Source organism: Bacillus cereus group sp. BceL062, from assembly GCF_051780025.1.
GTDB classification, from domain to species: domain Bacteria; phylum Bacillota; class Bacilli; order Bacillales; family Bacillaceae_G; genus Bacillus_A; species Bacillus_A toyonensis.
In genome coordinates, this window is the sequence record NZ_JBPWGY010000003.1 from 461,374 (window position 1) to 519,044 (window position 57,671).

The window sequence follows — 57,671 nt, forward strand, 5'->3', positions numbered from 1 at the left end:
ATTATCAATAAAACAAATAAATCATTTTTTATATCTGTTAATAAAAAACAATAATATAATACGTTTATGGATTACTTCATAAACACCAAACAAGACGCCACCCAAATCGTGGGAGCGCCTAGAATAATGCTACAAACTTAATGAAATCTATTTATCCTCACGTCATTTATTTCTTTGCTTCCATACCCCATTCTCTTTACGATAAGTATTCTTTCCATTCATGAATCCAGCTGTATTACCAGGAATGCTATATTTCTTATTTTTAGCCTTCTTCTTCATCCTCTTCTCTTCTTGAATAGCTTGTAAATCCACCTTCCATTGATTCAACAAATCCTTTTTACGTCGCATCGAATTTGTACCCCTAAGATTTAAATATAAATCTATTAATCATATTATATGAATTTTATTATTCTCTCAATACAAAAGAGGGCACCCTCGCCCAAGTGCCAAGAGATACATATATATTGAGATAACTAACACGCTAGAAAAGACTTCAACCGAATCAAGGCAACCCCTATTGATAATTGCTATTAATTTAATCATTAACAAATATATCTGACCCCTTCTTCAACATGTACGAGAAGCCCGAAATAAATACAACACTAAATATAATAATAGAAGACCACATATTAAAATGATATTCTTTACCTGCAACCAAATTATATATGTTATGGACCAAGAAATTAGCACCTATAATAATTCCACCTAACATTGAACTAATTAAAATGCTCATTAAATAAAACTTAAGCTTTTGAAACATTTCCCCTCTACCTCTTTTCTAAAATAAACTTTATTTAGGTTATCCTAGAAAATTATACCATTTAATTTCCGAATGTTATTAAAGCTATATTTTAATTAAGGTTATTTTAAGGAAGGCATCATTTATTCCAATATCTAGTTTGTTCAAATTTTCGTTTAACATGTACCAAATTATGTTTTTCCTTCTAAATAGACCAACAATATATTAAAATACTTTATATATCAAGGAGGTTTATCATGATCAACTTTCATAAAACATTCCCCATCTTAGGATTCTTTTTATTTTTATACAGTTTTATCAGCATCATTTTTTTATTACTATTCCTTAGCGTATAGTAACAACACGTATAAATATATGTTTAATGTGTAGTTTCTATATTAAAAAAGAAAAAACAATAGTTTTGGATGCTTTTCTAGTTTTATTTTAAGATACCTCTTTGTAATCTGTAATAATTTGCTGACTCTCATCATCATTATCAATTTCTTTTCTTAAGTATTCAAAGGTAATTTCGATTTCTTCCTTACTCTCATAATAAACCCCTTTTGTACTTTTAATTCCTGGGTCTAGTTGTTTTCCTCTGTCTTGAAGCGGGTTTATTTCTGCTCTTACGAAAAGGCTTTTTAGAATTTCAAAAGCCAGAAAAAAAGTTTTGGATTACACTCGAATCTTTAATTCTAATCGGAACAGCCTGGATGTTAATAGGACTTTTTATGTAACCTACATAATCAGTAAATCCCCTGAATAAAACTCCATATTCCGTCAACACTGTAGATGACATTAGATTTTTCTCCTTGCTTCCCCTTGGAGATGAGCAGTTAGCTTTTGCTAACTGCTCCTTTATTTATAACAAAAAGTAAGGTGAAAGTTACTCTCATTTTAATTAAACAACTTACTATCAATCCCCCTTCCTTTAAACCCTTGTTGCTAATGTAGTCATTCTTTTCTTATAAATTAAGCTTGCCACTGTTAAGTAATATTTGGTCATTGAGAAAAAATAAAAAGATAATGAATCGCAATTTTTTTACAAATCATCATCTTTTATTTTCCGTATTTTAACATTCTGTAAATGCATTAGCCCCAAAATAACGTACTTTTATAATTTGCCGATGATGAAGCTCATGACCAGCAATAATGTTTGCTAATGCACGAACCGTGACTTCAGAATTGTTCGCAATTCCCCTTTGTAACCAGGCATCTTTATCTAAACTTTTAAGTAAATGCACAGTAGATTGGCGAACAACTGTTAAATTCGTAAGAAGATCTTGCATAGCTTGCTTATCAAAAGCTGCTCTAAGAACATACATATCGTCATTATATCCAGGAAGTTCTGCTGTCTCACCTCTTGCTATGGACAGCAAACGATATACCATAATACGTTCAGTATCTGCAATATGACCGATTACTTCTTTTATACTCCATTTATTAGGAGCATATCGAAAATGTCCCTCACTATCAGAAATATCCTTCAATAAAAGATTCGTTTCCTTCATTTGTTGCTCTAGAATATGTATGATATCTCCATCTGGTACTAATTTTATGTACGTTGAATAGTATGGGTTATATTCATTTGTTCCTGGTCTCTTTTGCATACTTATCCTCCTCAGTATTTCATTTACACCCTACCTCAAAATGTTATCACATTAATCTAATTATTTGAATTACAAAACAAACGGTCTCCACATATGTTCATCAACTTAAGGTAAGTGGTTTGATTCTATTACAAAGTTTTCTACATGAGGCTACAATCTAGAACATTTTTCAACAGATCCATATTGTTCTAGTAGTAATTAAAAATTTTAAAACTAAAAAAGGACTCTATTTATGTAGGTCTGTTTTTCAGTATTTATAATTGATTTGTATCTAAAAATAAACTTTCTATACGTATACATGCATAGTATGTTTTATCTAACTGCTATATGCTTTGTGCCAATTATAATATGAAGGACCTAAATACTCTTTTCGTTGACAAATAATGCTCGGTTCTCATAGTATCCATTCCTAATTGGATTTAGTTTATAAAACTCGTTTAGCACATTGTTTCAGTTTTTTTGCAAAAAATAGGTTCGTCCTCCACCTTCATTTAACGCTTGGAGGAAAGCAATTTCCCATTCGTATAATAAAAAGAGGGAGAATTGCCCCTCTTTCGTTTATATCGAACTATTTCACAAGACTAAATCATCCCTTTTAATATCAATCCTAAAACTGACATTACTATCGCACTAATAATAATTCGCAAAATCCAAGTTGTGTTTGTACTTATTTTCTCTAATTGCTTATTGATTGTTGCTATGTCTTTCTCATTAATAGTGGTACGCGTTTCTAAAGTACGTATGTCTCTCATAATTTCTTTTTGCTCTGCTTTTAGGCTGTCAATTTTCGCGTAAACATCTTCCATATATTCACACCCTCTGTTCATCTTAATAGAAAAATTTATATATATTATGAGACAACCCTCTTACCCGTGAATACATTCCGTATATTCGCGTACCAAATTATTTGTACAATCTAATTGAATTATTTACACATTTCCATGTTCTGTATAAATAAGTATTTAAATAACATGCGATATGAATAAGTATTGAATTATTCTACTTTCATAACGTATCCTGAACACTCTTTATATGCCGTTTCATAAAGACTTTCATCTTATTTAAAGGCTTTTTTATTTCTTTAATAACAAACAAGGTGCAATCCAACATACGGGAGCACCCACAATAATTACTATTATTTAAATCACCATTCTCATATTTACAACTCATTATAGTCAGTATAATTTTCTGAAGAAATTCTCTTTTTTAGCTGCTTAATGTAAACTAATATTAATTCGAAATAACTGTAATGATAAACTTTCTAGAACAATAAATATACTAGCTGAAACAGACCTATAGCCTATATTTTTTCCAGTAACATTAATGGTGATTTCAGCTAAATTCGTTTGAATATTATTTCCCTCAAAAATCTTATCTTCAACCTTTACAATATCTGCTTCACAATCCACTTCTTTGAAGGTTTTCAGTAATTTTCTTTCTAATAAACTAAAATCAAAATTTTCATCTTTTACTACATCAAATTTAATCTTCATATTGATTTCCTCATTTTTAATAAATTAAAATCATTAAATCAATATAAATATATATTATTCTATTAGTTAATTCAAAATATACGCTTCATATGTATCATTTCTAAATATCATTTCTAATGAATTAAGTGCAAAAGAAACGAAATAAACAAAGTCTCTCTTTCAACCACTTAACCAATTAATTTAGAATCCCCCTTGTGTCCAATGACTAAAATTTTTTCATTTTAAACCCGTAGATTCTGAGAATTTCTTGTTTTAACATTACTAAACCACTTCACGCATTCTGTAGCATTGGTAATAACAATATAATGAAGCAGATTAATATTAGGAGTACCACTTATGTTTAATATAATGCGGCTCTAGATTATTTTGCTCATTGCTGCTTTTTTATTTCTCACTTGAAGCTTATGTAATAATACATATTTCAAATAAATTATCATCTTCCCCGTATTTTTATGATTGATTTTTTGTTCATAAATTCGTAACACATATACATGAGTTATCATGCTAAAATTAGTTTATTCGAAAAAATTATTCTTAATGAATCAATAATTTTTAATACCCTGTTTAAAGCCTCGCCCCCCTGCGAGGCTTTTCCTATTTAACTAGAGTAGTAGTTGTGCTGTTACGCATTCCTATCTTTAGCTATATACTATAATTAACACTGCATGTTCATTTTAACTTTTCAGTATCAGCACACGTAAAATTCTCTCCTGCACCATTTGATTTACAAATTTTATTTATCGATTTTTCGGTTATTTTTTCATTTTCATTAGAAACTCGGTCTAAATCCATTCGAAATACTTGTTCCGGATTCTCCTTTGAATTTCCTTCAATATGAATTGTACGATCGAACATCTCAGCCGTGAAGCTGCTAGATGTATTTATCATTTCCACTCCATTATTTTCACCTACATAGCGTTCAACTACTTTTTCAGCTGCCTTTAATTGCTGAGATGTAGGATACGGTATAGATTCCGCTAAAATAACTACACCTACTAAATAAGTAATATACAAACCACCTGCAAACAAGATAACTTTTTTTACTGTTTTATTAATCATGCTCTAACTCCTTTTTCTTCTTTTGCTATTAAGATATATAACTTTCCTAATTTCTATCAATTTCTTTTTAGTACATAACATTCGTTTTACATTTTATAAAAAGCACCTCTCTTGCTAATTTTCAATTTGATATTAACACTGTATTTATCGTTTTTCAATAAATAATTATTATATAACATTTTATTTTTACTGTTTTTTAGTTTTAGTTAAATCTAAAAACAACCGATTTATTTAATTGCACTACATCATCAGCAAGTTTAAAAATTTGTTAATCACTAAAATAAAAAAGAGCAACTATATGTAAATACCCCTCGTTATATCTATGTAGGTTAGTCGTTTAGCTTCAGCACTCACTCTATCTGAGAATACTTTACCGAATATTCAATCTAATGTTAAAATTGACTCAATTAGTATTTTTGTCTATCACTGTATAAAAAAAGTACAATAAAGAAAAGTCAGTACTTTCACAGTTAAGTAAACGCAAACTTGTTCTTCTATCTACTTACTATTTAAGGTTAATAGTGACATAACCAGCTCAAAAAATTCGACTTAAATTCATTAATGAATGGAGAGGTTTATATGAAATTAAAAGACAAAGTAGCAATCATAACTGGTGGTGCAAGCGGGATTGGCGAATCCACCGTTCGTCTTTTTATTGAAGAAGGTGCAAAAGTAGTTATCGCTGACTTTTCTGAACGTGGAAAAGACCTATCAGATGAATTGAACGCAAATGGATATGATACGTTATTTATTAAAACTGATGTAACAGTAGAGGCAGATATTAAACAACTAATCCATGAGACAGTAAGTAAATACGGTAAATTAGATATTATGTATGCAAATGCCGGCGTTGCTGATGATGCACCGGCAAACGAACTGTCCTATGAAAAATGGAAGAAAACCATTGATATTAACTTGTCTGGGGTATTCCTTTCTGATAAATATTCGATTGAACAATTCCTTAAACAAGGTACAGGCGGTGTCATCGTTAACGCTGGTTCGATTCATAGTTTTGTTTCATTACCTACCCCAACAGCATACTCCTCTGCAAAAGGTGGCGTAAAACTATTAACTCAAAATTTATGTACTGCCTACGCTAAATATGGAATACGTATTAATGCGGTGTGCCCTGGCTATATTGATACCCCTTTGCTTGGTAGTGTTAATCCTCAACAGAAAGAATATTTAGCTTCCCTTCATCCACAAGGCAGACTTGGAACACCAGAAGAAGTGGCTAAAGCTGTCTTATTTTTAGCAAGTGATGATGCTAGTTTTGTTAATGGTACAACACTTCTTGTTGACGGAGGCTATACTGCACGTTAATGAAGAAATTTCAATGCACATCTCTAAGAAATATAGTCTTTAACAAGAAAAAGCGCCATCACAAGTGACGGCGCTTTTTCTATGTAAGAGCAACTAGAAGATATACTTCTAGCCTACTCCCATTTATAAGTCCAAAATTGTTCAAGTTGCAGCCATTTCAATGTTGCTGCATCTTTGTTTTTTATTTTTGCATGTGTTTCTTCAAGCATTGCTTCTGTTTGTGAACGATGCGCGCCTAGTGCAGCTAATTTATGTTCAAATACTTCACTAATATTATTTACAACATCCGGTTCACCGAGCACTGCTTCACGATTTCTCGTAATCGCAACCGCATGAATAACTGGACGTTCTTCTTTTGGCATACGTGATACAGCGCGAACGACAGCGCGGCCAAATGCATCATGATCTGGATGTACGCCGTGTTCTGGATAAAATGTAATAATTCGAGATGGATTTACTTCTTGAATTATCGCTTCGATTTTATCTGCAACGAAATCAACATCTTCAAATTCTAACGTTTTATCATGGAAACCGAGCATTCTTAAATCTTGAATCCCCATCGCTTCACATGCATCTTTTAATTCTTTTTCACGGATATTTGGAATCGTTTCACGGTTAGCGAATACATTCTTCCCCATGTTACGTCCCATTTGTCCAAGAGTACCACATGCATACGTTACAGGTACTCCTTGATCTGTTAATAAGCGAATTGTCCCTCCCGCAGCAAATGCTTCATCATCTGGATGCGGAAATACAACAAGTACATGTCTCTCCATAAGTTTCCCTCCTTCTTACTTAAATGGCGTTAAGCTTAACTCAAGTGCTACCGCTAAGCGACCTTGGTTATCATGCCCTGCTAGTAATAAACGCTCTTTATCGTCTACTTCCCAGTGCGTAATACCTTCTGCATATACCCAGCCATGATCCATTTTCAAACCAACTCGGTATGGGTTTGTTCCAGTTATTTTCCCGCGCTCAAAGCGAATAATTGCATTTCGAATGAATGCTCCAACTGTCATCATCTTTTCATTAAAGTGTGACGCATACGCTCCGTTCGTTGTTTCTAAATGAATATATACATCTTTATTTACAAAACGTTCAATTTCATTTTGAATAAGAGAACTATCTTTTACTATTTCCATCGGAATTCACCTCTTTAAACCATTTTACGCAAAAATAATGTAAATTGCTATCTCTATATTAGAGGACAACGCTCACTTTTCCTAATAATTTGCACTGTGTTTTGTTATTTTTTTTATCATATGTGGAATTCAGAACTTTTCCTTCACTTCGTTAAATAGTTTTCTTTCTTTTTTGAATTTGCTACAATATATTTTATCCCGTATGAATGCATCGGGATACGTTTTGACAATTGAATACATATTTTAAAGAAGGTGACTCGCTTGGAACAATCAGCACATGAAGTAGCAAATTGGCAATATTATTTTGCAATTGCCGTATTTTTAGTCACGTATGGTTTTATTATTTCTGAAAAATTGAATCGTGCTGTAATTGCACTATTCGGTGCTGCTATTATGATTATTTTTGGAATTGTAGATTTACACACTGCTTTCACATCACATATTCAATGGGAAACGATCACCCTTTTAATCGGGATGATGATTCTCGTACATATTACGAGTCAATCAGGCGTATTTGAATTTGTAGCTATTAAAGCAGCAAAAGCAGCTGACGGAAAACCGATTCGCATTTTATTATTACTATCCTTATTAACCGCCGTCGGTTCTGCATTTTTGGATAATGTAACGACTGTTTTATTAATCGTTCCTGTTACACTATCCATTACACGTATTTTAAAAGTTAACCCTGTTCCTTATTTGATTTCAGAAGTACTGTTTTCAAATATAGGTGGAACAGCAACTTTAATCGGTGATCCACCGAACATTATGATTGGATCAGCTAATAAGCATTTAGACTTTAATGCCTTTTTACTAAATTTAGCTCCAATCGTAATTATTATTTCTATCGTTACACTTGGCATTATTTACTTCATGTATCGTAACAAACTAAAAACAACGCCTGAACAAATCGAAAAACTAATGGCGTTAAACGAAAAAGATTATATTAAAGATCAAAGCCTCCTTTTAAAATCGATTACAATTTTAGGACTAACTATTTTAGGCTTTGTACTTCATTCTATTATTCATGTAGATGCTGCCGTTATCGCAATGACAGGCGCTACACTTCTTATGTTAATCGGCGTAAAAGAACATGAAATAGAAGATATATTTGCCCACGTTGAATGGGTAACCATTTTCTTCTTCGCCGGACTATTCGTTCTCGTTGGCGGATTAATTGATATCGGACTTATTTCTTCACTCGCAAAAGAAGTAATCGACGTAACAAATGGTGATATCGGTTTCGCTGCTATACTTATTTTATGGGTATCTGGCATCGCATCTGCGACAATTGACAATATTCCATTTGTCGCAACGATGATTCCTCTTATTCAAGATTTAGCTACTGGCCTCGGATTATCTGTTGATTCGCCGCAAATCGAAGTGCTATGGTGGGCGTTATCTCTTGGAGCTTGCTTAGGAGGAAACGGAACATTAATCGGAGCATCAGCAAACGTAGTTGTTGCTGGTATTGCAAAACGTGAAGGACATGGATTTTCTTATATGGACTTCTTAAAAATCGGTTTACCGTTAACAATCATTGCACTATTGTTATCACATGCTTACATTTATTTACGTTATTTAATGTAGAAGTTGTACTATATGAAATTCTATCGTCAAATACAAAAGGTTTGCAGCATAGTGCTGCAAACCTTTTTTCCATCACCAAAATATACCGATAATTGCTAATCCACCTAATATCATACCACCAATTTGCCCGACAATTGTCGGTGATAATTGAATACCTTTTCTCACTTCAACAACCTGTCTTTCGTGCCTTAGTTGCTGCACTTCGCTTTGAAGTTGATGTACACTTCCGTGTAACTCTTTAATAAGTTCTTTTAATTCGGCGACCTCTTCATTTACTGGTTTTGCCTTTTCCAAATTCATTTTGCATGACTCCTTATAAATTCAATCAGTATACTGTAAATTTTCGCCAATTACCATTATATCTCCTGCATACTACATATATAATTTCGAATGTACTTTCTAACCTTGCAGCTCTATCCATTCATCCCGCAATATCCCCATAATGATACGATCAAAACACTTTCCATCTCTTTGAACCGCTTCTCTCATACAGCCTTCCATTTGAAAACCTATCTTTTTATACAATGCAATGGCAGGTTTATTATACGAAATAACATCGAGACCGATGCGGTGTAAATTCAATTCATAGAAAGCATACTTTAGAATAAGATGGATTGCTTCTCTTCCATATCCCTTACCTCTATCATTTGCATCTCCTATACCGATGGCTAATAAACCCGTTCTGTTATTCCACTCCATGCCATGAATTGCAACAAAACCAATTAAGCGATCATCTTGAAGTGTTCTTAACATGAAAGAAACACTATTCGATCTCCGTCCCTTTAATAGGCCATCACTTGCTATTTCTTGTAACGATTGCGGAAATGCTACATCTGTATCTACATTTCTTAAATACTCACTATCTTCTTGCCACATAGCCATTACTTCAATATCTTTTTCTCTACTAGCTGATAATTTAATCGTTTTATTTTGAAAAAGATTCATTGTCATTTCAAACTCCCCCTTTTTAAGTAACGGGGATACTTATTTTAGCCTATTTATCCCCTTGTTCCATAAACTGCTTTATAAACGGGATACTTACAATAAGCGCTGACATTGGCACATCTCCTCTATACTAAATTAACTTCATTGTATAATTTTTTATTTATTCTAACAATAAGAATTACAAAAAGACCCTCCAAATTTAGAGGGTCTTTCCTAATAGCAAAACTGTATTATTTCGTAAACATTTTCTCCGCTTCATCCATCGCCATTTTGTTTCCTAAAGCAGAATAGTCAAGCCATGGTTGGTCATTAATAGTATATACGTGCTTACCTTTAACAGCTTTTAAGTCTTTCCAAATTGGTGTTTCTTGAAGTTGTTTAAATGCTTCTTTCGCTTTATCGTCTCTATTTACAACAACGAAAATCGCATCTGCATCAAAGTCAGGTAATACTTCTTGTGAAATGACTTCGAAGGGGCGGTTTCCATCAATTTTCTCTACACCATTTGCAGGCTGTAATCCTAAGTCATGGAATAAAATTGGTCCCATCGGTCTTTTCGTACTAAATACACGTAACTCTTTTGCAGTAACGCGAATTGCCATTACTTTTTCGTTATTACCCAGCTCTTTATCTATTAAATTTTTCACTCGTTTTGATTGTTCTTCATAGTCTTGAATATATTTATCTGCTTCTTTCTCACGGTTTACAAGTTTACCTACTTCTTTTAAATGATCTCTCCACGTACCTTCATCTAAATTAAAAGTATGTGTTTTTGCAATTTTTTCGTATTTCGCTAAATCTTTGCCAGCATATTTTTCATCCACATAAATTTCAGATGGCTTTAATTGTAGTAATGCTTCCATATTCGGATCTGTTACAACACCAAGTTTCTTCGTATCTTTCAACTGCTCTTTTGCGTGCGGTAAGAAATCTTTTAAATCTCCACCAATAACAGAACCTACTGGTGTAATTCCTAATGCAAGTAAATTGTTCGTTAAGTGAATAGACATGGAAGCAATTTTTGGATCATTACTTTTTTCCGTTTTTTGCGTTGCCTCTTCATTAGATTTCGTTTGACCACATGCTGCTAATACTAAAATACACATAATGCTAAATAAAATAGTAAGTTTCTTTTTCATATGTTCTCCTCTTTGAAGTAGTTATTTTGTTTTTGTAAGTAAATAAAGAAAATACGGTGCTCCTAAAGCCGCTACTACTACACCAGCCGGAATAGAATTCGGCTCAAATATAGAGCGTCCTATCGTATCTGCGAGCACTAAAATAATCATTCCGATTATGCCAGCTAACGGAAGAAAGTGTTGATAGGTAGTACCTACTAACTTTCTTGCGATATGCGGAGCAACTAAGCCGATAAAGCCAATCCCCCCTGCCATCGATACACTTGCGCAAGATAATCCAACCGCTATAGCTAAAAGTAATAACCGTTCTTTTTGCACAGAAACACCAAGTCCTGCTGCTACACTATCACCTAGTGACAATGCATTTAACGTTTTAGATTTTAGCCACGCATAAGGGGTTAGTATGAAAATCCAAGGTAATAATGCTAGCACATGAATCCAGTCTCTTCCCCACACGTTACCAACTAGCCATCTAGAAGCGAATGTATACGTCTCATCATTTAACTTGAGAGCGAAAAATAGCGAAATTGCACTAAAGCCAGCTGAAACTGCAATACCAACGAGAATAAGTCTAATGGGAAGTAAACCTTTTGACCGATCACTCGCAAGTAAAATAATAAGAAATGCAGCTAATACTCCTCCGCCAAATGTAAATAACGGTATTAAAATGGATGCACTCTCATTAATAGAATGAAAGAGAGTAACAAATACGATAAGACCGAAAGATGCACCTGAATGCAACCCTAAAATACCAGGATCTGCAAGTGCATTACGGGATAACCCTTGCAAAATCGCACCGGAAATACCAAGACCAATACCGGCTAACATCGTGATTATTATTCTTGGCATACGATAATCATATAGTACGGTTGCACTCTCAAAATCACCATAACCCAAAAGTGTTTCAATTACTCTAAGTGGCGCTATACTCAGTGTCCCTGTATTTAAACTAATTAAAATTACAGCGATACTTATACATCCGAAGATTGTAGTTACAGTAATAGCTCTCTTTTTATCCGTGTTAAAAAGATCCTTCACTTATAATTCCCTCCCAACTTTACGTGCTATATAGAGGAAGAACGGAACTCCAACAAGAGCTACCATAATCCCTATCGCAAGTTCCTTAGGAGGATTTACTGTTCTTGCCCCTAAATCAGCTACAACTAATAACATAGCTCCTAATAATGCTGACATAGGAATAATGAGTCTATAATTAACACCAACTAATTTTCTAGCAATGTGCGGGATAACTAGTCCTACAAATCCAATAGAACCAACAGCTGAAACAGAAACACCTGCCAGAATAACTACTATAATCATCCCTAGTATTCTCGTTCGGTTCGTTTTCACTCCTAAATTTGTAGCAACATCATCTCCCATTGATATGAGTGAAATCGATCGCCCTAACACTGTCGCAAAAACAATCGTTATAAAAATAATAGGAACTAAAAATTTCAAGTGTTCCCACTTAACGCCTGCAACACCACCAGCGTACCAAAACGCTAAATCTTGGCTTAAATCATAATAAATTGCAATACCTGAACTTAACGAATGTAAAAGTGCTGCCATAACCGCTCCAGCAATCGTTAACCTCATTGGTGTTAACCCGCCTGATGTTGCTGATCCAATAACAAAAATAAGTACTGTACTTAAGACAGCTCCAATAAAGGAAACAATCATTAAATAGGAATACGGCATATGTGGGAAAAAAGCAAAACTAAGCGCTACTACAAACATCGCACCTGCATTTATTCCGAGTACACCTGCATCAGCTAAAGGATTTCGTGTTACACCTTGCATAACAGCACCAGCAACCGCAAAAGCTGCCCCTACAACTGCTGCACCAATTACTCTCGGGAGCCTTAATTCATAAATAATTTGGTGCTGTGTTATTTTCGGATTGTAATCCAAAACCGCTGCCCACACCGTTTGTAAATGAATATCTTTTGCACCCAATGAAATGGCTAAAAATATAGACCCAATTAAAAATAAAATTGTTAAGCTCATGAAACATATGAACTTAATATGTATCCAGCGGTTATTACCAGCATGTACAGTAGACTTATGTAACATGTTTCATTTCATCCTTTATATTCAGTTGTTTTTTATAATTATTTTTTATTTGTAATTATTATTGATAATAATTATCATTTTCATTTAGATATTATATCGCCACTTTTTTTAAATAGCAAACTATTTTTTACTTTGTTAAAATATTAAAATACTTATTACAATTCCCTTCTAAAACTTACAAATACATGCAAAATAGACTACTAGCTTATTTTTAAAATCGTAGTATACTTAGTCATTATTTCGAGTTTTCTAACAAACTTATCAAAGGAGACCCAATGTTCTATATAAAACAACTACTACATTTCACTTACGAACAAGCATTATCTTGTTTATTCCCAGTCGCTATTTTTTTAACACTAGCCCTTTCAAAAATCATTTCTATCCCAGGGTTATATCGCTATGATTTCATACTCATCGTATGTCTTCTGATGCAGTGGATTATGTATAAAACTGGTCTTGAAACAAAGGACGAACTAAAAGTAATTACTGTCTTTCATTTAATTGGACTTTTACTAGAAATATATAAAGTACATTTCGGTTCATGGAGTTATCCTGAAGAGGCATATTCGAAAATTTTTGGAGTTCCACTTTACAGCGGTTTTATGTACGCAAGTGTCGCAAGTTACATATGCCAAGCATGGAGAAGATTGCATTTACAAATGCACCATTGGCCAAAAGCCATTTTTGCCATACCGTTAGGAGCTATAATTTACTTCAATTTTTTTACACATCATTTTCTACATGACTTTAGATGGGTATTAACTTTACTTTTATTCATCGTTTTCTTTCGGACATTTGTAGAATTTTCATTGCAAGGCGTTACATATAAAATGCCGCTCGTACTCTCATTTTTCCTTATCGGATTCTTTATTTGGATTGCAGAAAACATCGCTACTTTTTTCGGAGCATGGCAATATCCAAATCAACGAGAAGCATGGAACCTCGTTCACTTAAGCAAAATTAGCTCATGGTTTTTACTCGTTGTTATTAGCATTATGATTGTTACGCAACTCAAACATTTGAAGCAATCAAAAAGATAATGCTGATTATGTAAAAACAGTTAGCCCATCACTCATTAGAGAGTGATGGGCTTTTTTTAGTAATATTTTTTAAAGCGTCCTTATCAAAGGAGTTATAATTTACAAGAATATAAGCAGTTGCACATTATGAACTACTACTAGCAGAAGATGTTGCTGCAGATGAAGCCGCAATCGTTGCCATCATGGCTGCCTGTTGTGCTTGTATGAGGACTTCTATCATTGTTTGTAAACCTGTGTTGGTAGTTTTACTTTCCTCACCTTTCTGACTTACGAACAGTTGAATAGCAATAAGGATATTTGTATCTGTATGCCAACGGAACAATTTATCCCCCTGCAATTTTTCAATAAATGCTCTAATAGAATGAATCTCTTTTTCTCCGTCTTCGAGTAACGCTAGTAGCCCGATAGCTGGGTAATGCATCTGTTTTACTTTTACCTTTTCTTGCTTTAACAAATTCCATATATTTGTGCATTTTGCAACTAATAGTTCTTCCCTGACATCCTTCTTTAGTGAAAGAATATGACTCAAAAATTGAAGATCATTCCCTTTACGCAAACCAGCTGTCGCTAGTTTCTGATAAAGACGTTCCACTCGGTCCATAAGTGTTTCTACATGCTCTGATTGTCCTGCTAATAAAACTGCGAGCGGATAATCATTTGTACTTGTAAGAAAGAGGTGATCCTTTTTCATGCGTTTATATACTTGCATCGAACGCTGAATGTACGCGCCATGTTGTTCATCTTCTTCTGTTAAAAGTACAGCTGCTGCGAGATAAGTAAATATACTCCGGCTAAAGCCACCAGTGACCAATTGTTCATATAAATCTAAAAACGTCCGAAAAGCTTTCTTGTAATCTGTAAAGTGAATATCTAATGTTGCGGCCACTACAAAACGATGATAAGACTTTAAGTATGAAAACATCCCTACCTGATTTTTAATATAACTACTAATTTCTAAAAAACGTCCGAGATCAAACAATTTATCACTACCTGCATACATAGCAGCAATCATCATTCCTGTTCGAGAATCACTCGTTTTCCATTTTAGTTCTCCCTTTAACTGTACATATGTATGTTTATATTGCTCCAACTTTTGTTCTAATGTAATCATAGTATTCACCCCTATTTCTAGTTCTTCTCTATTATTATACGTATATTCCATATTTAGGAATACTATAATTAATAATCACACCATAAAAATCATGAAATCCATTCATCCTTATATATTGTTTTTTATCTTTCTTCATCAGCATCAAGATGATAATCCCTAATCCTTCAAAAAGTTATACAAAAAAGGGAGATAATAATTTATCTCCCTTTTTTGTATATATTATTTAACATTACACCTGTATTGCTTGTTATATGCAATTAAGACTAAAGAGCTTTAATAATTCGTTCCATCGCCTTCATTTGCCCAAGATGATCCGCTTCATGATAAAGCATCATACCGTAAAGCTCCCCTACTGTTTCTAATCCTAGGAATGGTTCTGGAAGTTTATTTTCAAATACTTCTGCTGGCATTTCGTTAATACGCTTCACTTGTTCTTTTAATTGAGCCGTTAACACTTCTAATGATGGCCCTTCTGTTTCCCATTTAGATGGTCGTGTACCATATCCAAACATACCTGGGTATTCAGTTGGTAATTGTTTAAATTCTCTTCCAAACATGAAAGTTTCTGCTGCCGTTAACACGTGACCAATATGCCAGCGAATTGTATTGTTAAAGCCATCCGGCTGCGTATCCGCAGTATTATCATCTAACGTTTCCATGAATTTCAGTAATGCTCCACGCGTTATTTCAAATTGTTTTAAACCAACTAGTCTATTCATTTTATCGCTCCCCTTTTTTATGTACAATTTATTATGAACTAAGAGTGTTCAACTTATTAAAGTTTCACCTTGTATAATCTATCAGAAACAATTAAGAAATACATCTAATATGCTTAGTAAAAATAATAACAAAGGTTCACTCCTCATAAATATAGAATTACTTACTGCACAAATATTTTAGTAAACAAAAGAGGAGTGTAATGGCATGTTACATATTTTAAAACAACAATATAGTCTTATTAGCTCTACAAGAGAAACTCTATTTTCGTTTTTTGAAGAAATCCCAGTAGAAAAATTACATAGCACAATTCCTAATTTCGGGAGCGGCAGTATTATAAAGACACATATTCATGTAGCCGATTGCTATCGATACTGGCTTGGATCATTCGCATTCAAACAAAAACGAGCAGACTTTTCCTTTGCCAGCGATTATGAAGTTGAGCATGCAGATGTCGAAAAAGTTCGTACTAGATTTAAGTTAGTAGATGAGGTTGTACTACGTTTTTTAGATGAATATAATGACCGATGGCTCGAAAATATAGCAAATGAAGTAAAATGGCAAAAAGAACCTTGGAGCACAACTCCGCTATGGCTTTTAACTCATACAGAGACACATGAATTTCATCATAAAGGACAAATTGTATCGATGGCTCTTCATCTTGGATATGCTCCTCCTAATACAGACCTTAGTTAATTCAATGGACCATGATTACTGAAAAAATTAGAATGAATACAAATCGAGCATGTTTTGAAATCCAATCAAAACATGCTCTTAAAATATGCTATCTTACAATCTCCATATCCTCATCAATACCAAATAGTCTCCGCATAATTATAAGCATCGCTATTCGGGATGGCATGTTTCCCCTGCGCTTGTGCCTTTCTTGGATCTAAGTCATATACCATTGGCGTATAGCATGATGTTTGCCCTTTATTTACAACACCATTTCCTCCAGCACTTCCGCAAGTGTATGCCTTTCCATCTGTTTTTCTAACAATCCTTGCATCAGCTTCGTTATTATAAACTGCTGGGCGGGTTACAGTAACTTTTGCCCATGCTGTCTTACAAGTCGTGCTAAATTTTAATTCTACATAAGAATTTGAATCAATCCACTTCTTTTCTTTCGTTACTGCAGATTGATCACAGCTGTTATAGTAAGGACTTTTCCCATCATATGAATGATCTTCTGCGTATGCTTTATCGCTATTAGTCGTGCTAAACATACTAGTTACAACGAGTAAAGATAGCAATAAACATGCACTCACCTTTTTTAATAGCTTCATATAATTTCACTCCTTTATTAATAACGTGCTGTTTTACCGTAACCGTTATTAAACGTAACCGCTTCAGCATCTGCTGTGTATCCGAAATCTGCAGTTAAATCAAATACCATTCCTGTATACGTGCTCGTTTGACCTGTTTTTATTGTGCCGTTCCCCTGATTAGAAGTAACTGATTTTTGGAATACACCATTTTTATATTTATTTACAACTGCGTACGCATACACTCCTCCCGAAACAGCTGGTGCTGGTTGATCTAAAACAAGCTTAGACCATGCTGCATGACATTTATTACTGTAACGTAAATACACTGTCCCTACTTTTTTACTACCTTCATAAACTGCTGTAGACTTTGCATTAAATCCATCTGCATCACACGTTGTACTTCCCCCGTATACTTTCGTTGTTGCTGGATTTTTTCCGTCATAATAACTACTTAAATCAGTAGCTGCCAATGTACTTCCTTGGAAACTAAATAATACACCTATACTTGCCGCACTTAACCCGCATACTTTCATTAACTTTTTAAACATATTAAATTCCCCCCTCACAATAAGTACGTATACTAAAGACAATCTATCCCCTATGTAAGCCCTCCTTTCACGCTTCCTAGAGGCATCTTACAGAAACGAATAAACGTTGTAAATTCCCTTATGATTATTGGAATATACGAAGAATTTTACTTATCCTTGTAAGAAAAAAAGTTGAGAAATACACATTTTATAGCATTCTTAATTTAAAACATAAAAGAACCGATACTTGTTATATTCAAGCATCGGTTCTTTATACAAAATTGCCATTTTTTCTTTTATATAAAATAAATATTTCTCCACTTAATCCGTTGTAAAAAACTCCCTCGTTACATCAATAAATTGCTGCAGTGGCACTGTCATCCATTTATCTTTATGCCAAGCAATTTGTGTATAAATCGGAGCTATTGTTTCTTTTAACACTAACTCCTTTAACGTCCCTTCCCGTATATCTTTTTCTACTACTATTGCTGGCAAAACTGCTATACCTAAATCCGCAATGACACATTGTTTAATTGCCTCGACACTAACAAACTCAATCTTATTTGCTGGATATACGTCTTCCCCGCGAAATAGCTCTTCAAATAAAGTCCTATATGAGCAGCCTAATTCTGTTAGTAACAGTGTTTCACTCTCTAAATCTTTTATAGAAACAGTAGTCTGTTCAAGTAAAAGATGCCCTGGAGCAGCTACCACTTTTAATTCTTCTTTTATAAGTGGATCCACATGCAAAGCATCTTCTGTTTTACATTCGTCCAAAATAAATGCAAGATCGACTTTCCCCTCCATCAATTGTTCCTTCGCATCTTTATTGGAATGCGCTGGTTTAAATATAAGCTTTATTTTGGGGAATTGTATTTTAAACCTCTTTAATATAGAAGGAAGCCTATATGTACATTGACTTTCTTGTGCACCAATTATTAACGTACCTGCTATTTCCTCATCATCTTTCACAGCCGTCTTCGCTTCGTTACTAAGTGCGATTATCTTGTCCGCATATAGTTGAAACTTTCTTCCTGCTTCAGTTAAGAAAAGACGTTTCCCTAACCTCTCAAATAGTGGTGTACCGAGCTCAGCCTCTAACGTTTTAATTTGTGCTGTAACACTCGATTGGGCAAAGTTTAATTTCTTCGCAGTTTGTGTAAAGTTCAAAGTTTCCGCGGCTATTTTAAATGTAATTAATTGTTTTATCTCCATTTATCATCCCTCTTTTCAATCGGTATTTTCGATTGATTCCATCGAAATAATCCTCTTTGTCTATCGATGTTTATATTGTATGATAAAGAGCATCGACAAACAATATAAATGGAGGTATTCCATATGAAAGCACTTTGTTTCGAACAGTTCGGAAATCCGGATGTACTACAATATAAAGAAATACATGATCCAATCATAAATTCAAATGAAATTCTTGTCCGCACGAAAGCAATCGGTTTAAACTTTGCTGATATTTATAGACGCCGCGGTGATTATCATCTCGCTGGTAACCCGCCATATATATTAGGTTATGAAGGGGCTGGTATTGTTGAACAAGTAGGAGCTGACGTTACTACTATCAATCCTGGAGACCGTATTGCATTTGCTGACGTCCCATTTGCAAATGCAGAATTAGTTGCCGTTCCATCAGAGAAAGCAATTCCACTTCCAGATTCTATCCCGTTTGAAACAGCCGCTTCTGTCTTATTGCAAGGCTTAACAGCACATTATTTAACGAAAGATAGCTATCAAATAAAACAAGGTGATGTTGCTTTAGTACATGCTTCGGCTGGTGGTGTTGGTCAACTTCTTATACAAATAATTAAACTACTGGGCGGAAAAGTAATCGGCCTCACATCATCAAAAGAAAAAGCAAAAGTAGCCACGTTAGCTGGTGCAGATCGCGTATTTTTATATACTGAAGAATGGCATACGAAAGTACTTGAATTGACTAATGATGCCGGAGTAAATGTTGTATATGAATCAGTAGGTTCTACATTAGAGGAAAGTTTTAAAGTTACTAAAGTTGGTGGTACCGTTGTATGCTACGGAATGGCTGGTGGTAATCCCGTGCCTGTTGATCCGCGTATGCTTATGGATACTTCAAAAACTTTAACTGGCGGAGACCTTTGGAACGTGCTTACTACTTTTGAAGAACGTAAGCAGCGCTCTACTCAATTATTTGATTGGATCACTACTGGAAAATTAAACATTGCGAGTCCTACTACATTCTCTTTACAAGACGGTGCCCGCGCCCATGAATTATTAGAGAGCCGTAAAAGCACAGGGAAGATTTTATTGATACCATAATCGTTCATATTTAAAAAGGAAGCTAGATTTTCTAGCCTCCTTTTCTTATCTCTATTTGAGATTTAATTATATTTCCACACTTTCTTTCCCTTTTGCAACATACCTCATATCTCCAACCGACTCGACGATGTATTCCCCATCTTTATATAAAATTTTCGTTACACTTGCATTCTCTACTCCAAGTTTTGTTTTACTACTATCTATCATTTCTATTAAGGCAGTAATCAAAAGCCCATGAACGACAACTAAAACGTTACCGCCTCCATTTGCAGCAGCTTCTTCACTAATTTTATCAATCTCTGTTTTTATACGGGCAGAAAATAATTCCCAATCTTCCGCTTGTTTCGTAGGATCTGCTGTTCTAATAAGATTAATTACTTCTTGAATAGAAAGCTTCATAAGTTCTTCTGGTGCTGCAACACCCGCAGCTTTTCCAACCGCATCCCACATATTTTCAAGTTTTTCACCTTCAAAAATACCAAAATTTAATTCTCGTAAATTTTTTCTTTTCTCAACTTTCAATTTTGATTGCTCACTATATTTTAATACTAAATTAGCAGTTTCAATCGCTCGGCCGCTATCGCTACTATACACATTCGTAAAATGAACATCTTTTAATCCTGTTCCTAAATTTGAGGCAACTTCCACACCTTTTTCTACTAACGGAGAGTCTGCCCAACCTTGCGCGCGATGGTTCGTATTTAATATTGTTTTACCATGTCTTGTAACATATAACGTAACTACATTCTCATTGCTATTTGTTTCTCGCTTATTCATTCTATTCTCTCCCTTTACGTTTCTATATCAATTTTACCACCTCAATTATTCATTGAGCAAAATATACGTCAGTAGATCTGCTGAATAAAAAAAGCTATCTTTCTGTATATCTCTACAAAAAGATAGCATCTTTTATGATTACATTTCTTAGCCAATACTTCTACTCAGCAAAAGCACTCGAATATTGTACAATTCCTTCTACACCTTGAAGAGTGTTCTCTCGTAGCTCCATCACCATAAACACTTCATCTGGCACTTCAAATGGCGCTTTTATATTCCACTGACTTGCGCGTTCAAAACCAAATTTCGGATAGTACTCTGGATGCCCTAATACTACAACTGACCCGTATCCTAATTCTTTCGCTTTTTCTAAAGCAGCCGTGATAAGTTTTCCACCAATTCCTTTCTTCTGATGGCTTGGTGCTATTGACACTGGTGCAAGTGCTAATGAATCTACAGTAGTCCCACCTTGTTCTATTGTAATTTTCGATAACATAATGTGACCGACTATTTCCTTATCTACTGCAACGATGGATAACTCCGGAATAAATGCGTCACATTCTCTAATACGTTTTACAAGTTCATGCTCTTTTTTATCACTAAATTCTTCATTTAAAAATGCCTCTTTTACAACTTCTTCTGTCTTTCTATAATCATTTTTTTGTTCTTGTCTAATCGTTACCATTCTATATTATCCTCTATTCTTTCTTATTTCTTTTTGGATTTTACGAAGTGCTTTTTTCGATCCGCGCTCTATATCATGTTGCATTTTTCTTTCTTTATAATCAACAAATAGTGTACTTAAATCGTACCCTTCTGGATATAATTCTTTCGCTGCTACCTCTAAAGTAATGCGTTTTACATTCACTTCAACGAATTCACCGTTATAATATACAACGACGTTATAGAAATTATCTTTTTCCTTATAAAGGATACCAAAATCATCATAATCCAATAAATTCACACGGTCGCCGACTTTGTACTCATAATGAGATTCTCTTTTCGCTTGCACAAATTTCGGTTTTCTAATTTTACTTTCATTCACTTTTTCTATAGCGTATTCTTTATTTCCCATATACTCTTTCGCTCTTTGCAGTACATGTTCTTTTACGTTCATTTTATTCGCAATCCAAAGCGCATTACTTTCACCTGATTTACCGATAACTAATTTATAAAGTGGCTCTAGTGTTTCACTATTAAATTGCATTGCTGCGTTCAAAAAATCACCATGCATTTCTGAAAAGCGTTTAATTTCACCGTAATGCGTACTCGCAATTGTAATACATCCCGCAAGGTAAAATTCTTCTAAAATAGATATCGCAAGCGCCGCACCTTCATTCGGTTCTGTACCGCTCCCTATTTCGTCAAATAGTAGTAACGTATTATTATTTGACATCCTCATAATTTCAGACAGATTTTTCATATGAGATGAAAATGTGCTTAGTGCATTTTCGATACTTTGATTATCACCAATGTCTACAAATACATTTTCGAAAATAGCAATTTCCGTTTCTTTATCTCCCGCAATATGAAAGCCTGACATTGTCGCTAATGTTAATAGTCCGATTGTTTTTAACACAATTGTTTTGCCGCCTGCATTTGGTCCTGTAATAATTAAACTACGGTACTCTTGACCAATTTCAAAGTTTAACGGTACAACTTGCCCCGTTAAAAGCGGATGCTTACAATTCATTAAATGAATGTTTCCGTGATCGTTTAGCTTCGGTTCTATTCCATCGATTGATTTACTAAACTTCGCTTTCGCAAATACCATGTCATATTGACTTATCAGTTCCATATTAATTTTTATACTATAAATATTTTCTACTACCATTCCTGATAGTGTCGCTAATATTTGATACTCTTCCATTGCTTCTTCTGCTTTCAAACTTGCTAGTTCCACATTTAGCTTTGTAACCGTATGTGGTTCTATAAATACAGTAGAACCTTTTGCAGAAGCTTCAACAATACTCCCAGTAACTTGATTTTTATAGGAAGATTTAATTGGAATCGTATAACGGTCATCCTTTTTACTAATAAAGAATTCCTGAATAAATTTCTTATTTGCACTACTATTTAAAAACTTCGTTAAACGCTCTTTTATTTTTCCATCTACAGAATCGATATTATTTCGAATTCGTTTTAACTCTTTACTTGCAGCTGCATCAATACTATTTCCTTTAATTGAAAAGTTAATTTCCTCTTCAATGCTTTTATATTCAGTCATTGAATTTGCATAAGAAGCTAATACTGGTGCAAAAAATTCTTTATCTAACATAAACTTTTTAATCTTTCTACATCCACGTAAAAAGTCTGAAACACTTACTAATTCCTCTGGATCTAAAATCATCCCTTTTTCTAATTTTTGAATTGTACTCGCGATATTTGAAATTCCGAAAAAAGGCACATGTCCTTCTGCATCTAATATAGTCCTTGCTTCTGTCGTTTCATTTAAACGATTTCTCACTACTTTTATACTTGTACTCGGCTCTAATTTATTTAATAATTCCTTACCTAATCCACTTACACAATAAGATTTCACTATTTCCTTTAATTCGTTATATTGTAACTTTTCAAAAGTCATCGTATTCATTTTGTTTCTCCTCACTATGATTGATGTTTATCATAAATGAAGATACCTACTCATTAGATCCCAATGAGTTTTACATTATTCAATTACCATTTTTATACATTTAAAACATATACAAAAAAGCTGCGGGGATACCGCAGCTTTTACATTTACAAGGCATGTGTAATAACATATGAGGAAATAAACCATAAAAAACGAATGGCAATCCTCTCATTACACGCTTTATAAAGTATTGTAGGTATCTTCATAGGTTTCGAAATAAACGCATGACAAAATTAGGGGTATGATATACATAAAAATCCCCTGGTCTTATCCGATTTATTTCATTAAATTTTTCCTATTTAATACCTACCGCACTCACAAAAAGCACCTCTCATTAATTTATATTTTATGGTCATTGAAATCTAATTTATTGAAATCATCATACTATATGTTTTGCAAGAAGTAAAGGTGTCATACTTTTATAACTATACAGAATGTAAAAAGAAGAGGAAACTTATATTTCAGTCTACCTCTTCTTTTTCATCACCAATTTACTGTTGAACATATATTGAAACAGAGCCTCCACTTACATGGAATTGCCCCCATCCATCTTTATTAATTGTTACAGTATTTGTTTGATTACCCGTAATATCGTACCATACTTCCCCAGCGTTATTCTTTCCAACATCCATCCACTTTGATCCTCCTGGTCCATCGGAGATTAATGTCGCTAAACCAGACTTAGCATGTACACTATCGCCTTCTCTTGTCCAGCCAATCACATCTGGATGGTCTAAATAATCACGCTGCGTACCATATGCAAAGTTTTTTCGTGCCGTCAAAATTGGATCAATTTTATCTTTTAACGCTGGAATTTCATAACTACTATTTCCGCTTGTCCCATAGTAATCACCATAGAAAACTGAAGGATAGCCCTCTGCACGAGTTAAAATAAATGCATATGCCAGCGGCTTAAACCACGGACTTACTACAGATTCCAATGACTGCCCAGGTTGAGAATCATGATTCTCAACGAGAGTAACTGCGAGTGCAGAGTGATTTTTCATTACTGTTCCATTTAAAATATTTCTCATATCATAATTCCCATTTCCTGTTGAAGCATAATGAAAATTATAATGAAGCGGTGCATCAAATACAGATTGATTATAATTGACTTTTGCCAAATAATTGTTTAAAGTCTGGATATCATTTTGCCAATATTCAGCCACCGTAAACATTTCTTTCCCCGTTTGCTGCCTGACATGATTTACCCAATCGCGTAAATATTCATGATCAATATGTTTAACAGCATCTAAACGAAATCCATCTAAATTTAATTCATTCGCATACCACTTCCCCCAATTTTTCATCTCATTCGCAACATCTGGATGATCAAAATCAAGATCTGCATACATCAAATAATCATAGTTTCCATTTTCGCTAGACACTTCCCAGTCCCATGCTTTACCTATGCCCCTAAATTTATAAATTCGATTTAATTTCCTTCCTTCATCCCAATCCGTTCCGTCAAAATGATACCATTTCCATTTAAAATTAGAATAAGCATCTCTGCGCCCCGGAAAGTTAAAACCCGTCCATGCACTAATTTCATAATCACCTGATACTTCAATATTTCGATTGTTACGGTCTACCTCAACAGCTGTTACGGTTTCAGTATAATCAGCCCCACCTTTATGATTCATAACTACATCACCATATACGTCGATGTTTTGTTTATGTAAAGCGTCAATTGCAGATTTCAACTGTGCCTTTGTCCCATATTTCGTCCGCACCGTTCCTTTTTGATTGAACTCCCCTAAATCATATAAATCATAGGCCCCATACCCTACATCATTTTGCGAAGTCCCTTTATATGCAGGTGGTATCCATACAGATGTGATTCCCTTATGAGCTAAACTTTCAGCATCAGAACGCAAACGATTCCAATGATTCCCATCATTCGGAACGTACCACTCAAAATACTGCATTAATGTTCCATTATTTATCGTTGCTGCTTCTGCCTTATTCCTCCCATATATATTAGGAAAAAGCAAAATAAATAATAAACAGACTACCGTAATCCTTTTCAACATATTTACACCATCCCCTTCAAGAAAACGTTTGCATAATTCATTAAAATTATTATAATATTCGTTCTACAGTTAGTAAAGTAACAATCTTTTAATCTCTCACATTATTTTTCAAAATATGAATTTAACTATTCCACAAGTACCCCCACATAGTTTAAAATTCACATCGTATTCAAAATTGTATACAATTTATCTATAAAAGTATGACGGAGGGATTTCTATGACAGACTTTCAAAAACAATTTTTCGCACGTTTACATATAGAAGAAAAAAAAACCATATCATTTGAAGATTTATCTCAACTTATGTATGGAATGGCGCAAACTGTTCCATTTGAAAATTTAAATGTTCTCGAAAATAACTTTAAAGAAATATCAAAAGAGAATTTAAAAGAAAAAATTTTAGTAAACAACCGTGGCGGTCTTTGTTATGAACTAAATCCTACTATGTATTACTTTCTTAAAGACTTTGGATTGGATGTTTATTTAGTTTCAGGAACAGTTTACAATGCTGCAAACTCTATATGGGCTGTCGATTCCGGACATATCGCAACTGTTTTAAAACATCATCATGAACTTTATTTAATTGAAGTGGGGTTCGGATCATACTTACCTCTTGCACCTGTTCCTTTCTCAGGTGAAGTCGTTCACTCAGTAACAGGAGATTATCGTATTCGCAAAGAAACAACTGAAAAAGGAAATTACATTTTAGAAATGCGTAAAAACAATGAGTTTCTGGATCAATCTTCTGCTGATGATTGGACATTAGGCTATGCATTTTATATAGAAGAAGTGCATGAAACGAAAGCGAATACAGCACAAAAAATCATCGTTGAACATGAGGGCTCACCATTTAACAAAGTACCTCTTATTGTAAAACTTACACATGACGGACACGTTTCTTTAACAAAAGATCGTCTTACAATAACAAAGGACGGTACAAAATCTAAAGAAGAAGTTACAGACGAGCAATATACAAACCTTTTACATTCGAAGTTCGGAATTACACTATAACTGTTTAAGCCTTGCTATTTACAGCAAGGCTTTTCAATTTTCAGCAGGGATTTTTTGCAATTTGTTGTATTTCATAGTTATATAGGAATATGACTACACGTTTAGAAAGGAAATGATTATGACAGAACTTAAAGATCGATTACAAGTACCCGATAATGAAAAATGGAAGTTAACAGATATTTACGATACGATTGATGATTGGGAAAATGATTATAAAAAAATAGAAATGTTAACAATTGAACTAAAAGAATTTAATGGAGATATTAACGATGGCAATCGTTTATTAGCTTATTTAACAAAGAGTGAAGAAATATCTAGCATATTATCTTTAATGTTCGCTTATGCGCGATTACAATCTGATCTTGATACACGCGATACTGACGCCCAATCCCTTGTCGATAAAGTATCACAATTACATGTAAAGGTAAGCGCAGCGAAATCATTCTTCTCCCCATTCTTACTTAGCGTAGAAGAAAACACTTTACACTCTTACATAGAAGAAACGGAAGGGTTACTATACTATAAAGAAGACTTATTTGAATTATACCGTTATAAAAAACACGTATTGAATAAGGATCAAGAAGAAATTTTATCCCAAATGGGTGAAGCACTTTCCTCTCCGCAACATACATTTGGTATGCTAAATAATGCAGATATATCATTTGGTGAAGTGACGAATGATGATGGAAAGAAAGTGAACTTAACACGTGGAATGTATTCGAAGTTAATAGAAGATGAGAATCGTGAGAAACGTAAAGAAGCTTATAAGGCATATTACAAACCGTATGTTCAGTTAAAAAACTCAATCGCTTCTACATTATCTTCTGCTATTAAAAATAATGTTACTGTTTCAAAGCTAAGAAAATATCCATCAGCTTTAGAGAAATCATTATTTGGCGATATGGTTCCGAAAGAGGTATATGAAAACCTAATTGATACAACGAAAAAAAACATTCAAACATTACATACATACAATGAAATTCGTAAAGAAAAATTAAATGTAGACGAACTAAGACAATACGACTTAAGCGTCGATTTAGTACAAGGTGTAAAACAAGACATTCCATATGACGAAGCGTTTGATACTATGATTGCATCACTTGCTCCTTTAGGAGAAGAGTATATTGAAACATTAAAAGGTTTTAAAGATAAACGATATATAGATGTGAGAGAAACGCCTGGAAAACGTTCTGGCGCTTATAACTTTGGTGTATACGGCGTTCACCCCTTCATTCTTTTAAATCATCACGATGATTTAAATAGCCTTTTCACACTTACTCATGAGTGTGGTCACGGTATGCATACGCATTATTCACACGGATACCAACCAAGAATTTCTGCACACTATTCCATTTTTGTTGCAGAAGTCGCCTCTACAGTAAATGAAGTGTTATTAATTCACTACTTATTAAAAGAAGCGAAAGAAACGAACGTACGTAATCATTTAATTAACTACTTTATCGATAGCTTTAAAGGTACTTTCTTTACACAAATCATGTTTGCAGAATTTGAAAAAATCACACATGAAATGGCCGAACAAGGTAAACCATTAAACGCCCAAGTCTTTAGCGAAATTTATAAAAAGCTATTTAGAGAATATAACGGTGATGCACTTGTATTTGATGAAGAAGTAAAATATGGATGGTCTAGAATCCCTCATTTCTATCGTCCATTTTACGTGTACAAATACGCAACTGGATTCGCCTCCGCCATTCAAATTGCGGATAAATTATTAAGCGGTGACCCAAATGCACAGAAAAACTATATCGAATTCCTTAAAGGCGGAAGTTCTGACTATCCATTAAACCTACTGAAAAAAGCTGGTGTTGATTTAACTACGCCAGAACCGATTGAAAGTGCATTAAATCGCTTCACTCAACTTGTTGAAGAATTTTCAGCATTATAAAAAAAGCATGCAGAGTATATACTCTGCATGCTTTTTTCATTCGAATCACTTTATTCTACATGTTGCTGCGTCACACAATGAATCATACCACCATACGCATACAGTGCATTTACATGAATACCAACGATTCTTCTTCCTGGAAACTGCCCTTCAATGATTTGCAGTCCTAACTTATCATGTTCATCACCGTATATAGGAACCAATACAACTTCATTTCCAATATAGAAATTCAAATACGAACCTTTACAGTCTGCCTCTTTTACCACTTTTCTTGTTACTGGTACTGGGATGAGTTGAAATGGACTTCCATCTATATTTCTCGCTTGTCGCAATTCTTGATAATGCTTTTCTTGCGCATCCAAAAGGTACGCCTCTCCTTCCCCGAAAGGATCATATTCATAAAGAATCGTATTTTCATTTACAAAACGTGCTGCCCCATCAATATGATAATCCGTATCTTCATCATAATTATCTTCACCACGAATACCAGTTATCCATATAAAATTCGTTACCCCTAAATACTTCGTTAACTCCATTTCAATCTCTTCCTGACTTAGTGTAGGATTTCGATTTTCATTTATAATAGAAGTTTTTGCCGCCATTAAGGTCCCGTTTCCGTTTATCTCTATTCCTCCACCTTCTAGACAAACACTTGCTGCAACTTTTGGGATGCTATACATTTCACTTATTTCGTCCGGAATAACAGCATCATTTTCATACGGATATTTATCCCCCCAACCATTAAAAATCCAGTGCGTTAAGCAGAGATTTTCTTCCTTATCTTTTACAAATATCGGTCCATTATCTCTTATCCATATATCATCAGTTTCTTGAACTAAAAAATCAATTTTATCCATATTTACGTTCTCTTCAATTAGCTTCGATTGGACATGTTTTTTTTCTTCTTCATCATATACAACAATATGCACATTCTCTCCGTAATGAAGCTCCTTCGCCATCGTTACCCAAATATCATCTAACTTAGCTCTGTAACCTTCACCTCTATGCGTTTTATCATGAGGCCATTGGAGCCATGTCCCCTCATGTTTCTCCCATTCTGCAGGCATATAAAACAAACTATTTTCTATATTTCTCATACATGTTCACCCCTTCTCTAAATGTAAGTCCAGTCTATACTTTGACATCGTGTTAAGGTCAACAACAATATATTCATTTGCTTGTAACTACTTCATAACGTTACTCTTTATTCTCCCTTGTGATACACTACTTCTCCTTGTAAAACTGTCATTAATACTTTCACACTCGGAATCTTATCGACACTCATTTTAGTAATATCCTCATTTAGTATTACGATATCAGCCGATTTTCCTACTTCAATTGAGCCAGTAATCTTATCAAGTCCTAGTGCCTTAGCTGGCTTAATTGTATAAGCATCAATAGCAGCCTGTACATTAGACAAGCCTTTCTCATCAATACTTAATGCGTTCGAAATCGTCACAAGTGGATTCAATTCATTTACATCCCAATCACTACTAAGTGATACATTTGCACCTGTTTTCCAAATTTGTCCTAACGGCATAATTCGTTTCATTTGCTGGGCTGTAAAATACGTACTTGCCCAGCTTTGTTTAGGATCTTCCGCAAAATCATGGCCGACTTGAAAATCAGCGCTAACTCCTAAATGAGCAAAACGCTTCATATCACTATCTTCTACCATTTCCACGTGCGTAAGCGTATACGGCTGTTTTGCCCCTTCTTTTTTCGCTGCTTCAACTGCATTTAAACTCTCTCTTACTCCACTATCTCCAATTGTGTGAATAAGTGCACCGTAACCAAGTTTATTAAGTTCAGTTAACCACCATTTCATTTTTTCTTCTGGAATATAGTTCAAACCATACGGGGTTCCTTTAAACCACTCAAATTTATATTTTTCAAGCGTTTTCGCTGTACTGTTAATACTAATTCCATCACTATACATCTTCACTTGATTAATAAGCATGCGTGACGACAAATCATCTCGCTTAATCTTTTGGAAATACTCGATTTGTTCTGCTTCATTTAAGTTCGGATACACCCACGGACGAAGTACTACCCGTGACGTTAACTTTTTCTCATCATTTACTTTATTCCAAACATCTAACCAGCCTCGTTTCCAATAGAGACGTCCATCCCCCACTGTAGTAATACCATTCTTCGCAACTTCATCTAAGCCGTCCAGCAAACCTTCATAATTTTTTTCGAACAAATTCGGTTGGGCATTCCATGCTTTTTCCATTACGATATCTCCAGCTGTATCATAAAGAATACCAAACGGTTCTCCTGTTTCTGGATCCCGAATAATTCTTCCACCTTGTGGATCTTTCGTATCTTTATTTATCCCCGCCAACTCCAATGCTTTCGAGTTAACCCATACAGAATGAGAGGTTCTTTCCATAATTAATACTGGGTTATTAGGAAATAGCTCATCAAGAACTTGTAATGGCGTTTGTTGTTCTGACTTTTCATCCATATTTTTTAACAGCTCTTCCAAACTAAATCCTGTTCCACTTATCCATTCCCCATCTTTCACATCTTTTTTACAAGCATTTAAATACGAGCGTTGTTCTTGCAACGCAGCATCTGGTGAGACACTACAATTCCCTGCTGCTGGTGATTTCGCTTCGAAAATATGATTATGATTATCCACAAAACCAGGAAGAAGTTGACGTCCTTGTAGATTTATCACTTTCGTATCTTTATTAATCAATTTTTCTACATCCTTATTTGAACCGACAAAAGTAATTTTCCCATCTTTAATCTCTATAGCTTCTGCCATTTCTTGCTTTTCATTAGAAGTGTAAATTGTACCATTTTTAAACACTACATTTTTGGGCAACTGACTAGGTAGAGCAGAGCTACCATTCTCACCTTCTCCTACTTCAGGCGTACACGCTGAAATCCATACCATACTTAGAATCAAACAAATAATCATGATTTTTCTTTTCATATTCTTTCTCCTTTTTATTATGATAAAATGAAACTTTAATCAGTGGTGGACTCCATCCCTCACTAATTATTTGCCCATATCCATCAGGCTTTTACGGACAGCCTGACTCCCAAAAAATAGCGGGATAAATTGCTTTCGTATATAGAATAAGGATTGACATAATGTTAATGTCAATCCTTATTCTCATTCTATTTTCGTAACTAAAAAGCAAATTTGTGTCACATACTCTTCTGTTAAACAATCACATTCTGGTCCCTTTATATAGACTTCATATGGATGACTCTCTAGTATATAGCCATTCCTTTCAACCCACTCTTCTAACGCCATATAAGCATAACCTATATAGTCATAGCTGCCATAATGCATAGTGGTAACAATTTGATGCTGCTTTAGCCTTTTTATGTCGCACTCTTGTAATACGCTTTTATTATCTTCATCCATAATCGGAATTCTTAATTCTATATGGCTGCGATTTGGAATATACTCTTCATCATAAAAAACTGTAGATGGAGAACCGACTATTTGAAAGCTATTTTTTTGTACTTGTTCATATAAGTCATAAAAATAATCATCCATGTCATCTATATCTATTTGTAACTTTTGAGCAATTACCGTTATTTCATTTCTCATTCCAATTAATATATCGTAACTTCTATGGCGAGCAATATTTAGACCTTTATTCATATTTACTATTTCATTCATTTCTGAAATAACCTGTAAATTTTGTTTCACTTCATGAGACAACTCCATAATTTGAGATTGCATATGTTCAACAAACGAATCTTGATCTGCTGACTGGAGAATGACTTTAATTTTTGGTAAAGGAAACTTGTACTCCCTCAGCTTTTTAATTTTTAACGCTACTTCCAGCTGCCCTTGTTCATAATATCTATATCCATTTACCGGATTCACATATGCTGGTTTTAATATCTCTTCTTTGTCATAATGCCTTAGCATCCGTGTACTCATTTTACAAATCCGTGAAAATTCAGTAATTGTATACATATAAATACCCCTTGAATACATTTTCTTATAAACTTATTTATCCCGATTGGTATGGGCTAATAATTAGAGAGGATGACCCCCTCTAATTAAAGTTTCACCTTATTAAAACCAATCAAAAATTTTTCTAATTGAAGAACTTTCATTCTGATTGCTCAATCTTTTCATTTTTAAAGGCAATAAATGGCTCGGACAATACCACGTTAAACAATTCATTGCACCTCCCATTGTCGATATTTCTCCTACATGAATTTGAATGACTTGTTTTTCCGTATGCTGTTGAATATATCGTAAAACTTCTCCGTCTTTTGCTAATCCAAACTTAGGAACATAAAGGGCGTCACATGTTTCTAACATATTTATATATAAACCTTTTGCCGATGCAATTTCTTGATCATATTGCCCTTTCTCTGTATATGACGAAGGAACAACGATAAATTCAGCTTCTGGCATTTGCTCTTGAATAATCTCTTGCACATGATATCTAAATTCATTATCACCTAGAAAATCACTAATAAACATTGTGTGTTCATCAATAAATTTAACCATTCCGTCCGCGTGCGCAAGTACATCTCCTTCTTCAGCAGGAATAATAATAACCCGGCTTACATCTAAATCCCACTCTAATTGCTCAATTATTTCCTCTTCCGTCCAATCATCGTTGTCATCAAATATGCGTTCTGTTAATATAACAGTATCTTTTTTATTCCAAATAAGATTGCCACCATCCAATATTAATGGTGATTTCACATACTCAAATTCATTTTTCTTCAACCATTTATTAAATTGTTGATCTAAATATCGCCCTTGATCCTCTGGTAAATAGTTTGGGTAATATTTAAATTTAACAAGATGATTCGTTATAACTGGCGCAACATCTCTTAGCCAAATATCATCATACTCAAAGAAGTTTGTATGAAAGTCTTGCTCTTCAACAGATAAAGATATAAGTTGATCGGTAAATGATTTTTTTTCATTTAAGTATTCATTAAAGTAAATAATGTCTTCATACAATGGTTGATAATATTCATTCGATTCATCTGGTATTGCAGTAAAAATAATGCCACTATGTTTTTGTTCCATTTTATTTACCTCGCTTTTTAATAAGGATTACATAACTGATTTCAATCAGCCAACTATTCCCCAATCCATTTCTCTTTCCATTACAATTTTTGAAACGTGCACATTTCATGAATGGATTATAGCACGGAGAAATATTATATATTTATATAAAAAATATATAGCTGTCGTTAAGCCGTAAAGTAACTCTTGACAAGATTTGAAAATAACGCTTTTCATACAACATTAAAAATATAATTATCATACCCAATGAATGATTAGCTGATTTTTCTATCAAGATTCATATCCATTACTTCGAGCAAACCGTTTTGATTACATAAATCTAATACATGTGTTTCTACTCCTATACAAATCCCTTCTAATGGAAGATCGTTTGGGTCCTGGCCAAATGGATCTTCAATTTCAACCCCTATTGCTTCAATCCCTATAAATGCAAAACTTATAAACGTAGTTGCAAGTACTGTAAACCATCCAAGACTATCAACAAGCCCGATCGGTAAAGTCCCGCAAAATATGAGCAGTAAAATTTTAATATGAGCAAAATATGCAAATGGGATAGGCGTTGTTTTAATACGATCACATCCACCCACAGCCGTAAGCAAATTATTCAAATCAGCTTCCATATTAATTATTACATTTGGATGAATTCGACCCGTTTTTAAACCTTTTGATAGTATAGTTTTTAACATAAAAACTATACTAATTGGTAAATGAATAGACTCCGCCAATATTTCCTTTTCCTTCTCGGAACAAATATTAAGCAATGCTTTTATTTCAGTTAGATCTTTATCGTCTCTCAAATGCCCTTTCGCTATCTTAGGAAAAGCAATTAATAAATGTAAAAATTTTAGCTTTTCCTGATCCGTCTTTTTCTCTTCAGACTCCCAATGACATAAAAAACTAACTGCTAAGTTTCTAGTAGAAGCACCAATCGTGCCAAATAACTTTCTACCTTCCCAGTACCGATCATAGGCAGTGTTCGTACGAAAAACTAACAGTAGACCTAAAGCTCCTCCAACAATTACCCAAGGAGTTTGATTAATTTTTATTGCTACATAATAGTAATTAATCACAGTGATTACTGTTGAAATGCACATATATAATAAAATTTGTGGGAAAATATCTCTTATAACTGTTCCCTTTAATGTAAATATTCGATGTAAACTATTTTGATTATTGTAATGTACCATATTTACAAAAGCCTCTTCCCTTTTTAACTTTTTATCCTTAAAAATTACGAAAGTATACAATTAAATAGTAGAATCATAAACCCTATCATTACGAAACTGGTGAAAATTATTTCTTTCAATACTCTTACTCCTTTTTGAGCCAAAAGATATACCACTTTTAAAATTTAAACAACAAATGTTCACTATTCTAAATCACGACGCATTATTTTAGAGTTCGCAATGAATAAAGCACTAATTAATACAAGAATCGCGCAGGCGTATAACAATATATCTATTGGACTATCATGATTTATAATAATGAGACGAACGATAGCTGTTATACCTATATATATAAAATATCGTAATGGAAAATGAAAATTCATTTGAAAATACTTTATAATCATTACGATGAATTCAAAATATAAAAAGAATACGACGATACTATCGATCAAATGATAACTAGATTCCTCACCATTTAATTTCAGTTCTTGTATAAATTGAATGACTTCTTTCACAAGAAACACACTTAGAACAACCCCTAAACAAATCAAAGCTACATTTAAAATGTACTGTAGAACGATAGGGAAAAACGAAAATACTATTTTTAAGTTCTTTAACACAAACATTTTCTCCTTTTCCATATAAAGTGAAACTTTAATCAGTAGGGGGGGGTTCACCCCCTACTGATTATTAGCCCACACTAATCGGGCGTTTATGGACAGCCCGACTCCCACCTAACTTCTTTTTTCGAGTCGAGTTTTAAGGTGAGAGTCTTACTACCCGCAAATAGCGGGATAAAACGAAAAGCGACAATACACTATACTCCGATTATCATTATATTAAAACGTTTTATTTTTACGAATAATAAAGCATGACAAAATAGGTAAAGATAGTATTTCATCTATTTTGTCTATACAGCAGTATAACGAAACTCCAAACGACTATTTCAATTGAATTGGTTGTTGTTGTGTCACACAATGAATCATACCGCCATTTTTATAAAGCTCTCTCACATCAATACCTACTACTTTACGATCCGGGTATAACTTCTGAATCGCGTCGTTTGCGATTTTATCATTTGGATCATTATAATTAGGCACCAATACCACTTTATTCCCAATATAATAATTGATATATGATCCCTTATAATCAAGAGTTTTCCCATTTTCTAAAGCAACCTTGTCTTTACTAAGTGGTAAGTATTCATACTTATACTTATTTCCTGAAGCATTTTTTGCATCTAACAATGTATCCATATCTTTGTTAGACAAACCCCATTCGGCTAGGTCGTCTTCTTTCATCGTTACAATTGTAGATTTATTATGGAATTTAGCAAATCCATCAATATGAAAGTCCGTAATATCTAAATTAGGTACTCCATCTAACCAAATAATGTTTGACACCCCAAGGTCACTTATATATTTTTCAATTTCCTTTTCCGATAAATCAGGATTTCTATTTTTATTCGTTACAGAACTTCGAGTTAATAAAGCAGTCCCATTGCTATCTAATTCAATTGCGCCACCTTCAAGGACAAATTTCCCCCAATCAATTCTTTCAATCCCTAATTGCTTACTAACGTTCTCACGAATACGAGCATCATTTTTGTAAGGTGTTTTATTCCCCCAACCATTAAATGCTGGATCTAATATTTTTAGATTTTTATCATTGTCATAAACAAAAATTGGTCCACTATCTCTTGCCCATACATCATCCGTAGGTGCTATAATGAAATCAACCTTCTCCATATTTAGCCCTTCATCTGTTAAAAGCTTATTGATTCTCTCTTTTTCTTCCTGGTCATATGCAACAATGTGGACTTTTTCACCCGTAGTTAAAGCACTTGCCATCTTAACCCAAATAGGTTCAACTTCTTTTTGATACTCTTGACCATATGTGTATTCATGTGGCCATTGTAGCCATGTACCTTCATGTTTATCTGTTTCATCCGGCATCGTGTATTTTCCAATCTTTTTCTGTACCTCTACCTTCTCATTCTCTTTCCCTTTTGCATTTTCATTTCCACCTTCATAAGAACATCCACTTATAATCGTTGTAGCTAATGTAGCTATCAAACAAAACTTCACTACTTTTTTCATTTTCTGCCCCTCCTGTTCTTGTCTTCAATAATGTAAAGCTTCACATAGTGTGAAGCTCAAGCTTTTTCATCGATGTAAAAATTACCAATTATTCTCCCACGTGATAATCGTAAAATTCCAATAAAAATAGAGGGCATTCACAAAGTAACCCCCTCTATTTAACATTACTATTTTTAACTTCCTTCATAAATTTATTCTAATCTTACTCCCTTCTCATACTTGCTTGTTCACTAAATAAAACATTATTAAATAAAAAAATCGGTATTGATCATTTCATATCAATACCGATTTTTAAACATTTATTTTTCTTCTATTAAATCATTCGCCATTTTTCTAAACTCTTGATTAAACGTATCATTCATACCATTCTGTACGTTAGAGAATAATATAACAAACGTTCGTTTATCCCAGTTAAAATTATTAAATGTGTTCCAACCAGCTAATACCCCATGATTATGATAATAGTCTGGGTAAATATAGAAACTAAATCCATATTTTCTTGCAGGTGATACAGTAAACATATCAGATAAGCCTTGCTTAGAAAGCAATTTCCCATCCATAATAGCCTCATCTAATTTTTTCATATCTTCAACAGTCGTATACATTTCACCACAACCATATAGCCAGTTCATTTTTAAGCGAGGCGCATCTATTAATTCATTATCTTTTTTCGTATAACCTTCTGCTAAGAAAATATCTTCCGGTAGAGTTGCCCCCATTCCAGATTCATGCATTCCAACAGGATTAAAAATATTTTCTTTCACATATTCAGCAAGCGGTTTATTCGTAGTCTTTTCGACAATATACGCTAACACCATATAATTATAATCTGTATATTTCCATCCTGTCCCTGCAGGAAATTGTAACGTTTGCGCACCAATCCACGTTACTAACTTTAAACGTGACGCTGCATCAACACTCCCTTGCCCCTGTTCTGGTAACCCGGACGTATGTGTTAACAAATTTCGTAACGTAATGTTTTTATCTGCCGGAAACGATGGAATATACTTATTGACATTGTCTTCAATATTTAATTTCCCTTTTTCTCTTAGTTGCATAATAGATATCGCAACGACTGTTTTCGTAATGGAACCGATACGATACTTCGTTCTTGGCGTTGTTAACATTTTATCTTTCACATTCGCATAGCCGTAACCTTTTCGTAAAATCACATGACCTTTGCTAGCTACTAGAACACTCCCATTAAACCCTTTATCTTTTAAATATTGATCTAGTTTTCCCGCTGCACTTTCATAGCGTTTTTTCTCGTTTATACTAACTTCTTGCTGCTCGTCCTTTTGCTTATCAATTATATTCGAAAATGCCTTTATATCATATTTTTTATCTTTCTTTGCATGTATTAGTGCAACGACACTCCCACAAAAAACAGCAAAAATAAAGAAAACGATTAACCATTTCTTTAACATAATAGGAACCCTCTTTTTCTAGTTTCACTTAACGTGCATCCATTCTATTCTATATCTTTTAATTTTCAGATATTTTATAATATTACTTGCTATTCTCTTTATTTAAATTAGATTCCTTTTTATCACATTCAACTTTCAACTACTCTCTATTGTATTTCTTTCTTAAAAAATATCCAGCATACAATCGGATGCACCTGACTATAATTTCAATTTCTTATGTAACATTTATTACACATCATACAGAATGGAGATGTAATATGAAAAATACCGATAGACGCAATCGTTTAGATGATAGAATGTTTCATTATCGGATAACAAAGAACAATATAGTTTTCATTGAATATTACGGAAAACAAATTATGCTTTTAAAAGGAAATGACGCTGAAAAATTTTTAAACAAAATAAATCATGCAAATAACGATAAAGAACAACAACTGATTATGGCTAAAATTACAGGTAATTTCAAAAGAGGAAATGAACGTAATTGAAAACGAATCTCATTTTCTTTTTTTGATTATACAGCATATTCAATAAGAAATGTCGCTCATATGGCATTTCTTTATATTTTCTTCACCAAAAATTCACATTGCTAACTTTCCTTTATTTTTTATTCTCCCTATATAAGCTGAGTACTGAAATACTTAGTAATACAACTATACACAACCACGCATACGTATACCCTTTCTGATCTACAATATACCCAAATAAGACAGGTGCAACAATAATAGCAATTTGATTTAATGTCAGAGCAAAACTCACTGTCATCCCTACAGATTCTTCACTTGCCGTTTCTGCAACTTCAATTATAAAAAGACTGAACCAGCCAATCGAAAAGAACCCTAACAATGCACTTACAACATACAAGAACTCACTCCTTATTGTATGTATATTCATTACTAACATAAGAATAAAACAGATAGAAGTACAGACCGATATAAATAAAGGGATGCGCCGGTTTCCCTTATAACACAAATCACTAACAGCTGCCAATGTAATACGACCAATCATTCCAGAAAAGAACATAACTGAAAATACTTTTCCGGCTAAAATAGGTGTAATTGATTGTTCCATTACTAAAAAATTTATAAAATGTCCAACTAACACCATTTGTAATGAAATCATGCAAATACCAGTTATATAAATTGGATACAACGCTTTTTTATGCATCACTGATTTTAACTGCACCCAAAAAGAGGTTTTTATACGTTCTTCTTTCCCTTCCTTCCGAACACATGAATCTCGATAAAATATAGAAAATAAAAGACCACCTATTATACAAATGCTTCCTATTACATGTATCGCATAAGACAAATTATATTTTATTACAAGTAACGGAATTAATACTCCCGCTAGTACACCACCAATCGGTATACCGGCTTGCCTGATCCCCATTGCTAACCCACGATTTTCTTTTGAGAACCATTTTAGTATCACTTTACTTCCTCCCGGCTGGGAAACACTATAAAACATTCCTACTAACAAAAGGACAAAGAGTAACCCTTTAAATCCATTTACTATATTAGTCAGTAAGAGCGAACCTCCGAGTAAAAATGAACTGATAGTAATTAACCACTTTTCATTATATTGATCAAGTAGCTTCCCAACAAAAAGCATGCAAAATAGCGGTCCAATATTTACAACACTTACTAATAACCCACTCTCCATATTGGTAAGTGCGTATTCTTCCTTCCAAAATAAAGCGAAAGCTCCGACACCATACGTTATAAGTGTCGCTGTCGTTTGAGCAATCGTCGCAAAAATTAACATCATCCACTTATAAGTACTGTTCACATTCTCTTTCATTAACATTAAGATCCCTCCATCCCCTTCCATTGTATGAAATTTTTGATATCATATAAAATAAATATTAATCATATAATCCATCAAAAAAATTGATACCTTTTTCGGAGGGATGATACGTGGACATAAAAGATTTAACTGTTTTTTACGAAGTTGCAAAAGAAAGAAATATATCTCATGCAGCAAAAAATTTAAACTATGTGCAATCTGGCGTAACGATGCGTATGAAACAACTAGAAAACGAATTAGGTGTGCCTTTATTTTATCGAAATGGAAAAGGTGTTACTTTAACTTCTAACGGCGAGATTTTATTAACATACGCAAAACAAATCATCCACTTAATGGAGCAATCTGTTAAAGCGGTCCAAAGTAATGGAACCGAACCAAAAGGCACTTTAAAAATCGGATGTACAGAATCCACAACAGCTGTTCGGATTCCTTCCATATTAGCGAACTACTATGAGAATTACCCACAAGTCGAATTAGTTTTAGAAACAAATACGACGGAACAGCTAACCCATCTCGTATTAGACCGAAAACTAGACGGAGCATTTATCGCTGGAACTACTCAGCACGCTGAACTTCGTGCAAATGTATTTCGTGAAGAAGAATTAGTTCTCATTAGCAAAAATCCTTTATCCTCTTTCCAAGACATAGGAGACATGAATTTACTTACCTTTAGTCACGGGTGCTATTATAGAAGGTTATTAGAAGACTGGCTTCAAGAAGAAGGAATTTCACCTAAACGAGTTTTAGAGTTTGGAACGATTGAAGCGATACTCGCATGTGTAAAATCAGGTATGGGCATAGCAATTATGATGAAATCTATTTTAAATGGTCATAAACATGACGTATCATTCAACCCTTTACCAAATAGCTTCAAAAAAATCCCTACTACTTTTATTACTAGAAAAGATATTTTTCACTCAGCTGCATTACAAAAATTTATGGAGATGATCCACAATGCGTGAAAAGAAAATACGTGGTATGAAACGAAAAACAAACACTATGATAAAACGAATTGAGGAATATACGAATACATTCCCTTCTACTTTCTATCATGATGAATATTGGTATATGCCTTTACCTGTTTCACAAGCTTTTATCGAGTCTCATAAAACACCTAGAAAAGTAAAACGATTATGTATACAAACCTTAATAGATCGAGTAAATCATTTAATTAAAATAAAACCGAGTGATGCACATACATATCGAGTTGTTACTATAATTTCTATAGAAAATTTATGGAGATCGCAAATTATCGTATTTAAAAACAATGACTACTTTCAAAATTTTTTCAATAGAAATAATGAATCTCAAAAATGGATCCCTCTTTCAAATGAAATTAATTTTTGGGAAACATGTGGAATTTCAATTTGCCCTACTACCCAACTGTTGCACTTTCAAGAAGTCATTTATGATGAAGATGCAATCGATAAAAAAGAGATTTGGTTTATTGGAGAGTTATCTTAAAAGAGGTACTTTCAAATGAAAAGTTTCCCTTTTTTCACCTGACAAAATCGCTATATAATGAATTTATCATTTCACTATATAGGAGGTTTTCAAATGGTAATCCCTAAATATCCTGATGTCCCTACTCTTACGAAAAAACAAATCGATCAAATTACAGAAATCACTTTTCTAAAAGAAATAACACCACAAAAATGTGATGCAATTTTCGTTTTCGGCGGTTCTCATCCTGGCAATTGGCAAACTCCTCTAGAAGCTTATCGACAAGGTTTAGGAAATCAAATTATCGTTACAGGTGGTACTAGTTTACATGGTATGAAACATCCGAGCTGGAATTACAGGGATTTGTCAGAAGCAGAAGTAATTGTAAATAAATTAATTGAACATGGCGTACCCAAAGATGCTATCATGTTCGAAACAAACTCCCTCCATTCTATCGCTAATATAATTGAAGCGAAAAAGATTTTTGATTTCACAAAGATTAATCGGCTGCTATTTGTATGCAAAAGTTTAGGAGCTGGTCGGCAATATAGAGTATTAAAAAAACATTTACCTAAAACTATTACTTGTATCCCATATATATTTGATACAAGCTTCGATGGTGAGTTTATAATTAATAGATATAATTGGATGGAAAATGAAAAGAGTCGCTCTATGATTTTTGGAGAATACTTGAGAAATGTTTGCTACGGTAGAAAAGGTGGTATTGAGCCACCTGAAAAAGAGGTTCATGGTCTAGAAGAATATGTATCCTATTACTATAATCTAGCATAAAAGTAGAAAATTCTATTTCATATTATAAAAAAGAGTATACCAAAAACATTGGTATACTCTTTTTCCTATCTCGTTTATTTTTCTTTTAACACACTATGTAATCGATCAGGGTAATTTGTAAACATTCCTGTAGCACCCCATTTAATTAACAATCTCATATCTGGTTTCTCATTTATTGTATACGGGTGAATTAACAGTCCATTTTTCCTAGCCATTTTCATATATGACTCATCAATAATTAGTTCTCCGTTATCATTTCGTAAGTTTGGCCCAATACCAACTGCATACTTTTTAATTTCTTGAAAATCATCATTCGTTACACTTTTCGGTTCATGTGTAATACTAGACCACTCAACAATCTCATTGTTTTCATTTGGATAATACCAAAGCAGTTGAACTAACGGAATATTTTTATTCATACTATGAATCTTTGTTAAGCTATCTTTACTAAATGATTGAATCATAACACGGCTAGAAGACATGTTTTGACCTACTAAATTATATTTTTTTAATAAAGCTAATAATTTCTCTTCCATTCCTGGATACACATCTGGTGATTTTGTTTCAATGTAATACTTCATGCTTCTTCCGTACTTTTGGAAGATTTCTTCAAGAGTCGGAACCTTTTGACCAACGTACTCTTGCTTAGCCTTTTCTGGATAAGCTTTATTGAACCAAGATCCTGCATCTAAGCTTTTTATTTCACTTAATGTTTTATCTCGTACTTCCCCTGTACCATTTGTAGTGCGATCAACTGCTGTATCATGCATTGCAATTAATTGGCCATCCTTAGTTAATTGAATATCTAACTCCAAATAATCCGCTTTCATTTTTTTCACTAAATCATAAGAAGCAAAAGTGTGCTCAGGTGCATGTCCACTTGCTCCGCGATGTGCAATATTTAAAAACTTATTCGTATTCCATTCATGCTTCCCTTCTGATTTCGCATGAACAGCTCCCCCAGCAAAGATACTTCCCGTCATAAAGAAAATAACTAAAACGCTAATAATTTTTCTCATCCTTCTAACCCTTCCTACGTTGCAAATTTCAACAAGCTAATGAGATTTACACGAAATAGAAGACATACTTTCATTATTTTTATAAGCCTATATTAAAATTCCAATCTTACAAATATATTTTCTCTATGTTATTAATAAAGAAAACTATTTCATTCCTATAGCCTCCTTTTCACATGTAACTCCCTATTGTGTACGGTTCATTCAATAAAAAAAGCCATAATTTATTTAGAGGACACTCCTGTATCCCTAAATAAATTTATGGCTTTTCTCAAATATCTCCGGCCTCTATTAACTTGTCGAAATTAATCATACCAAACCTATTAAATTTTGTGAATATGATTTTTTAATAAAGTAAAACTTCAATCAACCAAGTTTTATGCATCCTCCATTGAGTATTAGTCCACACTGCTCAGACTTTTATGGACAATGATTAGCTATAATGTCTTTTTGTTTTTATCAACTATTTTATTTACATAATATTATTATCTTTTATAATAACTTTCATTTTTTACAATTCTTAGTTAAAAAATGGATAATTTATATACAACCACACTTCCTTATTTATTTGAAAATTTCATAATAAATTGTTCATAACCTCTTCAAGTACTGTGTTTATTGGAGATATAACCTCTTTCCCTGAACGCCACCCTATAAAGCCATCAGGTCTAATCAATACAGCACCTCCATTCTCTATCCCATATAATTTGCTAAAAACATCTTCTTGAGCAATAAAGTCTCCACTTAGACCAACTCGATACACTTTTATATTTATTCCTAATTTAGATGAAGCATCATGTGCAGCTTCATCCCAAGAACAATTTTCTATTCCTGTAAGTAATACAAAATTGTTACCGAATAAGTCTAGTATAGAAGCTTCTTTCCCTTCATACGCCCCAAAAAAATGTGGTGCTCGCGTGCCAGGTCTTCCGTTCAACTCTACTACATCCATTCTATGCGGAGTGTTGGAGTCATCTATAATCGCCTCTGAACAATACTGATACCCAACAGTTACAGCTAAACCATCCATATTATTCAAACTGCCTTCCTCTCTATTCGCAGCACGAAATAATAAACTACTCGCATAATCCGTCGTTAATTTTGCAACAGGGTATCTCTCATCATGGTATGTTTCTAACAATTTCGGTTTTGCTTTCCCTTTTATAACAGCAGCTAACTTCCAGGCTAAATTATGCGCATCTTGTATTCCCGTATTTGAACCAAATCCTCCTGTTGGCGGCATAATATGTGCAGAATCACCAACTAAAAAAATGCGATTATCTTGAAATTTTATCGCTGTACTTTCACTCGCTTCCCACGGTAGAACACTTAATATTTCTGATTCAACATTTGTACTTCCAATTGCTGTTTGAATAATTTGTTTGCAACGTTCTATATTGAAATCCTCTGGCCCCTCTCCTTTTAATGGATCGTAGGCTACATGATAAATCCATTTTTTTACGTTATCAACCGGGATGAGTGCACCAAGAACCTCCGGATGAAGTACCATAGAAAAACCGAATGCGTCTCCTTGTATAAACTCACTTAAATCAGCTTCAAAATAAATATTCATATAATAGCCACCAATGGTTCCACGACCCTCAGTTTTAATCCCTAACTGCTCACGTATTTTACTTTTCGCCCCATCTGCTGCAATTACATAATCACAATGTATGACACTCTCTTTTTCTGTTTCACGATCTCGAATCGTTGCTTTTACCCCGTTCTCATTTTGTTCAAATAAAATTAATTCATGATAAAAAGATAGTTCTCCGCCTAATGTCTTCGCTTCTTGTAACATCATTTCTTCTAAAATAATTTGATAACAAGCAGTTTGTTTTGATGCGCTAATCTCTTCTATTTTTTGAAGTAACTTTTCATCGTTTCCATACTGAGTGGCTCTCATTTTTTCCAATTCTTCCTTATTCGCCTCAGCTATTGTACGAACCGCTATTCTTCCTCGGCAATTTTCTAGTGCTGTCCCCGCCAATTTAATTCTATTTTCTAAACCTAATTCTCGAAATAACTCCATTGTACGTAAAGTAAGCCCGCCTGCTTTCGGATGAATTGCAGTAGACGGATGTCTTTCAATAAGTAAGTACCTAATATTATGTTTTGCAAGAAATAACGCAGACGCTAATCCTGATAATCCCCCTCCAACAATTAAAACTGGTACATAATTTGCTTTCATATATTTATCCTCCACATCATTGTTCTGAGCTCAGTATCATAAATATAATTAAAAAAACCATTAAAATATAGACTTATATTTCATTTTGAATTATCATATAGATAGATTACGCCCCAAAATCCCTTTTACCTTTTCATACATCTATAATCCACCTGAATTGTGTGTGTATGAAAGAGTAAAACAAAAGAACTTACTTTACGTTGAGCCATGTTTTATTATAGAAATCAGAAATAATACAAAAATTATAAGCGATCATAACCTTATGGATTATATAAGGTTGCGATCGCTTATTTTATTGTTAAATCATTTTTCATTTTTAAAACTTCATCTATTGAGTTATGTAATCCTTCCAATCCCTTTTCTATCCCTCTATAATTTTCAACAATAAAAAATTCATTCGTCTCGATTTTCTTTCCCAATATTGCAGCTCATACAACAATCATGTAGCATTATCGTATCGATGCAATGGTTCATCATCTTAAACCTTTCGACTAATTTATTGGAGGCAAAGTGATTGAAATGAATAAACAAGAACAATTAAATGTTATAAAAAAAGATTTTATTGATTCTCAAAAAGTATTATTGGCAATTGGCGATGAAACAAGGCAAGCTATTTTGTTAGTTCTCATGGAAACGGAATGTCAAACCGGATTACGTGTAGGAGAAATTACGAAGCAAACACACCTTTCCCGCCCAGCAGTATCACATCACCTTAAGATTTTACGAGAAGCTGGTATTATTTTAATGCGAAAAGAAGGCACAAAAAACTTTTATTATATTGATATACGTACAAAATTAGGTTTATTAAAAAATCTTGTGTTAGATATTGAAAAGCTGTTGCACAACTTTTATTGAAATAAAGATACGGTATTTGGAGGTATAAGAAATGAAAGCAATGATAATTGATAGATATGGAAAAGTCCCAATGCGTATGACAGAGGTACCTACTCCTGAAATAAATGAGTATGAAGTGCTTGCAGAAATTCATGCAGCTAGCATTAATCCAATTGATTTTAAAATACGCGACGGAAAAGTAAAAATGTTACTGAAATATGAAATGCCCCTAATACTTGGTAATGACTTTTCCGGTGTCATCGTAAAGATTGGGGCAAAAGTGACTAACTTTAAAGTCGGTGATGAAATATATGCACGCCCAAGAAAAAATAAGATTGGTACTTTCGCGGAGTATATAGCCATTCATGAAGATGATATAGCTTTAAAACCTAATAATTTAAGTTTTGAGGAAGCTGCTTCGATTCCACTCGTTGGCTTAACATCATATCAAGCATTACATGACATCATGCAATTACAAAAAGGACAAAAGATTTTAATTCACGCTGGATCCGGTGGTGTTGGTACTTTTGCTATTCAGTTAGCAAAAATAATGGGTGCCACTGTTACAACGACTGCTAGTGAAGCTGGTGTAAATTTAGTAACGTCTCTTGGCGCAGATGAAATTATTAATTATAAAACAGAGAAATTTGAAGATATACTAAAAAATTATGATGCGGTATTTGATACAATCGGCGGTGCAACACTTGAAAAATCATTCAATATTATAAAAAGCGGAGGAAACATTGTTTCCGTTTCAGGCATGCCGAATGCTCGCTTCGGTAAAGAATTTGGTTCAGGATTCTTTAAAACTCTCTTATTTTCATTAGCCAGCAAAAAACTTACCGCACTTGAAAAAAAGCATAATGCTCAATATTCATTTTTATTTATGAAGCCAAGCGGGGATCAATTACGTACTATTGCAAACTATATTAAAGCTGGACAAATCAAACCTGTAATCGATCGAGTTTTCCCTTTTGAAGATGCTCAAAAAGCAATGGAATATTCAGAGTCTGGAAGAGCAAAAGGAAAAATAATTGTAAAAATGAAATAATAATAAAACCTCCATTTTCTTAAAATGGAGGTTTTAAATTTGCTGTTAAATAGACATTGTGCAATGAAGTCCTTACAATAGATTGCAAGGGGAAATATTATATTATACTTTTAGTTAACTTTACAAAGAATACATACGTACAAATACATATCCTAATTACAAAAGAAGAGGAGATAAAATGACTAAAAATAATGAAGCTGGTTGGAATTTAGATAATAGTTATACGACTTTACCACAATCATTCTATACAGAAATCCCCCCTACTCCCGTAAGTTCACCGGAGCTAGTTAAACTAAATCATTCACTAGCAATATCTCTCGGCTTTAATCCTGAAGAATTGAAAAAAGAAGTTGAAATTGCTATTTTCGCTGGTAATGCATTCCCTGAAGGAGCTCATCCATTAGCTCAAGCGTATGCCGGTCATCAATTCGGACATTTTAATATGTTAGGCGACGGCCGTGCCCTTTTAATTGGCGAACAAATTACTCCTTCCGGTAAACGTTTTGACATTCAACTGAAAGGTTCTGGCCCTACTCCGTATTCACGCCGCGGTGATGGTCGTGCTGCACTCGGTCCGATGCTACGTGAGTATATTATTAGCGAAGCAATGTATGCACTTGATATTCCGACTACTCGAAGTTTAGCAGTTGTCTCAACTGGCGAACCAACATATCGTGAAACAAAGTTACCCGGAGCAATTTTAACTAGGGTTGCTAGTAGCCATATACGTGTTGGCACATTTCAATATGCTGCCGCTCGTAGTTCTACCGAGGATCTTCAATCACTAGCTGACTATACAATCAAAAGGCATTATCCAGAAATTGAATCTCATAAAAATCCATATACTGCATTACTACAAGAAGTCATTAAAAGACAAGCAAGTCTTATCGCTAAATGGCAACTTGTTGGATTTATCCATGGTGTAATGAACACTGACAATATAACGATTAGTGGGGAAACGATTGATTACGGTCCTTGTGCATTTATGGACAATTACGACCAAGGAACCGTATTTAGCTCTATTGACACACAAGGCCGTTATGCATATGGAAACCAACCATATATGGCTGCTTGGGATCTCGCTCGTTTAGCTGAATCTTTAATACCTATCCTACATGAAGATGAAGAAGCAGCATTAAAGATTGCACAAGACGAAATTTCAAAATTTAGCGTACAGTATGAAAACAATTGGTTCCTTGGAATGAAAAAGAAATTAGGACTATTTAGCAACGAGGAACAAGATCAATCACTTATTGAGCAACTTTTAAAAATGATGGAGAAATATAAAGCGGATTATACAAATACCTTCCGTTCTTTAACTCTTGATACTATCGAAAATACAGCTCTATTTGAAAGTCCTGCATTTAAAGAATGGTACAAACTGTGGCAATCTCAATTAGAAAAACAAGAAGAATCAAAAGAGAACGCCTATGAGATGATGAAAAATAATAACCCGTCGATCATCCCAAGGAACCACCGTGTGGAAGAAGCATTAGAAGCAGCTGTTACAGATGGAGATTATAGCATAATGGAGAAACTTCTTGAAGCTTTATCAAATCCTTATGCTTATTCTGCAGAGCAAGACGAATACTGCGTTCCACCTGCGCCGACGAATCGTCCTTATCGTACTTTTTGTGGGACTTGATTGTTTAATATGTAACAAGGTGTGTTCATACCAATTGTGTGAACGCACCCTTTTTATATCCCCCCACTCAACTAAAACTTTAAAACGCACATCCCTCGATGCCATTTCTTTAATCCAAAACAAATTCTACACTATTCCAATAGACTTACTCGTAAGCTTGTTAAACAAATATTGAGAAATATAAAACATCATTTCTAAATATTTTTATTTTTGATACTATATTTTATAAGAATATTCAAAAAGTGAGGGGATTTCATGAACGTTCAACTACAAGGTAATGAACAAATTACAAAATTATTTAATGACTGGTATTTGGCTATGCTAAAACAAGATGTATCCCAAGCGACAAACTTAAAGCATGAAATTGAGGAAAAGGAACTAAACTTCGAGGAAGATGAAAATTTAGCATTATATCATTCCTTACTAGAGTTTCGACATAAAGTTTTGACAGATAGTTTAAGTATTTCAAAAGATAGCTTTGATAAAATAGATTCTTACGTAATCTCATCCAACCATCCACTGTCTTACTACTATCACTTCTTTAAAGGCATTTATGCAACTTTAACCACAGACTATAACATAGCTAGCGAACATTATGAACAGGCTAAGTTATTATTAGTAAATAACACTGATAATCTAGAGCATGCTGAATTTTATTATCGAATGGCGATTTTCCATTATCACTTTTACCAACCAATTGAATCCATTGAATATGCAACTAAAGCTAAAGAGATTTTCGATAAACAAACTGGCTACGAAGTTAAAGTTGGATTATGTAAAAATACATTAGGTGCCTCATTTGTATATTTAAAACAATATGAACAAGCGGAAGAACAATATAATTCAGCAATACACCTTTTACAAAAATCTAATGAAAAAGAATTAATTTTAAGTGTACGTAATAATTTGGGTTGGTTATATGCGAGTCAAAACCTCTCCACACTCGCAATCCGTCACCTATCAGAAGTAACTGAAAAGAAGCCTACACATTTCAAAGCTCTCTTCTTGCAAGCAAGAGAACACTCTAAACTAGATGAAACAATTTTCGCTGAAGGATTAATCCAAAAAGGGTTAAAAATTTGTACGGAATTAAATAATGAAGAATATATATATCATTTTAAAATTCTAAACGAACTAAATAATAATGTTGGTTCTGAAGAATTAGAAACAATTATTCTTAAAGGAATTACGTTTTTCGACAAAGAATTATTATATAACTACACTCAAGAATACTCAGAAAAATTAGCTGTTAAATTTTATAGTGAAAATAACCACATTAAGGCAAGTGAATATTTTCATAAAGCGTTACAAGCAAAAGAAAAAACGTTTGAGAAAGGGGCATTGAAATGATAAAAAAAATTAGCTCTGTTTTTTTAGGACTATCTGTTTTCGGTATTTTGGCTACTGGTATTCATAGTTCATTTACATACCAAGCGGGTCATGCTGATCTTCCTGCACCACAAAGACCTGACCTTGTTCAATCCGTTGGCGTAAGTACAGACTACAACTCAACAACAACTGAAAAAGCACTTTAAAAAATGAAAGACCTTCAATTAAGAAGGTCTTTTTAAATACGCTTATTTAGAATATTTCCCTTTCATGCAGGTTTTATTTTCTCATCAACTCCGCAATCCTCTTACTCCCCTCACTACCAACTTTCTCAAGTTTCTCCACAACTAAATTCCGTCTCTCTATAGAATGATTTTGACTTAACTTCGCTTTTCCTTCTATTTTATTTATCTTTATTTTAAACCCAACTATCCCCTTACTTAACCCTGCCATATAATCCGGGTCTACATCATCAAGTGAGTAGGTGCTCTGTGGATCTTCATATTTATGTACTAAGTCTTGAAGAGAATTTAATAATTCCTGTTTATCTTCAACAACTTCTAACTCTCCATATACATGTACTGCAACATAGTTCCATGTTGGTACAGCTTTGTTTGTTTCATACCATGACGGAGAGATGTAACTATGCGGCCCTTGAAATATAGCTAATACTTGCTGATTCTCACTATCTTTCCACTGTGCATTCGGACGTGCGAAGTGACCATATAACGTGAGCGTTTCCCTATTTAGCAACAACGGTAAATGCGTTGCATATGGTTCCCCGTTATGTTGAGAAAATAATGTCGCAAAGCTATTTTGTTCAATTGTTTCGTACTTCATCTCTTCATCTTGTATTGCAAAATATTTTGGTATGTACATTAGCTCCCTCTTTTCCGCTCTTTTCTATTTTCGTTCCTATTATATTTAGTAATCGCATCAATCAACAGGGCCATTTTGTCATTATTTTATAGTGGCAGCATTCAATTTAATAAGAATAGGTCGCATGTACTTAATGCGACCTTAGTTTATTTTTCCAAATATATTTGTAATAAATGCTGTTTTACCTTCGCCATAGCTCGATCGATTTTTCGACTCTCTTGCTAACTCTTCCTTCAAGTTTCCATACTCATTAGCTACTTCAGTATGTTCACGCAGGTAATCTCGAAACGCTATATGCCTTCTCAACTCTTCACTATTTTTATCACACACATATAAATGATGTTCCATCCAAACTGTATTTCCCTCGTTCCATGGAACGAACGCATCCTTTCTTCCAAACGCTTCTCTTCCTTTAAAGCTCCATTCTAACTGATGATAGTACCCTATCTTCTCCAGTTTTTTTACTACCTCATGAAAAATTTCGTACTCTTCTATTACAACATCAATATCTAATATTGGTTTTGATGCAAGCCCTTTAACAGATGTACTCCCAACATGTTCAATAGATACAATGCTGTCTTCCATTACATTGTTAATAAGAGTGTGCATTTTATTAAATTCACTTTCCCATTTGACATCATATTCTTCGATAGCAATTCTCTGCTTCAACGTATCCCTCTTCTCAAAATAAATTATAACCGTTGAATATGAGTATCCTTAAAATCCGTCTCATATTTCAACCCATATCCAAACATTCGATCCATTCCAATATGTGCTATCCATATTAAACCAATCATAATAACTATATCTATCTTAAAATAAACACCTATGATAACAATTAATATCGATATGATATATGTGTGAAATAAATTATAAATGTTAGCACCAACGTGATTATTGATCCCATACGCTAACATGGATAAATCCGGCGCTAAAAGGAATACAAAAAATATAATCCAACTAAATTCATATATCGAATACATATAAATCGTGGCTAAAAATACAACCATTCCTTCAAAATGTACAATACGTTTTTGCATTATTTATCATTCCTCTATTTCAAATGAAATGCTTATCTCTTATTTTTCTATATTTATTGATAAATTTCCCCTTTGTATTTTTGACCAAACTGTCGCTAATATTGGCCCTGCAATGTTATGCCATACTGCCGCTAATACACTTGGGAGTGCAGCAGCCGGTCCAAAATGCAAAATACTTTCCAGCTATATTACTTATCGCTTCTAGTATTTTCATCCACTCAGCCCCTATCTTTTAATTGAAACACCTTATTCGGATTCAAAATATTTTGCGGATCAAGAGCTTTCTTTATTTTCTCCATTACAAATAATGCCGCCCCATGTTCTTCTTCTTGATACTTTCGTTTTCCGATTCCAACGCCATGTTCTCCTGTACACGTTCCTCCTCGTTTAAGAGCATACAGAACGATACTTTCGTTTATTTCGTCTGCCTTCTTCACTTCCTCTTTATCATTTGTGTCAATCATTAAGAGTACATGGAAATTCCCATCCCCAACATGACCGAGAATACCACCAATAAGGCCTACTTTATCTAATACCTCTTTCGCATGTTGAATTGCGCCAGCTAATTCCGAAATTGGCACACATACGTCTGTACTCATTAGCTTTTTACCAGGATAACTATGCACGTAAGAGTACGCTAAGTTATGTCTTGCATCCCACAGTTTATTTCTCGCTGCTGTTTCCGTCTCAAACGCAATTTCTATACATTTATAATCAAGAACGATTTCTTTCGTAAATTCAATATCTTGCTTTAACCCTGCTTCATTGCCGTGAAACTCTAAAAACAGCGTCGGTTCTTCTCTGTAACTTGTTTCATTGTAATGATTTACTTGTTTCATAGATAATTCATCAACGAGTTCAATTCTCGCGATTGGAATACCTGCTTGTAATATGTTAATTACAGCTTCTACTGCATCATTTATAGTTGGAAACGATGCCCTGGCAGCCATAACATGCTCTGGTATACCATATACTTTTAAAGTTAATTCCGTAAAACATCCAAGCGTCCCTTCTGAACCTACGAAAATACCATTTAAATGATAACCTGATGATGACTTCGCTGCTAAATTCCCCGTATGTATTATGCCTCCATCAGCTAGAACCACTTCTAAATCACGAACTTGATCACGCATTACGCCATACTTAACCGCTGTCGTTCCGCTTGCATTTGTAGCAGCCATTCCACCTAACGTTGCATCGGCTCCTGGGTCTACACTAAAAAACAAACCGTATTTCTTCAGTTCTTTATTGAGCTGAGAGCGGGTCACTCCTGGCTGTACTCTCACAAGAAAATCTTTCTCCCTTATTTCAAGTATTTTATTCATAAGAGAAAAATCCATTGTGATTCCCTTTTCATACGGAATTACATGTCCTTCTAAACTAGAGCCTACCCCAAATGGAACGACAGATCTTTTATGCTCACTCGCTACTTTCATTATCCCGCTAACCTCTTCGGTCGTTTTTGGAAAAACAACTACATCAGGTAAACTACTAGTATGGTAAGATTCATCTTTACTATGTAACTCTCTTACTGTCTCATTTATTACTACTCGCTCTTCAGGAAGTATATCCTTTAATTCATTTACTAAATGCTCAATTGTTATTTCCATAACTAACTCTCCTTTTTTAATTTTAAAATAAGTATACCATTTTTATACAAAATAATTAGAAAAATGAGATTTTTAACTTTAAACATACAAAAAAGAACTTGCAGCACTCGCTACAAGTTCTTTTTAAACTACATTTTATATGACTTCTTTATTAACAACATAAACCAAATTAAAGTAACTGCCATCAATGAATGAGAGAAACCTACAATATACGTTAACCCTTTAAAATCCTCTCCATTTAATTGAAGAAGCCCTCTCGCTGCCAGCGAACCTAACATTAAAGTTAATGCAATGTTATGTAAAACAAACCATTTATTAAATCCTTTCACTTCATGAAACGCGAATACTTTTGCTAATCCTAAAGCAATTAAAAAGAAGAAAAAACCAAGTACAAGTGTATGTGTATGTAAAAGATTTAATAAAGTAGAGCCTAAAATCCCTTTATACTTCCCATACTCCCTAGCAAATATTCCTGACAATAAACCGATAATTAAATACGTAAACGATGCATTATATAATTTTTTCATTATATACCTCCTTGAGTAGAATGTGTAGTGTGTCATATTTAGTAATAATGATAGTTATATAGTAAAAACTCCTAGTCACCTAGGAGTTATTGTATAAGCATCTCACTCTTTACAATCAAATCTAATTATAAAATATCCTTTTATACAAAACAAACGAACTTTATGTGAACAAGTAGAGCGTAATTAAAATATGTTGCACTTTTGTATTACGCAATCCATACTAATTGTTATAACATTTAAAGGTGGTGCAATAGATTGATAGTTCTTGAAACTGAACGACTCACTCTTCGTTGGCTCGATATAAAAGATGCTCCGTTTATTCTTGAATTAGTAAACGATCCTGCATGGATTCAGTTTATTGGCGATAAAGGGGTTAGAAACTTAGAAGACGCAAAAAATTATATCGTAAACGGACCAGTCGATATGTATAACAAACTCGGATTTGGCCTTTACTTAGTAGTAAGAAAAGAAGACCTCACGCCACTTGGCATGTGCGGTCTTATTAAAAGAGATTCATTAGAAGATGTTGATATCGGCTTTGCCTTTTTAGAAAAATTCCGTTCAAAAGGATATGGCCACGAGTCTGCTTCTGCGGTAATCGAATACGGTGTACAAAAATTTGGACTGAAACGAATTGTAGCAATTACTTCAATAGATAACACCGCCTCAGGAAAGCTTTTAGAAAAAGTAGGATTGCAGTTCGAAAAGATAATTTCAGACTCAGGAGAAGATTTAAAATTATTCGGGTATAACGTATAATACTTAAGACGCAATTCATTGAACCTCTTCCTATAACTGAAGGTTTTGGCAAGGAAAAGAACAGCCAATTACTTAAAAAGTATTTCTGGCATTTGTTCCACGAGCAGACAACCAAAATGGTGTCCTATATTTTATTGCAAGAATTCCTAAATCTCCCCAAAATTCATTTTAAATTTATAATGAGTGAGTTCATTTGCATATAAAAAAGACAGGGATAATTAGAATATTACTTCATTGAAAAAAACAAAAAGGAACCCTTTACGGATTCCTTTTTATTTTTCACTCTTTTTCAAACAGTGCATTTTTGCACCTAACTTTAGTATAACCTATAATTTCTATAAAATAAATATGATTTATTATTATGTCCAGGAATTATTTTAAGCCACTAGATACTGCTGTCCAGAATTGTTTATTCTCCTGTCCTATTGCATAAACGGAAACCCCTGCAAGATTCTTTGTGATTGTATAGTGAGTTTTTTGTTTAATACTTGTTTCATCCTCATACCAAACTTCATGCTTATGATTATTTTTATCCGTATACGTAAACACCATCGAACCAGACGCTCCATCACGACGCGGTTTTGCATTTGTTTTTTGAATAAGTTCATTTGTGTCCTTCCAAGCAAGCATTTTGCTATTACTTTTATCACTCAAATCCCAATCATTTCCGTATGCAGGGATACCCATAATAATTTTTTTATTATCTACCACTCTAGTAGTGTAATTTAGATTTTCTTCTAACCATGGCTTACTAATAGTAGATCCTGGTTGACTCCATGTACCATGTTCATCGTAAGTCATTACTTGAAGAAAATCTACATTTTCACCTAATTGAGCATAATCAAATGGCCATGTCCATGTATTCTCACGATCATCCTCATTCTTGGCAGGAACCGATACCATAACAGAATGACCTGAACCATGGAATTTTTTTGATGTCTCTTTTACAAAAGTAGTAAGTAAGTCCCGATCTTCTGGCTTAATATTTTCTAAATCAATATTTACGCCATCATACTTATATTTAACAACTATATTATATATTTGATTTATTAATTTTGTTCTTTTCCCTGAATTAGAAAGAACGTTATGAGCTAAATTCTCGTCAAAGTAATTAATATCATTATTAAAGTTAGATAAAGCTGCATAAATTTTTATTTTATTTTTTTGCGAATAGGACAATACTTCTTTAGGTGCTTCCCCTTGCACAGTACCATCTGCATAAAAGAAAAAGTTATCTGTTGATACTTGATTCATCGCTGGTTGTGTTACCTTTAGAGAATCAGTGGATGTACCATATAAGGTATACCCGAGAACAATAGGTTGTTCTGTGCTATCGGCAGAAACTAACATAGTATTGTATGCTAGAATTGCAGATAGGCTGAAAGCGATTATGTACGGTTTTAACTTCATTTTTCTATCTCTCCTTTTTTGAGTAATATATATTCACGAATATAAATCTGATTATCTTTATAAAAAGATTATATAGATACAATATAAATTACTCTATAGTAAATTACCTCAACTGAAAAATTCTCTCCCTTCATCACTCCAAGTGTTTACACCGTGTAAACACCACAAACAAATAGTAACCCTAAGTTTTTTTAATGTCAACACTCATTTTTATTGTGTGCAATAGACAATACTAAAAATTCTAGACCAGATATATAATCTTGCTTAAAATTAAGAATTTCACAAAAAGATAGTTACAACGTGTTAACACACATATATAATTCAAATCGCTAGGGTATTTACACGATGTTAATACCTTTATCCTCTCTAAAAATGATAGTTTGTACACTATACAAAAGCTCTAAGGAACTTGTTGAATGAAAAAATTCAGGAAATAACAAACATTACTTAGCAAGTACTTTCAGTTTAAAAGAAGGTATAGTTTTTACATTAGTAAATACAGACGCAGCTGAGAATTTGAACACTAAAACGAACATACGCACAAAAACCAAAATCACAAACTCGTTACTAAATAAGCAATTTGTTTAGTAACGTAATAATATAAACTGATACTATATGTTTTTATATAACCTGATTACCATATGACTAATATTGATTTGTAATTTATTTCATATTAAAATGGTGAGTAATATTAATAAATAAAAACTATTTACAATATGGAGTGCAAATTAATGGTCTCAACACGGGAACAAGAATTAGAACAGATGCGTAATGCTAGAAGAATACAAATTTTAGATGTTGCATTGGAGTTGGCCTTAGAAAAGGGATTAATGGATATCACTATTGTGGATATCGTTAATAAAGCAAAAATTAGTAGAGTTACCCTTTACAAATACTATAAATCCATTCATGAAATTTTATTTAATATTCAAATCCGAATCTTAACAGAGTTACTAGAAGCTGAAAAAGAAGAAGTACAAAACGGAACTAACGCTTTCGAAAAGATGGAATCTATGTTTAAATTTATTAGTCATCAATATCAAACAAACTCCTCCCAATTCCGCTTCATAGGCTTGTTTGATCAATTGTATTCTAAATCGTATCCTACACCAGAGTTAGAAGAAAAATATACATCTATTACAGGGCAAGCTTTATTCACATTACAAGAATTAATCGAA

At 33.7% G+C, this 57,671-nt stretch carries 57 protein-coding genes and 1 pseudogene (1 of these 58 running past the window's edge); 18 read left to right on the top strand and 40 right to left on the bottom strand.

What is annotated here, in order from left to right; genetic code table 11:
* Window positions 1-162: 162 nt before the first annotated feature.
* The 6 genes from ACS2MN_RS10645 to ACS2MN_RS10670 form a co-directional block, all read right to left on the bottom strand.
* Window positions 163-348 carry a hypothetical protein gene (locus tag ACS2MN_RS10645; protein ID WP_346994466.1) on the bottom strand — a complete coding sequence of 62 codons (186 nt, stop codon included), beginning with the start codon at window positions 346-348 and terminating at the stop codon, window positions 163-165.
* A gap of 187 nt (window positions 349-535) precedes the next feature.
* Window positions 536-760, bottom strand: a complete 225-nt coding sequence (locus tag ACS2MN_RS10650; RefSeq protein WP_000486800.1) for a hypothetical protein — start codon at window positions 758-760, stop codon at window positions 536-538.
* Window positions 761-1,812: 1,052 nt separating this feature from the next.
* Window positions 1,813-2,349, bottom strand: a complete 537-nt coding sequence (locus ACS2MN_RS10655; RefSeq protein ID WP_346994465.1) for a DinB family protein — start codon at window positions 2,347-2,349, stop codon at window positions 1,813-1,815.
* Between the two features lie 581 nt (window positions 2,350-2,930).
* The gene (locus tag ACS2MN_RS10660; protein ID WP_000390466.1) at window positions 2,931-3,155 is read right to left on the bottom strand and encodes a hemolysin XhlA family protein; all 225 of its coding nucleotides are present in this window, start codon (window positions 3,153-3,155) and stop codon (window positions 2,931-2,933) included.
* A gap of 408 nt (window positions 3,156-3,563) precedes the next feature.
* Window positions 3,564-3,842: a hypothetical protein gene (locus ACS2MN_RS10665; protein ID WP_000693590.1), complete on the bottom strand. Its 279-nt coding sequence runs from the start codon at window positions 3,840-3,842 to the stop codon at window positions 3,564-3,566.
* Between the two features lie 669 nt (window positions 3,843-4,511).
* Window positions 4,512-4,901 (bottom strand): hypothetical protein, encoded by a 390-nt coding sequence (locus ACS2MN_RS10670; protein ID WP_087948764.1) that lies wholly within the window; start codon window positions 4,899-4,901, stop codon window positions 4,512-4,514.
* Between the two features lie 579 nt (window positions 4,902-5,480).
* On the opposite strand from ACS2MN_RS10670, the gene ACS2MN_RS10675 reads away from it, so the two are divergent.
* Window positions 5,481-6,224, top strand: a complete 744-nt coding sequence (locus ACS2MN_RS10675) for an SDR family NAD(P)-dependent oxidoreductase (protein WP_000768011.1) — start codon at window positions 5,481-5,483, stop codon at window positions 6,222-6,224.
* A 113-nt stretch (window positions 6,225-6,337) separates the two neighbouring features.
* Here the strand turns inward: ACS2MN_RS10675 and bshB2 are convergent, their stop codons facing one another.
* Window positions 6,338-7,000, bottom strand: coding sequence for a bacillithiol biosynthesis deacetylase BshB2 (gene bshB2 / locus ACS2MN_RS10680; RefSeq protein ID WP_000439466.1), 663 nt, complete (start codon window positions 6,998-7,000; stop codon window positions 6,338-6,340).
* A 15-nt stretch (window positions 7,001-7,015) separates the two neighbouring features.
* Window positions 7,016-7,366, bottom strand: a complete 351-nt coding sequence (locus tag ACS2MN_RS10685) for a YojF family protein (RefSeq protein ID WP_000407039.1) — start codon at window positions 7,364-7,366, stop codon at window positions 7,016-7,018.
* Between the two features lie 261 nt (window positions 7,367-7,627).
* Here ACS2MN_RS10685 and ACS2MN_RS10690 point away from each other — a divergent pair, with 261 nt between their 5' ends.
* Window positions 7,628-8,953: an ArsB/NhaD family transporter gene (locus ACS2MN_RS10690; RefSeq protein WP_000438005.1), complete on the top strand. Its 1,326-nt coding sequence runs from the start codon at window positions 7,628-7,630 to the stop codon at window positions 8,951-8,953.
* A 72-nt stretch (window positions 8,954-9,025) separates the two neighbouring features.
* Here ACS2MN_RS10690 and ACS2MN_RS10695 read toward each other — a convergent pair whose 3' ends face one another.
* The 5 genes from ACS2MN_RS10695 to ACS2MN_RS10715 all read right to left on the bottom strand — a co-directional run bounded on the left by ACS2MN_RS10695 (window position 9,026) and on the right by ACS2MN_RS10715 (window position 13,110).
* Window positions 9,026-9,253 carry a hypothetical protein gene (locus ACS2MN_RS10695; RefSeq protein ID WP_088054755.1) on the bottom strand — a complete coding sequence of 76 codons (228 nt, stop codon included), beginning with the start codon at window positions 9,251-9,253 and terminating at the stop codon, window positions 9,026-9,028.
* Window positions 9,254-9,352: 99 nt separating this feature from the next.
* Window positions 9,353-9,904, bottom strand: a complete 552-nt coding sequence (locus tag ACS2MN_RS10700) for a GNAT family N-acetyltransferase (protein ID WP_088054756.1) — start codon at window positions 9,902-9,904, stop codon at window positions 9,353-9,355.
* 224 nt (window positions 9,905-10,128) lie between these two features.
* Window positions 10,129-11,037 (bottom strand): iron-hydroxamate ABC transporter substrate-binding protein, encoded by a 909-nt coding sequence (locus ACS2MN_RS10705; RefSeq protein ID WP_016108847.1) that lies wholly within the window; start codon window positions 11,035-11,037, stop codon window positions 10,129-10,131.
* A 21-nt stretch (window positions 11,038-11,058) separates the two neighbouring features.
* Window positions 11,059-12,075, bottom strand: coding sequence for a FecCD family ABC transporter permease (locus ACS2MN_RS10710; protein WP_346994464.1), 1,017 nt, complete (start codon window positions 12,073-12,075; stop codon window positions 11,059-11,061).
* Window positions 12,076-13,110 carry a FecCD family ABC transporter permease gene (locus tag ACS2MN_RS10715; RefSeq protein ID WP_346994463.1) on the bottom strand — a complete coding sequence of 345 codons (1,035 nt, stop codon included), beginning with the start codon at window positions 13,108-13,110 and terminating at the stop codon, window positions 12,076-12,078. It lies immediately after the preceding gene.
* A gap of 275 nt (window positions 13,111-13,385) precedes the next feature.
* Here ACS2MN_RS10715 and ACS2MN_RS10720 point away from each other — a divergent pair, with 275 nt between their 5' ends.
* Entirely contained in the window at window positions 13,386-14,150 is a 765-nt protein-coding gene (locus ACS2MN_RS10720; RefSeq protein WP_000499374.1) for a DUF817 domain-containing protein, read from the top strand.
* A 124-nt stretch (window positions 14,151-14,274) separates the two neighbouring features.
* Here ACS2MN_RS10720 and ACS2MN_RS10725 read toward each other — a convergent pair whose 3' ends face one another.
* Both ACS2MN_RS10725 and ACS2MN_RS10730 read right to left on the bottom strand, forming a co-directional pair.
* Window positions 14,275-15,312, bottom strand: a complete 1,038-nt coding sequence (locus ACS2MN_RS10725; protein WP_142285887.1) for a DUF4003 domain-containing protein — start codon at window positions 15,310-15,312, stop codon at window positions 14,275-14,277.
* Between the two features lie 212 nt (window positions 15,313-15,524).
* Window positions 15,525-15,980 carry a DinB family protein gene (locus tag ACS2MN_RS10730; RefSeq protein ID WP_346994462.1) on the bottom strand — a complete coding sequence of 152 codons (456 nt, stop codon included), beginning with the start codon at window positions 15,978-15,980 and terminating at the stop codon, window positions 15,525-15,527.
* A gap of 205 nt (window positions 15,981-16,185) precedes the next feature.
* Here ACS2MN_RS10730 and ACS2MN_RS10735 point away from each other — a divergent pair, with 205 nt between their 5' ends.
* Window positions 16,186-16,674, top strand: a complete 489-nt coding sequence (locus ACS2MN_RS10735; protein ID WP_346994461.1) for a DinB family protein — start codon at window positions 16,186-16,188, stop codon at window positions 16,672-16,674.
* A 113-nt stretch (window positions 16,675-16,787) separates the two neighbouring features.
* Here the strand turns inward: ACS2MN_RS10735 and ACS2MN_RS10740 are convergent, their stop codons facing one another.
* The 3 genes from ACS2MN_RS10740 to ACS2MN_RS10750 form a co-directional block, all read right to left on the bottom strand.
* Window positions 16,788-17,264, bottom strand: coding sequence for a DUF2690 domain-containing protein (locus ACS2MN_RS10740; RefSeq protein WP_000771170.1), 477 nt, complete (start codon window positions 17,262-17,264; stop codon window positions 16,788-16,790).
* Window positions 17,265-17,281: 17 nt separating this feature from the next.
* A complete protein-coding gene (locus ACS2MN_RS10745; protein ID WP_346994460.1) occupies window positions 17,282-17,794 on the bottom strand; it encodes a DUF2690 domain-containing protein in 513 nt (170 codons plus the stop codon).
* A 300-nt stretch (window positions 17,795-18,094) separates the two neighbouring features.
* Complete coding sequence (locus tag ACS2MN_RS10750) at window positions 18,095-18,988, bottom strand: LysR family transcriptional regulator (protein ID WP_087948770.1); 894 nt, start codon at window positions 18,986-18,988, stop codon at window positions 18,095-18,097.
* Between the two features lie 123 nt (window positions 18,989-19,111).
* Here ACS2MN_RS10750 and ACS2MN_RS10755 point away from each other — a divergent pair, with 123 nt between their 5' ends.
* Entirely contained in the window at window positions 19,112-20,077 is a 966-nt protein-coding gene (locus tag ACS2MN_RS10755; RefSeq protein ID WP_346994459.1) for a quinone oxidoreductase family protein, read from the top strand.
* A 66-nt stretch (window positions 20,078-20,143) separates the two neighbouring features.
* Here the strand turns inward: ACS2MN_RS10755 and ACS2MN_RS10760 are convergent, their stop codons facing one another.
* The 4 genes from ACS2MN_RS10760 to amyS form a co-directional block, all read right to left on the bottom strand.
* Entirely contained in the window at window positions 20,144-20,854 is a 711-nt protein-coding gene (locus ACS2MN_RS10760) for a histidine phosphatase family protein (protein ID WP_098709987.1), read from the bottom strand.
* A gap of 160 nt (window positions 20,855-21,014) precedes the next feature.
* Window positions 21,015-21,539: a GNAT family N-acetyltransferase gene (locus ACS2MN_RS10765; RefSeq protein ID WP_000256477.1), complete on the bottom strand. Its 525-nt coding sequence runs from the start codon at window positions 21,537-21,539 to the stop codon at window positions 21,015-21,017.
* Window positions 21,540-21,545: 6 nt separating this feature from the next.
* On the bottom strand, window positions 21,546-23,447 hold the full coding sequence (locus ACS2MN_RS10770) for an endonuclease MutS2 (RefSeq protein WP_198130309.1): 1,902 nt from the start codon (window positions 23,445-23,447) through the stop codon (window positions 21,546-21,548).
* A 530-nt stretch (window positions 23,448-23,977) separates the two neighbouring features.
* The gene (gene amyS / locus ACS2MN_RS10775; protein ID WP_087948774.1) at window positions 23,978-25,519 is read right to left on the bottom strand and encodes an alpha-amylase; all 1,542 of its coding nucleotides are present in this window, start codon (window positions 25,517-25,519) and stop codon (window positions 23,978-23,980) included.
* Window positions 25,520-25,736: 217 nt separating this feature from the next.
* On the opposite strand from amyS, the gene ACS2MN_RS10780 reads away from it, so the two are divergent.
* The gene (locus tag ACS2MN_RS10780; RefSeq protein ID WP_346994458.1) at window positions 25,737-26,528 is read left to right on the top strand and encodes an arylamine N-acetyltransferase family protein; all 792 of its coding nucleotides are present in this window, start codon (window positions 25,737-25,739) and stop codon (window positions 26,526-26,528) included.
* Between the two features lie 118 nt (window positions 26,529-26,646).
* Window positions 26,647-28,434: an oligoendopeptidase F gene (gene pepF, locus ACS2MN_RS10785; protein WP_346994457.1), complete on the top strand. Its 1,788-nt coding sequence runs from the start codon at window positions 26,647-26,649 to the stop codon at window positions 28,432-28,434.
* A gap of 50 nt (window positions 28,435-28,484) precedes the next feature.
* Here the strand turns inward: pepF and ACS2MN_RS10790 are convergent, their stop codons facing one another.
* From ACS2MN_RS10790 to ACS2MN_RS10825, 8 genes are all read right to left on the bottom strand, one after another.
* Window positions 28,485-29,531, bottom strand: a complete 1,047-nt coding sequence (locus ACS2MN_RS10790) for an agmatine deiminase family protein (protein WP_087948777.1) — start codon at window positions 29,529-29,531, stop codon at window positions 28,485-28,487.
* Window positions 29,532-29,638: 107 nt separating this feature from the next.
* Window positions 29,639-31,381: an amidohydrolase gene (locus ACS2MN_RS10795; RefSeq protein ID WP_346994456.1), complete on the bottom strand. Its 1,743-nt coding sequence runs from the start codon at window positions 31,379-31,381 to the stop codon at window positions 29,639-29,641.
* A gap of 183 nt (window positions 31,382-31,564) precedes the next feature.
* A complete protein-coding gene (locus ACS2MN_RS10800) occupies window positions 31,565-32,386 on the bottom strand; it encodes a MerR family transcriptional regulator (RefSeq protein WP_000288101.1) in 822 nt (273 codons plus the stop codon).
* 102 nt (window positions 32,387-32,488) lie between these two features.
* Window positions 32,489-33,466 (bottom strand): agmatine deiminase family protein, encoded by a 978-nt coding sequence (locus ACS2MN_RS10805; RefSeq protein WP_438894690.1) that lies wholly within the window; start codon window positions 33,464-33,466, stop codon window positions 32,489-32,491.
* A 254-nt stretch (window positions 33,467-33,720) separates the two neighbouring features.
* Window positions 33,721-34,653 carry a bestrophin family protein gene (locus ACS2MN_RS10810; protein ID WP_000233831.1) on the bottom strand — a complete coding sequence of 311 codons (933 nt, stop codon included), beginning with the start codon at window positions 34,651-34,653 and terminating at the stop codon, window positions 33,721-33,723.
* Between the two features lie 182 nt (window positions 34,654-34,835).
* The gene (psiE, locus tag ACS2MN_RS10815) at window positions 34,836-35,252 is read right to left on the bottom strand and encodes a phosphate-starvation-inducible protein PsiE (protein ID WP_000916784.1); all 417 of its coding nucleotides are present in this window, start codon (window positions 35,250-35,252) and stop codon (window positions 34,836-34,838) included.
* 321 nt (window positions 35,253-35,573) lie between these two features.
* Window positions 35,574-36,731 (bottom strand): agmatine deiminase family protein, encoded by a 1,158-nt coding sequence (locus ACS2MN_RS10820; protein WP_346994455.1) that lies wholly within the window; start codon window positions 36,729-36,731, stop codon window positions 35,574-35,576.
* A 299-nt stretch (window positions 36,732-37,030) separates the two neighbouring features.
* Window positions 37,031-38,158, bottom strand: coding sequence for a serine hydrolase domain-containing protein (locus ACS2MN_RS10825; protein ID WP_346994454.1), 1,128 nt, complete (start codon window positions 38,156-38,158; stop codon window positions 37,031-37,033).
* A 257-nt stretch (window positions 38,159-38,415) separates the two neighbouring features.
* Between ACS2MN_RS10825 and ACS2MN_RS10830 the strand changes: the two genes are divergently transcribed.
* Entirely contained in the window at window positions 38,416-38,646 is a 231-nt protein-coding gene (locus ACS2MN_RS10830) for a hypothetical protein (RefSeq protein ID WP_346994453.1), read from the top strand.
* Window positions 38,647-38,758: 112 nt separating this feature from the next.
* On the opposite strand, the gene ACS2MN_RS10835 is transcribed toward ACS2MN_RS10830, so the two are convergent.
* Window positions 38,759-39,991: an MFS transporter gene (locus ACS2MN_RS10835; protein ID WP_140154009.1), complete on the bottom strand. Its 1,233-nt coding sequence runs from the start codon at window positions 39,989-39,991 to the stop codon at window positions 38,759-38,761.
* A gap of 86 nt (window positions 39,992-40,077) precedes the next feature.
* On the opposite strand from ACS2MN_RS10835, the gene ACS2MN_RS10840 reads away from it, so the two are divergent.
* The 3 genes from ACS2MN_RS10840 to ACS2MN_RS10850 all read left to right on the top strand — a co-directional run bounded on the left by ACS2MN_RS10840 (window position 40,078) and on the right by ACS2MN_RS10850 (window position 42,202).
* Window positions 40,078-40,929, top strand: a complete 852-nt coding sequence (locus ACS2MN_RS10840; RefSeq protein ID WP_087948779.1) for a LysR family transcriptional regulator — start codon at window positions 40,078-40,080, stop codon at window positions 40,927-40,929.
* Window positions 40,922-41,431, top strand: coding sequence for a DUF3916 domain-containing protein (locus ACS2MN_RS10845; RefSeq protein WP_001208338.1), 510 nt, complete (start codon window positions 40,922-40,924; stop codon window positions 41,429-41,431). The genes ACS2MN_RS10840 and ACS2MN_RS10845 overlap by 8 nt, the downstream gene beginning before the upstream one ends.
* A 93-nt stretch (window positions 41,432-41,524) precedes the next feature.
* Entirely contained in the window at window positions 41,525-42,202 is a 678-nt protein-coding gene (locus ACS2MN_RS10850) for a YdcF family protein (protein WP_087948780.1), read from the top strand.
* Window positions 42,203-42,276: 74 nt separating this feature from the next.
* On the opposite strand, the gene ACS2MN_RS10855 is transcribed toward ACS2MN_RS10850, so the two are convergent.
* Entirely contained in the window at window positions 42,277-43,221 is a 945-nt protein-coding gene (locus tag ACS2MN_RS10855) for a glycerophosphodiester phosphodiesterase (protein ID WP_001226354.1), read from the bottom strand.
* A gap of 574 nt (window positions 43,222-43,795) precedes the next feature.
* Window positions 43,796-45,409 carry an FAD-dependent oxidoreductase gene (locus ACS2MN_RS10860; protein ID WP_142336582.1) on the bottom strand — a complete coding sequence of 538 codons (1,614 nt, stop codon included), beginning with the start codon at window positions 45,407-45,409 and terminating at the stop codon, window positions 43,796-43,798.
* A gap of 510 nt (window positions 45,410-45,919) precedes the next feature.
* On the opposite strand from ACS2MN_RS10860, the gene ACS2MN_RS10865 reads away from it, so the two are divergent.
* From ACS2MN_RS10865 to ACS2MN_RS10885, 5 genes are all read left to right on the top strand, one after another.
* Window positions 45,920-46,264, top strand: a complete 345-nt coding sequence (locus ACS2MN_RS10865; RefSeq protein ID WP_000571879.1) for an ArsR/SmtB family transcription factor — start codon at window positions 45,920-45,922, stop codon at window positions 46,262-46,264.
* 31 nt (window positions 46,265-46,295) lie between these two features.
* Complete coding sequence (locus tag ACS2MN_RS10870; protein WP_000646450.1) at window positions 46,296-47,294, top strand: NADP-dependent oxidoreductase; 999 nt, start codon at window positions 46,296-46,298, stop codon at window positions 47,292-47,294.
* A 178-nt stretch (window positions 47,295-47,472) separates the two neighbouring features.
* Window positions 47,473-48,939: a protein adenylyltransferase SelO gene (locus tag ACS2MN_RS10875; RefSeq protein WP_098710294.1), complete on the top strand. Its 1,467-nt coding sequence runs from the start codon at window positions 47,473-47,475 to the stop codon at window positions 48,937-48,939.
* 255 nt (window positions 48,940-49,194) lie between these two features.
* Window positions 49,195-50,289 carry a hypothetical protein gene (locus tag ACS2MN_RS10880; RefSeq protein ID WP_346994451.1) on the top strand — a complete coding sequence of 365 codons (1,095 nt, stop codon included), beginning with the start codon at window positions 49,195-49,197 and terminating at the stop codon, window positions 50,287-50,289.
* On the top strand, window positions 50,286-50,474 hold the full coding sequence (locus tag ACS2MN_RS10885; RefSeq protein ID WP_000592018.1) for a Phr family secreted Rap phosphatase inhibitor: 189 nt from the start codon (window positions 50,286-50,288) through the stop codon (window positions 50,472-50,474). Before ACS2MN_RS10880 ends, ACS2MN_RS10885 begins: the two co-directional genes overlap by 4 nt.
* 73 nt (window positions 50,475-50,547) lie before the next feature.
* On the opposite strand, the gene ACS2MN_RS10890 is transcribed toward ACS2MN_RS10885, so the two are convergent.
* From ACS2MN_RS10890 to ACS2MN_RS10915, 6 genes and pseudogenes are all read right to left on the bottom strand, one after another.
* On the bottom strand, window positions 50,548-51,147 hold the full coding sequence (locus tag ACS2MN_RS10890) for an FMN-binding negative transcriptional regulator (protein WP_000275802.1): 600 nt from the start codon (window positions 51,145-51,147) through the stop codon (window positions 50,548-50,550).
* A gap of 141 nt (window positions 51,148-51,288) precedes the next feature.
* On the bottom strand, window positions 51,289-51,816 hold the full coding sequence (locus ACS2MN_RS10895; RefSeq protein ID WP_000813516.1) for a GrpB family protein: 528 nt from the start codon (window positions 51,814-51,816) through the stop codon (window positions 51,289-51,291).
* Window positions 51,817-51,839: 23 nt separating this feature from the next.
* A complete protein-coding gene (locus ACS2MN_RS10900; protein ID WP_001172067.1) occupies window positions 51,840-52,187 on the bottom strand; it encodes a DUF4260 domain-containing protein in 348 nt (115 codons plus the stop codon).
* Between the two features lie 39 nt (window positions 52,188-52,226).
* Window positions 52,227-52,355, bottom strand: a pseudogene (locus tag ACS2MN_RS10905) (transporter); the annotation flags it as partial.
* Between the two features lie 50 nt (window positions 52,356-52,405).
* A complete protein-coding gene (locus ACS2MN_RS10910) occupies window positions 52,406-53,797 on the bottom strand; it encodes an FAD-binding oxidoreductase (RefSeq protein WP_098709960.1) in 1,392 nt (463 codons plus the stop codon).
* Between the two features lie 128 nt (window positions 53,798-53,925).
* A complete protein-coding gene (locus tag ACS2MN_RS10915; protein ID WP_098709961.1) occupies window positions 53,926-54,324 on the bottom strand; it encodes a DUF2871 family protein in 399 nt (132 codons plus the stop codon).
* Window positions 54,325-54,579: 255 nt separating this feature from the next.
* Between ACS2MN_RS10915 and ACS2MN_RS10920 the strand changes: the two genes are divergently transcribed.
* The gene (locus tag ACS2MN_RS10920) at window positions 54,580-55,083 is read left to right on the top strand and encodes a GNAT family N-acetyltransferase (protein ID WP_098709962.1); all 504 of its coding nucleotides are present in this window, start codon (window positions 54,580-54,582) and stop codon (window positions 55,081-55,083) included.
* A gap of 372 nt (window positions 55,084-55,455) precedes the next feature.
* On the opposite strand, the gene ACS2MN_RS10925 is transcribed toward ACS2MN_RS10920, so the two are convergent.
* Window positions 55,456-56,493 carry a glycosyl hydrolase family 18 protein gene (locus ACS2MN_RS10925; protein WP_000769448.1) on the bottom strand — a complete coding sequence of 346 codons (1,038 nt, stop codon included), beginning with the start codon at window positions 56,491-56,493 and terminating at the stop codon, window positions 55,456-55,458.
* Between the two features lie 731 nt (window positions 56,494-57,224).
* Here ACS2MN_RS10925 and ACS2MN_RS10930 point away from each other — a divergent pair.
* Window positions 57,225-57,671, top strand: the 5' portion of a protein-coding gene (locus ACS2MN_RS10930; RefSeq protein WP_087948783.1) for a TetR/AcrR family transcriptional regulator. The gene runs 198 nt beyond the window's last position; the window shows 447 of its 645 coding nt (coding positions 1-447); its start codon is at window positions 57,225-57,227; its stop codon lies beyond the right edge, outside the window.

Excerpts from the sequence above, each read along its gene's own strand:
- ACS2MN_RS10645 (WP_346994466.1), bottom strand. The coding sequence starts at position 348 with ATGCGACGTAAAAAGGATTTGTTGAATCAATGGAAGGTGGATTTACAA.
- ACS2MN_RS10650 (WP_000486800.1), bottom strand. The coding sequence starts at position 760 with ATGTTTCAAAAGCTTAAGTTTTATTTAATGAGCATTTTAATTAGTTCA.
- ACS2MN_RS10655 (WP_346994465.1), bottom strand. The coding sequence starts at position 2,349 with ATGCAAAAGAGACCAGGAACAAATGAATATAACCCATACTATTCAACG.
- ACS2MN_RS10660 (WP_000390466.1), bottom strand. The coding sequence starts at position 3,155 with ATGGAAGATGTTTACGCGAAAATTGACAGCCTAAAAGCAGAGCAAAAA.
- ACS2MN_RS10665 (WP_000693590.1), bottom strand. The coding sequence starts at position 3,842 with ATGAAGATTAAATTTGATGTAGTAAAAGATGAAAATTTTGATTTTAGT.
- ACS2MN_RS10670 (WP_087948764.1), bottom strand. The coding sequence starts at position 4,901 with ATGATTAATAAAACAGTAAAAAAAGTTATCTTGTTTGCAGGTGGTTTG.
- ACS2MN_RS10675 (WP_000768011.1), top strand. The coding sequence starts at position 5,481 with ATGAAATTAAAAGACAAAGTAGCAATCATAACTGGTGGTGCAAGCGGG.
- bshB2 (WP_000439466.1), bottom strand. The coding sequence starts at position 7,000 with ATGGAGAGACATGTACTTGTTGTATTTCCGCATCCAGATGATGAAGCA.
- ACS2MN_RS10685 (WP_000407039.1), bottom strand. The coding sequence starts at position 7,366 with ATGGAAATAGTAAAAGATAGTTCTCTTATTCAAAATGAAATTGAACGT.
- ACS2MN_RS10695 (WP_088054755.1), bottom strand. The coding sequence starts at position 9,253 with ATGAATTTGGAAAAGGCAAAACCAGTAAATGAAGAGGTCGCCGAATTA.
- ACS2MN_RS10700 (WP_088054756.1), bottom strand. The coding sequence starts at position 9,904 with ATGACAATGAATCTTTTTCAAAATAAAACGATTAAATTATCAGCTAGT.
- ACS2MN_RS10705 (WP_016108847.1), bottom strand. The coding sequence starts at position 11,037 with ATGAAAAAGAAACTTACTATTTTATTTAGCATTATGTGTATTTTAGTA.
- ACS2MN_RS10715 (WP_346994463.1), bottom strand. The coding sequence starts at position 13,110 with ATGTTACATAAGTCTACTGTACATGCTGGTAATAACCGCTGGATACAT.
- ACS2MN_RS10720 (WP_000499374.1), top strand. The coding sequence starts at position 13,386 with ATGTTCTATATAAAACAACTACTACATTTCACTTACGAACAAGCATTA.
- ACS2MN_RS10725 (WP_142285887.1), bottom strand. The coding sequence starts at position 15,312 with ATGGAATATACGTATAATAATAGAGAAGAACTAGAAATAGGGGTGAAT.
- ACS2MN_RS10730 (WP_346994462.1), bottom strand. The coding sequence starts at position 15,980 with ATGAATAGACTAGTTGGTTTAAAACAATTTGAAATAACGCGTGGAGCA.
- ACS2MN_RS10735 (WP_346994461.1), top strand. The coding sequence starts at position 16,186 with ATGTTACATATTTTAAAACAACAATATAGTCTTATTAGCTCTACAAGA.
- ACS2MN_RS10740 (WP_000771170.1), bottom strand. The coding sequence starts at position 17,264 with ATGAAGCTATTAAAAAAGGTGAGTGCATGTTTATTGCTATCTTTACTC.
- ACS2MN_RS10745 (WP_346994460.1), bottom strand. The coding sequence starts at position 17,794 with ATGTTTAAAAAGTTAATGAAAGTATGCGGGTTAAGTGCGGCAAGTATA.
- ACS2MN_RS10750 (WP_087948770.1), bottom strand. The coding sequence starts at position 18,988 with ATGGAGATAAAACAATTAATTACATTTAAAATAGCCGCGGAAACTTTG.
- ACS2MN_RS10755 (WP_346994459.1), top strand. The coding sequence starts at position 19,112 with ATGAAAGCACTTTGTTTCGAACAGTTCGGAAATCCGGATGTACTACAA.
- ACS2MN_RS10760 (WP_098709987.1), bottom strand. The coding sequence starts at position 20,854 with ATGAATAAGCGAGAAACAAATAGCAATGAGAATGTAGTTACGTTATAT.
- ACS2MN_RS10765 (WP_000256477.1), bottom strand. The coding sequence starts at position 21,539 with ATGGTAACGATTAGACAAGAACAAAAAAATGATTATAGAAAGACAGAA.
- ACS2MN_RS10770 (WP_198130309.1), bottom strand. The coding sequence starts at position 23,447 with ATGAATACGATGACTTTTGAAAAGTTACAATATAACGAATTAAAGGAA.
- amyS (WP_087948774.1), bottom strand. The coding sequence starts at position 25,519 with ATGTTGAAAAGGATTACGGTAGTCTGTTTATTATTTATTTTGCTTTTT.
- ACS2MN_RS10780 (WP_346994458.1), top strand. The coding sequence starts at position 25,737 with ATGACAGACTTTCAAAAACAATTTTTCGCACGTTTACATATAGAAGAA.
- pepF (WP_346994457.1), top strand. The coding sequence starts at position 26,647 with ATGACAGAACTTAAAGATCGATTACAAGTACCCGATAATGAAAAATGG.
- ACS2MN_RS10790 (WP_087948777.1), bottom strand. The coding sequence starts at position 29,531 with ATGAGAAATATAGAAAATAGTTTGTTTTATATGCCTGCAGAATGGGAG.
- ACS2MN_RS10795 (WP_346994456.1), bottom strand. The coding sequence starts at position 31,381 with ATGAAAAGAAAAATCATGATTATTTGTTTGATTCTAAGTATGGTATGG.
- ACS2MN_RS10800 (WP_000288101.1), bottom strand. The coding sequence starts at position 32,386 with ATGTATACAATTACTGAATTTTCACGGATTTGTAAAATGAGTACACGG.
- ACS2MN_RS10805 (WP_438894690.1), bottom strand. The coding sequence starts at position 33,466 with ATGGAACAAAAACATAGTGGCATTATTTTTACTGCAATACCAGATGAA.
- ACS2MN_RS10810 (WP_000233831.1), bottom strand. The coding sequence starts at position 34,653 with ATGGTACATTACAATAATCAAAATAGTTTACATCGAATATTTACATTA.
- ACS2MN_RS10820 (WP_346994455.1), bottom strand. The coding sequence starts at position 36,731 with ATGAAAAAAGTAGTGAAGTTTTGTTTGATAGCTACATTAGCTACAACG.
- ACS2MN_RS10825 (WP_346994454.1), bottom strand. The coding sequence starts at position 38,158 with ATGTTAAAGAAATGGTTAATCGTTTTCTTTATTTTTGCTGTTTTTTGT.
- ACS2MN_RS10830 (WP_346994453.1), top strand. The coding sequence starts at position 38,416 with ATGAAAAATACCGATAGACGCAATCGTTTAGATGATAGAATGTTTCAT.
- ACS2MN_RS10835 (WP_140154009.1), bottom strand. The coding sequence starts at position 39,991 with ATGGAAGGGGATGGAGGGATCTTAATGTTAATGAAAGAGAATGTGAAC.
- ACS2MN_RS10845 (WP_001208338.1), top strand. The coding sequence starts at position 40,922 with ATGCGTGAAAAGAAAATACGTGGTATGAAACGAAAAACAAACACTATG.
- ACS2MN_RS10850 (WP_087948780.1), top strand. The coding sequence starts at position 41,525 with ATGGTAATCCCTAAATATCCTGATGTCCCTACTCTTACGAAAAAACAA.
- ACS2MN_RS10855 (WP_001226354.1), bottom strand. The coding sequence starts at position 43,221 with ATGAGAAAAATTATTAGCGTTTTAGTTATTTTCTTTATGACGGGAAGT.
- ACS2MN_RS10860 (WP_142336582.1), bottom strand. The coding sequence starts at position 45,409 with ATGAAAGCAAATTATGTACCAGTTTTAATTGTTGGAGGGGGATTATCA.
- ACS2MN_RS10870 (WP_000646450.1), top strand. The coding sequence starts at position 46,296 with ATGAAAGCAATGATAATTGATAGATATGGAAAAGTCCCAATGCGTATG.
- ACS2MN_RS10875 (WP_098710294.1), top strand. The coding sequence starts at position 47,473 with ATGACTAAAAATAATGAAGCTGGTTGGAATTTAGATAATAGTTATACG.
- ACS2MN_RS10880 (WP_346994451.1), top strand. The coding sequence starts at position 49,195 with ATGAACGTTCAACTACAAGGTAATGAACAAATTACAAAATTATTTAAT.
- ACS2MN_RS10885 (WP_000592018.1), top strand. The coding sequence starts at position 50,286 with ATGATAAAAAAAATTAGCTCTGTTTTTTTAGGACTATCTGTTTTCGGT.
- ACS2MN_RS10890 (WP_000275802.1), bottom strand. The coding sequence starts at position 51,147 with ATGTACATACCAAAATATTTTGCAATACAAGATGAAGAGATGAAGTAC.
- ACS2MN_RS10900 (WP_001172067.1), bottom strand. The coding sequence starts at position 52,187 with ATGCAAAAACGTATTGTACATTTTGAAGGAATGGTTGTATTTTTAGCC.
- ACS2MN_RS10910 (WP_098709960.1), bottom strand. The coding sequence starts at position 53,797 with ATGGAAATAACAATTGAGCATTTAGTAAATGAATTAAAGGATATACTT.
- ACS2MN_RS10915 (WP_098709961.1), bottom strand. The coding sequence starts at position 54,324 with ATGAAAAAATTATATAATGCATCGTTTACGTATTTAATTATCGGTTTA.
- ACS2MN_RS10925 (WP_000769448.1), bottom strand. The coding sequence starts at position 56,493 with ATGAAGTTAAAACCGTACATAATCGCTTTCAGCCTATCTGCAATTCTA.